The sequence below is a fragment of the Flavobacterium plurextorum genome, assembly GCF_002217395.1.
GTDB classification, from domain to species: domain Bacteria; phylum Bacteroidota; class Bacteroidia; order Flavobacteriales; family Flavobacteriaceae; genus Flavobacterium; species Flavobacterium plurextorum.
The window spans coordinates 1-46,382 of sequence record NZ_MUHD01000031.1; the positions used below are offsets into that span (position 1 = coordinate 1).

A 46,382-nucleotide genomic window follows, 5' to 3' on the forward strand; every position below is an offset into this window, starting at 1 on the left:
CCAATGCAAATAGAATTGCGAAAAATTTAATAAGTCCTTTATTCTGCATTATTACTAAAAATTAATTATGTTTTATTGTTTGTTTTTGGTTCTAAATTCCCTAAAAATAAGCCCTGACATGAGATTTTAAAACTAAAAAATCGAGATCACGAATTACAACATTTTTTTTAAACCGAGCAAATATATAATTCTCGAAATGATTAAGCAATTTATTTATTAATTAATCTCAAAAAAAAGACTGCAAAAGTGCAGCCTTTTCCTTTTTTTATCAAATTCTTTATACTAAAATCGACTTTAAAGCATCATTCATGCTACGAACTGCATCTGCACTTTTAGCAAACAAAGCTTTCTCCTGATCGTTTAATTTAATATCCACGATCTCTTCAACTCCATTTTTACCAATTATACACGGAACTCCTATACAAATGTCATTTTGCCCATACTCGCCTTCTACAAAGACAGAACAAGCAATCATTTTTTTCTGATCATTTAAAATACTATCCACTAAATATGCCACAGAAGCTCCCGGCGCATACCAAGCAGATGTTCCTAAAAGTCCTGTAAGCGTTGCACCTCCAACCATTGTATCGGCCGCAACTTTTTGTAATATTTCTTCAGAAAGAAATTGTGAAACTGGAATTCCATTATAAGACGCTAAACGTGTTAATGGAATCATAGTAGTATCACCGTGTCCGCCAATCACCATAGCAGAAACATCATTTGCAGGCTTGTCTAAAGCAAGAGAAAGATAAGTTCTAAAACGAGAACTATCTAACGCACCTCCCATACCTATAATTCTATTTTTTGGTAAACCTGTTGCTTTTAAAGCTAAATAAGTCATAGTGTCCATTGGATTTGAAACTACAACAATTATAGTATTTGGAGAATGTTTCAATACATTTTCTGCAACAGTTTTTACAATTCCAGCGTTTATACCTATTAATTCTTCTCTGGTCATTCCTGGTTTTCTTGGAATTCCTGATGTAATTACAACTACATCACTTCCTGCAGTTTTAGAATAGTCGTTGGTTACACCTGATACTTTGGTATTAAAACCAGTATTGGTGGCGCATTGCATAATATCCAAAGCCTTACCCTCAGCAAAACCTTCTTTAATATCCAACAATACTACTTCACTTGCAATTCCTCTATACGAGATAACATCTGCACATGTAGCTCCAACATTTCCTGCTCCTACAATAGTAACTTTCATATTTTTTACTTTATCGGTTATTAATCTGTTTATTTATAAATCAACAATTCGTTTAATCGTTTAAGTAAATTTAAACAATTAAACGAATTGAAGGTTCTATTCTGTTTTATTATGCATCAATATTTGCGTAAACTGCATTTTTCTCGATAAATTCTCTACGCGGCGGTACTTCATCCCCCATTAACATTGAGAAAACTCGATCAGCTTCAGCTAAACTATCGATAGTTACTTGACGCAGTGTTCTAAAGCTTGGATCCATGGTTGTTTCCCATAACTGCTCCGCGTTCATCTCTCCAAGACCTTTATAACGTTGAATAGCAGCACTTCCTCCCATTCTTTCGTTAGCTTGATCACGTTGAACATCATTCCAAGCATATTCTTTCTTTTGACCTTTTTTAACTAAGTATAAAGGTGGTGCAGCAATATAAACGTGTCCTTCTTCTATAAGCTCTTTCATGAAACGGAAGAAGAATGTTAATATTAAGGTAGAAATGTGACTACCATCGACATCGGCATCACACATGATGATTACTTTGTGGTATCTTAGTTTCTCAAGATTTAATGCTTTACTATCTTCTGCAGTTCCAACTGTAACCCCTAAAGCCGTAAAGATATTACGAATCTCTTCGTTTTCAAATACTTTATGATGCATCGCTTTTTCAACATTCAAGATTTTACCACGTAATGGTAAAATCGCTTGAAAGTTACGATCACGTCCTTGTTTTGCTGTTCCACCAGCCGAATCTCCCTCGACTAGATAAACCTCACATCTTGCTGGATCTTGTTCTGAACAGTCAGATAATTTTCCTGGCAATCCACCGCCGCCCATTACAGTTTTACGCTGTACCATTTCACGCGCTTTTTTTGCTGCGTGACGTGCCTGAGCTGCTAAAATTACTTTTTGGATAATTATTTTTGCATCATTTGGATTTTCCTCCAAATAATTTTCTAACATTTCTCCAACAGCTTGAGAAACTGGAGAAACTACCTCTCTGTTTCCAAGTTTTGTTTTTGTTTGTCCTTCAAATTGAGGCTCAGCAACTTTTACCGAAATAATAGCTGTTAATCCTTCACGGAAGTCATCTCCCGCAATTTCGAATTTCAATTTATCCAACATTCCAGAAGCATCTGCATATTTTTTAAGGGTTCTTGTTAAACCACTTCTAAAACCTTGCAGGTGAGTTCCTCCTTCGTGTGTATTAATATTATTTACGTAAGAAAAAATATTCTCTGTATAACTTGTATTATAAATCAAGGCAACCTCAACAGGGATTTCACCTTTGTCGTGGTCCATGCTGATTACGTGAGAAATAATTGGCTCACGATTACCATCTAAATAACGAATGTATTCTTTAAGACCTTCTGTCGAATGAAATACTTCGCTTTTAAATTCGCCTTTCTCATCTACTTCTCTTTTGTCTGTAAACGTAATTGTAATTCCTTTATTCAAGAAAGAAAGCTCACGCATACGAGCTGATAAAGTATCATAAGAGAACTCTGTAGTTTGCGTAAAAATGGTATTATCAGGGTAAAAAGTCTGACGTGTACCTCTTTTTTCAGTCTCTCCTATTTGTTTAACTGGATATAGAGATTTTCCTCTTTCGTATTCTTGCTCGTAAATTTTACCTTCTCTAAAAACTGTCGATTTCATATGAACCGAAAGTGCGTTTACTACAGAAACCCCAACACCGTGAAGACCTCCAGAAACCTTATAAGAATCTTTATCAAATTTACCTCCGGCACCAATTTTAGTCATTACAACCTCTAGTGCAGAAACTCCTTCTTTTTTATGTAAATCAACAGGAATACCACGTCCGTTATCTTCAACTGTTACAGAGCCATCTTCGTTTATTGCAACACTAATCGTATCACAATGTCCTCCCATTGCCTCATCAATTGAGTTATCGACAACTTCATAAACCAAATGGTGCAGCCCTCGAACCCCTACATCTCCAATATACATCGATGGACGCATTCTTACGTGCTCCATTCCTTCTAATGCCTGAATACTATCTGCTGAATAATTGTTCTTCTTGATTTCTTCGCTCATATAATTTATTCTAAAAAATGTATTTATTGTCTAACACGCAAATATATAAAAACGCGGACTATATACCCATAAAATTCCGACTTAAAGCACTTAAGTTATCAACACAATTGTTTAAAAAATCAAAAAATAACCTCTAAATTCCAAAAAATAGCCTCTTAAAAAAATAAAACCAAAAATATCTTCATTTTTTTCAAACACGAATATTTTAAATTCCAAATCTCAAAACGGAAAACAACATAAAAGCAAAATCCGAAATAACAATTTAATGTTATTTCGGATTTTATAATTCATCCCAAATTGGATTTTATAAAGTTGGGAATTTTAACCTTTATTATTTTTTGTTAAAATCTCCAGCATAAATAGAAGTCATTTTATCCAAGCTTATATACTTTTTCAAAACAGCATTAATTTCTTCAATTTTCAACGCTTTTACTTTACTTTCAAGCGTATCATAATCCTCAAGGGGAGTTCCGTATTGAAGATAAGAATTTGTTAAAGCAATCAAAGTACCATCATTTCCTAATCTAGTTTTTCTTTCATTAAGCCAGCTTGTTAAATTTGATTTTAATTCTTCAGCCGTAAAACCATCTTTTAGTGCTTTTGAAATTTCTTCTTTAGCAGCAGTTTCAACTGCATTCTTTTTCGTTGGATTTAAAAAAGCATAATACAACCAATATGCAACATCGTTTGTAACTGGTACATTTATGAACGATCCCGCTCCATAACTAATTCCTTCTTTCTCCCTTAATCTCATCGGAATTCTGGCTGTTAAAAAACCTCCGCTTCCTAACATTTCATTCGCCATAACAAATGCCGGATAATCAGGACTTTTTAAGTTCATTTTAAAACTTATTTTTCCTATTGCAACAGCATTTTCTTTATCTGGCGTGATAAATTCTTTGTCTAACTTTTTTGTTTCAAAAAAAGTTGGCTGTGCCATCACATATTTTGATTTAGAATTCCATTTCCCAAATGTATTCTCTAAAATTTCTCCTGTAGTTTTTGCATCTAAATCCCCAACTACACTCCCAAATCCGTTGTTTCCTCCTAAGATATTATTATAAAAATCAACTATTTCTGATTGTTTTATCTTTTTATAAGCATCAATTTGTTCTTGAACTGTTGATGTATAAAAAATACTTTCTTTAGCATATTCTTCCGTTTGTTTTGAAACCTGAACAAAAGCAACAGCCTGAGGATCATTCAAACTAGATTCTAGATAAGTATTGTATTCGTTGATTGTTTTGGTTAACTCATTTTGAGGAAAAGTTGAATTCACCAATAAATCACCCAAAATCTCCATAACTTCCTTGAAACTTTCTTTGTATGTATTGATATTTACTGTCAAATTCTGCCCAGAATAATTAAAACTCAAACTAGACTTTAACTGATCTAATCGATCACTAATTTGCTCCTTAGTTTTAGTTTTAGTTCCTGTTTTTAGCAATTGCGCAAGGATCGCTCCAGTATTTGTTTTTCCTGCCAAGTCTTTTTCATTACTTACAGGAAACTTAAAACTAGCTTGCACTTTTCCGCCTTTTATTTCTTTTTTAATAAGACCATATTTTGCTCCATTGCTTAATTTTCCTTCAACAAAATTTTGTTTTAAGTTTTTTATAGAAGCTTCAAAAGCTGCGGTTTCTTTCTCTAAAGCTTTTCCTTTGTAGTCTTTTGTAAAAGCTGCTAACTGCTCATCTGTATATTCTGAAGGTTTAACTCTTTGCTCGTCTTTTGATGGAACAAATATCCCGATTGTTCTGTTATTACTTCTAAAATATCTCTCTGCAACTCTTTGAATATCCTCTTTTGTCAGGTTTTCGATTGCATCTCTATACAAAAAGCCCAATCTATAATCGCCCGCACCAATAATTTCAGTAAGATTTATGGCAAATGAAATAGTATTATTTTTTACACTTTCAATTTGCTTAATAAGTTTCGCTTTAGCTCTATTTACATCTTCATCTGTGTATTTTGTAGAAGCTATCTTATCCAACTCTGTTCTTACTAAATCTTTTGTCGCTACTACATCCTTATCATTAGGAACTGCAACTCCAAAATACATAAAACTAGCATCTCTAGTTGTTGGCTGCCAGAAATATATACTAGATACTTTTTGAGTTTCTACCAACGCTTTGTACAAATATCCTGAAGGATCTGAAGTCAAAATTTCACCTAAAGCATCAATCGCCGCATAATCTTTATCGACATAAGCTGCTGTATGATACAAAGCTCCAACATTTTTACTGTCACCAGCTCTTTTAAGTTCTACATACTTTTCACCGTCTTGCGCTGGTTCAATCGTATATGTTTTATTTAAAACTCGCTTAGGTTTTGCAATTGCACCAAAATACTGCCCAATATACTGCAATGCTTTTTGCTCGTCAAATTTACCTGCAATAATCAAAGTCGCATTGTCTGGCTGATAGTATTTTTCATAAAAAACTCTAAGTGTATTCGCTTTTACTCTTTCTATATCTTCTTTACTTCCAATAGTGCTATTTCCGTAATTATGCCAAAGATAAGCTGTCGATAAAATTCTTTCCTGTAAAACCCCGTCAGGATTATTCTCTCCTATTTCAAATTCGTTTCGAACTACCGAAAATTCTTTATCTAAATCAGTTTGCAAAATGGTAGCATTTATCATTCTGTCAGCTTCCATTTCAACACTCCATTTTAAGTTTTCATCAGTAGATGGAAAAACTTCATAATAATTAGTACGATCTAACCAAGTAGTTCCATTTGCACTTCCTCCTTTATCAGAAAGCATTTTTTTAATATCACCAAGATTTTTTGTACTCTTAAAAAGCATATGCTCTAATAAATGCGCCATTCCTTTTTCGCCGTAACCTTCATGTCTCGATCCTACATTATAAACAATATTCACAACCATATTGCTTTGTGAAGCATCTGGAATCAAAAGAACTTTCAATCCATTATTCAAAGAATATTCTTTTACACCTTCAACATTTTTGATGTATTTTGGTGTTTCAATCTTTTGTGCATTAACAGAACTCATGGAGACAAACGCACAATACAACGCTCCACTTAGTAATAATTTTCTCATAGGTAATAGTTAGTGATTAAATAAGCAGTATTTTTTTTGGTACTCAAATATAGTATTTTTCCTAACCAAGGCAAATTGAAATTAACTTACTTTTAGCATTTTACTTTTTAGATAAACTTCTAACATACTGCTTAGTAAAACCTCTTAATTCTAAACCAAAAAAAATCCGAAACTCACCTTTAAAAGGTAGTTTCGGATTTTTTATATTCTATTTTAAGATTTTAAATCAAAATAGAAACATGGATTTCCAACTTTAGATTGCTAATCCTGATTTTACGGTTTCCACATCATCTGCAACGTGCGCCGCATTTGCTCTTCCGCTTGGATCAAGATTATCCTGCCATTTCGGAATCCATTTTCTAACGGTTTGTCCCGCACTAACCTGCGGATAGTACTTATGAAATATTGATCTATAATAATAAGCTTCTTTTGTTGTTGGTGTATTATACGGAAATTCTCCCGCCGCACCAGCCAATTGCTCATCTGTAACTTGAGACGAACAATATTCTATAAGTTCATCAACCCAGCGATATCCAACTCCATCAGAAAATTGTTCTTTTTGTCTCCATAAAACACTCTCAGGCAAATAAGGATCTTCTGGTGTATCAAAAGCTTTACGCAAAATGTATTTTTCAATTCCATCATACATTTTAGGCTGTTTCTCTTCCGTTTTAATTCGAATTGCAGCATCTAAAAAATGGGAATCCAGAAACGGAATTCTAGCTTCTATTCCATTTGCCATTGTTGCTTTATCGGCACGAAGTAAATCAGCTGTAAATAGCTTCTGAACTCTTTCAATTGTTTCATCTTGAAATTCTTCTGCCGAAGGTGCATTTCTAAAATACAAATGACCTCCAAAAATTTCATCAGCACCTTCTCCTGAAAATATTATTTTTATTCCTTTCTCGCTGATAGCTTTCGATAATAAGTACATTGGAACTCCTGAACGTACTGAAATAATATCGTACGTTTCTATGTGATAAATCACTTTTTCTAATGCTTCTACACCTTCTTCAACAGTAAAATGAACTTCATGATGATCTGTTCCTAAAAATTCAGCAGCTTTTCGAGCCTTTTTATTATCTGGTGAATCAGCATCTAAACCAATAGAAAATGTTGACAGTTTTTTACCTTCTTCTTTAAAGAAACGTGAAGCAATAGAGGATATTAAAGAAGAATCTAAACCTCCTGATAATATAGCACCAACCGGCACATTACCCATCAAGCGCTTACGAACAGCTTCTACGAATGTTTTACGAATCACATCTAAATTTAAAGACTGATTAGCCTTTGCACGATCTTCATATTCTGGATTGTAATATTTTACAAAACCTTTTTTTGCTGTATAATAATGTCCTGGAGGAAATGTTGAAAACGACTTACATTGGTCTGCTATCGATTTCATTTCTGAAGCAAAATATATTCTTCCTCTTTCATCCAAACCATAATACAAAGGTTTAACACCAATTGGATCACGTCCGGCAATATAATTATCACCATCAATAATTACAAAAGCAAAATCTCCGTCTAACTTATTACAAAAATCATATCCAAATTCTTCATACAAATGCACGATAACCTCAGAATCTGAATTTGTTCTGAATGTATGCTCTTTTAAAATCGTATTTTTTAATTCCTGATAATTATAAATTTCACCATCATGAACCATCCAGGCTTTTTTAGTTCCCTGAATAGGTTGTTTCCCTGACTGCAAATCTATTATAGATAAACTTTCATGGCAAAGTATACTGCCATTTTCCATAATCTGTAAATCACTCTCATCGGGACCACGATATGACATTCTTTTAGAAAGCTCTTTTACAAGCTGCGGGTCTTTTCCTTTGCCTATAACGGCTAATAATCCAGACATACTATTCTATTTTTTTATTATATTCCCTTCAATGAAAATTCAAATTGAATCCAACATTAAAAAATCATTAAAATTTCTATTAAAAGCAAAGCTAAATATTAATTCTTTCTTTTCTAATTTTTTAGTATTAAAAAATGCGTTGATTTTATTTTATTTTGATAAATATCAAATATAAAAGAAAAGCAAAATCAATTTTCAATTTTTCACGCTTAAAAAACTAAAAATCAAACAATTTAACATTCTTAGACAAGAAAAACGTCCTCGGTTAGAGAACGTCTTTCATCAAAATATACTAATTCTAAAATAAACTTTTTTATGCTTTAGCGTAAGCATCATCATGAACGCTTGCAACTGCTCTTCCAGAAGGATCGTTCATGTTTTTAAATGCTTCATCCCATTCTAAAGCGATTTTTGTACTACAAGCTACACTTGCTTCTTGAGGTACACATAATGCTGCTGCGTCACTTGGAAAGTGCTCTGCAAAAATAGAACGATAGTAGTACTCTTCTTTTGACGTTGGCGTTTGCAATGGAAATTTGTATTTTGCATTTGCCAATTGCTCATCCGAAACTTCTCTGCCAACCACTTCTTTCAAAGTATCAATCCAGCTGTATCCTACTCCATCAGAAAACTGTTCTTTTTGTCTCCATGCAACACTTTCTGGAAGCATATCTTCAAAAGCTTTACGAACAACCCATTTTTCCATTGGATGTTCTTTGTTGATCATTTTATCTTGCGGGTTGATGCGCATTGCAACATCCATAAATTCTTTATCCAAGAAAGGAACACGCCCTTCAATTCCCCATGCAGCTAAACTTTTGTTAGCACGCAAACAGTCGTACATATGAAGTTTTCCTAATTTACGAACGTTTTCTTCGTGAAATTCTCTTGCGTTTGGTGCTTTATGGAAATATAAATATCCTCCAAATAACTCATCTGCACCTTCACCAGACAACACCATTTTAATTCCCATTGATTTGATAACTCTTGCCATTAACCACATCGGAGTTGAAGCTCTTACTGTAGTAACATCATAAGTTTCAAGGTTGTAAATTACATCACGAACAGCATCCAAACCTTCTTGAATTGTAAATTTAATTTCGTGGTGAATCGTTCCAATATGATCTGCTACTTTTCTTGCTGCTGCTAAATCCGGCGAACCTTCTAAACCAACCGAGAAAGAGTGTAATTGCGGATACCAAGCATCTGTAGTATCATCTGACTCAATACGTTTTTGCGCAAATTTTTTGGCTACAGCCGAAGTAATAGAAGAATCTAAACCTCCCGAAAGTAAAACTCCGTAAGGAACATCACTCATTAATTGTCTATGAACCGCAGCTTCTAACGCTTTTTTGATTTCTGGAATACTAGTCTCGTTATCTTTTACTGCATCATATTCTGTCCAGTCTCTTTTGTACCATTGTACAAATTCACCATCTTTACTTGTCATATAATGCCCTGGAGGAAACAACTCAATTTTTGTACAGTATCCTTCTAAAGCTTTTAATTCTGAAGCTACATAAAAAGTTCCGTGCTGATCCCAACCGATATACAAAGGAATAATTCCCATATGGTCACGAGCAATAAAATACTCATCTTTATCAACATCATAAATAGCAAATCCGAAGATTCCGTTCATTTCGTCAACAAAATGAGGTCCTTTTTCTTTGTAAAGAGCCAAGATCACTTCGCAGTCACTTTCTGTTTGAAAGTTATATCTTCCTTCAAATTGTTTACGCAATTCTCTGTGGTTGTAAATTTCACCATTTGCAGCCAAAACCAATTTTTTATCTTCTGTAAATAAAGGTTGTTTTCCTGAAGCTGGATCTACAATAGCCAAACGCTCATGAGAAAGAATAGCTTTATCATTGCTGTAAATTCCGCTCCAGTCCGGTCCGCGGTGACGAATGATTTTAGACATTTCTAATACTTGAGGTCTTAAAGTCTCGGCTTTTTGTTTTAGATCAAAGGCACATACAATTCCACACATAATCTTATATTTTTATTTTTAAATTTTAATTTGATAAGGCAAAGATGCAATATCAGTTACAATTGAAAAACACAAATATCAAATTCAGTTACAATTTAAAACCATAAAACAAATTTTACATACAAAATGTAAAATTTTAACATCAAAAAAAGGGCTAAACTTATAATTTTTAATTTCAGAGATAAAACATGAGTAAAATTGAAGGTTTTACACAAATGTTTGAATTAAATATTTAGATATTTAAAAAACACTAAAAATATACCAAAGCACAAAGAAATTTTCTCAATATTGTCATTTCGACTGAAAGGAGACTATTGCAGTTATGGCAATGCTTTAAAAAAATAGATTATTCCTAAAACTATAAACGTAATTATAGTAGTCCAATTTTTGAACGTCTTAAAATTAACTTCAGATTTATATCGTTTATTATTTTCTAAAACATCTTTTTTCCACAGTTTATGAAGTTTATAAAAAGCAAAAGAGGCTCCAAATAAAGAAAAACTGCATATTAAATAAGGATAATCCATTAGCTAATTTCTTGAATGAGATACTTTGTACCGTTAATCTCAAACTCAAAACCAACTTTATTTCCCATTAAATGATTTCCCAACGGAGATTGCGGAGAAAGCGCAATAACATTAATACCGTCGATTGTAATTTTAGGAAGCGCAACACTTAAGTACAAATAGATTCCATTTGCTTTTACCAGACTTCCTAAAATAATATTCTCGGTAGTCTTTAGAGGATCAATCTTATCTAAAATTGCTTTCTGCGCAATTGCTTCTTTTAATTTATTGGTCAATTTTTCCTGTTCGATATGCATCATCGACAAAGCCGTTTCGTGCTTATCGCCGGCCGATCCTTTTGCATCGTTTTTAGAATCTTCTGTCAATCCGGAAATCATGTCTTTAAAAACATCAATTCGATCCTGAACCATTTGTAGATAATGATTGTATATTTTTTCTTTGAATTCCATTCTTTAAAGGTACTTAGGTTCTGAGCTGCAAAGGTGCAAAGGTTTTTTCTCTTGGTCTATTTTTTTTATTCAAAAAAAGTACTTGGATAAATCACGTTTCCGCTGACACCAAACAATCCATTTTCAGTCAAAGAGACCACCATACAGTTTTCTGCAGGAACATCAAAAGGCATTTTGATATTGTATTTTTCACAAAGTTCATAACCAAATCTCGGGTAATAGTCTTGATGTCCCAATAAAATAACCGACTTATATCCTAACTTTTTTGCTGTTTCATGACCGTATAAAATAAGTTTTGAGCCAATTCCTTTTCCTTGAAATTCTGGCAAAACCGAAACTGGAGCGAGCGCTAAAGACTGAAATGATTGAGATTCATTTTTAATCTCCAATTTTGTAAATAAAATATGTCCGACGATTTTATTCTCAATTTCGGCAACAATAGATAACTCAGGAATGAAAGCTTCCGATTTTCGCAGTCTTTCAACCAAAAATTGCTCTTTGTGATCGCTGTATTCTTCCTTTTCAAAAGCCTTTTCTATTAACTCAAAAACACTTTTATAATCATTTTCATTTTCTTGTCTAAGTTTGATTTCCATCTTTTCTAAAGTTACAAAGGTTCTACGTTACAAAGATGCAAAGGTTTTATACAGTCACAAAAAAAGTCAGCCAGGAATTACACAAATTTTTACGAATTATAAAACACAAAGTTCGCAAAGCTTTGTATTGAACCAGCTTTGCGAACTTTGTGTTTTTCAAACGCAGTAATAAGTAAAATCTTAGCTCCCGATAGCTATTGAGATTGCGGTTAAGAATCCTTAAAAATCAAATTTATAATTTCCTCCAGCTAGAACCTGAAATCCTTGTACCGGATAATTCAACCATCTTTCATAAGCTTGATTTCCTATATTATTCAGTTTTAAGAAGAAAGTCAAACGTTCACTGTATTTGTATCCTAAATGTGCATTAGCATCAAAATAACTTTTTAATGTAATTGGATTTCCAAGAGCTGCTACATTCAAATTAGTCTGCATGTCTTTACGTTCTCCTACATAAAAAACATTTAAACCAGCGTACCATTGTTTAGTAATATTAACATCTAGATTTGAACTCAATTTCATAGAAGGCAGATTCCATGCTTCTAAACCGTCTGTTTTATAACTATTAAAAGTTCCGTTGATTCCAAAAGAAACATTTTGAGAAAAATCAGCTTTTAATTCTCCGTAGAAACGCAAAGTTCTAACATCATCATAAATCACCCCAAATGAGTTTCCAAAAGCATAATTCTGATTCGAAAAATCTTCTGTATAATCATTGCTTTTAAACAATGCTTTGTCCTTTTCATTCAAATAAGAAGCGGTTAAATTATAATTGATATTATTTGCCAGTTTACCTTTTAATCCTGCAAAAACATTATACTGAGTACTGCTTGGCTTCATATTTAAAGTTGGAGATAAAAATGGATTTTGAGTAACAAAATCAGCATAAGAGTTTTGATTCAAACTTCCATTTACTCCTGTATAAAAAATCATTAAATCACCTACCAATTTGTATGAAGCATTTACTTTTGGATAAACAAAAAACTTATTACCGCTGTTTTCTGAATCTAAAGCATAAAATAATCCCGCTCCTAACTCTAGCGTCCATTCGTTTTCATGAATCACAAAACTAGGTTCAACTCCAAAATTTGTTAAACTATATTTTAATGGCTCAACATTATTATACGCATAATTATGATCGAACGAACCACTAACGTGATCTACAATAATATTGGTATTGATTGCCTGATCCATAACATCGACTTTAAAAGTCGGTTTTAAATAAAAACGATTCTCTGAAGAAGAAAAACTATCCGAAAAATGTGTAAATCTCGCATCGATTTTATTAAAAATACTTTCGCTAAACTCTACATTTCCTCCTAATGAAATAGTATTATAAGAATGATTTGGATTAATTCCTCGAATCAAATCTTCTTGCGTTGCCGGCGGAAGCGTCATTCCAAAATCAGAAGGCAGACCATACCAGTTATAAATTTGGTTTTGATAACCCAAATCAACTCCCCAAGATACATCACGATTAATTACGCCGTAACCTACATTCAATGCCGTATCATAAAACTCATCGTTCAGATTAACATCTTTAATTCCACCTTGCGAAGAATGATGACGAAACATTCCTGCTAAATAATCATTATTTCCTAAATCCTGCGTTACAAATAACTCTGCGTTTAATGTTCCGTAATTCCCAACACCTAAAGTCGCATAATTATTAAACAATCTTTCCTTTTTTGATTTTTCAACGCCTTCAGCTTTTCCTTTTGATGGTGTAAAAGTCGACGCTACAGGAACTGATAAAATACTATATTTTATCGTTTCTTTAGGCTGATTTCCAGCATCGTCCAGCGAAGGAGTTTCTTTTACTTTAAAAGCGTCTGAGATTGTCGGCGAATAAGGTTTTACCACATTTACAGTTTCAGTTCCGATGTTTTCATTTTTCTTTTGAGAAAATGAAAGCTGACCAACAAGCAACACTAGTAAAACGATGATTTTATTTCGGCAATTAATTTTCATATATCTTTTTTTTTGTAAAATGTCTTTTGTAAAATGTGAAATGTAAACTCTAAAAAACTCCTCCAGAAACATTGCACTTCTCACATTTCACTTTTTACATCTTAACAATTATCTAATTTTCTAATTCTTTAATTTTTAAGCTTCCCACTCGCCTTTTGCAATAAATTGAGCTTTTCCTCCTATTTTAATATCAAAGTCATTCTCCTTTAATTCTCCTTTAAAATAAATTTCTGAAGGACGATTAATATAATCTCCTTGATAATTAACTATTTCAAGTTGTGGCTTATGATATTTTAATAAAAATGCCTGTAAACAAGTGCTCGCACTTCCTGTTGCTGCATCTTCAACTAATTGGTTATGTTCAATACACAACATTCTGCTGAACAATTTTGAACCTTCTAAATAATAGAAATACAATGCTCTGTGTGAAGTTTTACAATTCTTCTTCAACCATTCATCGGTTTTATCTTTGTCTAAAACCAAATCTTCAAGCGCTCTTTTACTGCTTAATCCAACCATTACAAAAGCACTTCCGGTTGTAACTTCCTGAATTGGAAATTGATTTTCAAAATCGTGATTTTTCAAATTACTGAATACTGAAAAATCTTCTTTCGAAAAAATGTCCCAAAATTTTGGCTGTGCTGCTTTTAACCAAATCAAACCTTCCGATTGATGAATTGAAATAGGTCCAATTGGCACATTTAGTTTTATACTTTCTGGCGAATTATCAAATACTTTATTCATCAAAACCCATGAAGTTCCAATTATCGGATGTCCTGCAAACTGCATTTCATGAGCAGGAGTAAATATTTTTATCTCGGCTTTATTATTTTCTTTATCCAGTTTGGTTACAAATGTGCTTTCTGCAAAATTTATTTCTCTTGCAATCTGCTGCATTTCTTCCTTACTTAAATTTTCTGCATCTAAAAAAACCGCTAACTGATTTCCAGCATATTTTTTATCTGCAAAAACATCAACTATATAAAAAGGTAAACTCATTTCTTTCTTTTTTTTAGAGAATTGAGGAAAGAATAAAGAGGAAAGACTTTAGCAATCTTTCTTCTTGCTTCTATTCTCTTGCTTCTATTCTCTTTTTTCTTATTTATTAATCGACGAATTGGTTTTAGACTCTTCCAATTTGATCGCACTCAACTCTTTTTTAGCCTCTTCAACAACATCTGGAAAATCTGTAAAATTGTTAATTACGTTATCCAAAATATAAGTTGCCTGATAGCTGTCTTTTAATCCGTAGAAATTTTTAGCCATTAAAACCAAACCTTTTGCTCCATAATATTTATAAGCCGAATAATTCTTCGCTAATTTTTGTACAGATACATTTGAAGCATCAAACTTGCCCTCTTTCGTTTTAAAATAAGCATCATAATACAAAGCTTCTGCTGCTAATTCTCCTTTTGAAGTTGCCGAAAGTTTTGCATAAGCCGCTTTTGCTTTTTCTTCTTCACCAGTCTGCATTGCCGCACGCGCAACTATAATTTGAGCATCAGCTTTTACGTTTGCATCCGTTTTTACATTCTGTAATACTTTATCAGCATACACAACTGAATTATTATAATCTTTTTTATCATAATAACATTTCATCAAATTAGCCTGTGCAAAACTTTTATTTTGAGGAAAATCAGCTTCGTTTTCTAAACGTACTAGAACCGGAATCGATTTATCACAGTCTTTTGCTTTTAGGTAAATTTGAGCCAATCTGCTTAACGATTGTTCTGTAAATTCACTTCTTGGCTGATCAATAACATATTGATAATTTGTTGCCGCTTTTGTTTCAGAACCTTCAGCATAAGTCAGCTGTGCCAAATAAAAGTTAGCTTCAAGTGCGTGTAATCCTGATGGAAATTTACTCACATAACCTGCAAAACCAGTAATTGCAGCTTTATTGTTGCTTTGACTGTATTGTTTAAAAGCGGCATCGTAAGTATCATTATCCAACTCAGCATCTGTAACCGAAACGAAATCCAATGTTCGAACCCAAGTTGCATATTCGTCCACTTTTCCTGAATCAACATAAATCAATCTCGCAGTCGAAACAGCTTCAAGCGCTTCTGGTGTTTTTGGAAATTCTGCTGCCACTTTTTTAAACTTCGTTAAAGCTTGTTCGTCACGATCTGAATTGTAATAAATCAAACCTTGTTTTAAAATCGATTTTGAAGTAAACGAACCATTTTTATATTCTGAAATCAGCTGATCGAAAGTTTTAATCGCTAGATCATTCTTTTTATCAGCCACATAAGTATTTCCTAATTCATACAAAGCATCATCACGATACTCTGATTTTTTATACATTTTAAGAAAGTTATTCAACTCAGCAATTTTCTGATCGTTTTTAGACATAAAACCGTAAGAAAGTGCTTTTTGAAATTGTGCGTAATCAGCATCAACTCCTTTTGCATCAATTGCTTTTCCGTAAGCTTCATTCGCCTGTGCATATTTTGAAGTTACAAAACGAGAATCTCCTAAACGCAAATACGAATCGTTTAAACGAACTTTATCTTCTTTTGAATTATCAATTTGAGCTTGAAATGAATTAGCCGCCTGATCGTATTCTTTCAGTTTAAAATAAGTATAACCAATATTATAATTGATGTTTTTATATTCAGCAGTAGATTTTGCCGCAGCAAGTCCAGCAAACTGTTTGTAAGTCAACAATGCATTTTGAAAATCATCCGCAACATACTCTGTTTCGGCTTTCCAGAAAGTAGCACGAGCTGTAAACTCAGGCGTTTTTTGTTCGCTGATTGCATTTTTAAACATTTTTGCAGCCTCAGTGTAATTCGATTCATTAAACAATTCTACACCTCTGTAAAAAAGTACTTTTTGATAAGCCGCTTTATTTTCTGCAGTTCTATTTTTTTCCAATAAAGTCAAAGCCTCTTTATAGTTTTTTGTAGAAATATAAGAATCTACTAAAAGTTTCTCTACCTCTGCTCTGCTGGAATTATTTGGATACTTTTTCAAGAAATCAAGTAAAACACCAGGAACAGTTTGATAAGCGTTTCCAATATCATAACTCACTTTAGCGTAATTTAATGCTGCATCTTCCTGAATCTGCGCATTAAAATCCATTTCCGAAGCATTTTTAAACGCATTCAACGCTTCTTGTTTTTTACCCGTATTCAAATAACTCAAACCTAAGTGATAGTAAGCATTTTGAGCCACAAAATCTTTTCCTTCGATAATTTTATTGAATTGCGAAATTGCTTTTTCGTAGTTTTTCTGCTCATAATAAGCATAACCTAACTGATAAAAATCGGTATTATTCCACTTTCCTTTTTTACCTTCATATTGTTCTAAAAACGGAATCGCTTTATCGTATTGTTTTAAATTGAAATAGCTTTCGCCAATAATTTTATTCAATTCAGATTTTTCCATCGCATTTGATTTCGCCATTGCTTTTTGACCCAAATCGATTGCTTTTTGGAAATTTCCAAGTTTAAAATTCATATCGGCCTGATAATACGAAAGCTTTTCTTTGTATTTTTCTTCACCCGAAACTTCATCAAAATACTTAGTTGCTTCTTTGTAATCGTCGCCTTCATAAGCCATAAATCCTAAATAGTATTTAGCCTGAGAACCAAACACAGGAGAATTCACTACTTTATTAAAATAAGTTGTGGCTTCTTTTTTCTTTTTAGCATTAAAATAGCTGTATCCTTTTTGGAAATTAAATTTATCTGAGTCAGATTTACTCATGTAACTTTCATCTACTTTATCAAACCATTGCAATGCTTTTGGATAATTTCCTTGTTCAAAGAAATATTGCGCAACTTCAATGTAAGCCTGATTTTGCTTTGTACTTGTTGGATAATCGTCAACAAACTTCGCCATTAACTCATCGGCATTAACCTGATTTGTTCTAATAGCGCAATTAGCAATGTAATAAGCACAATCAGATTTTACTTCTTCAGTATCAGCATGATTTTTTACATACTGAAAAATATGTTGTGCCGAAGCATATTGTTTATCATTATATAAAGCCAGTGCTTTGTCAAAATCCTTTAAATCGTAAGTATAAATAGCTGATTTTTGTGCTGAAATCGTGGTCGAGATAAGGATAATTTGGAATAAAAAGAACCAGGAAAGTTTACGCATTTTAGTTTTATTTAGTATTCAAATTTATCATTTTATACCGTTTATAACGAAACGTTTCAGACTTTTATTATGAACAAAAAATTAAGATCTACAGTTTAAAAGCATAATTCAAAGCATATAAGTCCTATAAGTAATTATAAGTCAAGAGTTTTATAATCTTTTTCCAACGCTGAGAAATCATGTAAGCTGCCGTAGTAAAAATCCCAAACAAACATCTCTAAAATGAACTTATAGGACTTATATGGTTTAAAATCACATTTCGATTTTTTATAAGAAATGATTGAAATTTATTTTGAATCCAACCGTTATCTTATTACTTTTACCAATCAAATCAATTTTATTATGTCACAAACCGTACTGTCTCTTAAAGAAGTCACTATATATCAAGAAGGAAGAAAAATTTTATCTCACATTAATTTAGATGTTCAGCATGGTGAATTTATTTACATCATTGGTAAAACCGGTTCTGGAAAAAGTAGTTTCTTAAAAACTTTATACGCAGATTTACCGCTTACGGAAGGTGAAGGTCACATAGTCGATTTTGATTTGGCTACTTTAAAAGAAAATGATATTCCGTATTTAAGACGTAAAATTGGAATTGTTTTTCAAGATTTCAAATTGCTTCCAGACCGTTCTGTAAAAGACAATATGCTTTTTGTTTTAAGAGCAACCGGCTGGGTTGACAAAGAAGGAATGGAACGTAAAATTGATGAAGTTCTGGATAAAGTGGGCATGAAAGAATATCTTAACAAAATGCCTCACCAACTTTCTGGAGGAGAGCAGCAGCGTGTTGCGATCGCAAGAGCTTTGCTTAACGATCCAGAATTTATTTTAGCCGATGAACCAACAGGAAATCTTGATCCTCAAACGAGTTCAGAAGTTTTAGAAGTGCTAAAAACGATTAATGCTAATGGTAAAACTATTATCATGGCGACTCACGATTATGCATTATTGATGAAATTTCCATCTAAAACATTAAAATGTGAAGATGAAAGAATCTTTGAAGTAGTGCAAAGAAACGTGTAAATGCTTTCGATTTTAATTCCGGTTTACAATCAAAATGTTTTATCGCTCGTTAACGAACTCGTAAAGCAATGCAGTTTCTGTGGAATTCATTTTGAAATAATTGCTCAAGATGACGCCTCAAATTCTGTACTAAACAAGGAAAATGAGTCTATAAATTCTTTGCAGAATTCCTCTTTTATTTCTTTAGAAAAAAACATTGGATTAAGCTCTAATCGAAATTTACTTGTTTCAAAAGCTAAATACGAGAATCTTCTTTTTATTGATGGAGATTCTATTATTATCAATTCCCGTTTTATACAAAATTATCTCGATAATACTTCTTTCGATATCGTTTACGGCGGCAGAATTCATCCGCTGAAAGTCGAATCTAAAGAACAAAAATTAAGATGGAAATATGGACGATTGATTGAAGATAAAACTGTTTCTCAAAGAAATTCTTCTGTTTTCAAAACTCTGATGTTCAATAATACTTTGATCAAAAAAGATTGTTTTAACACTATACAATTTGATTCTGATTTAACAAAATACGGTCACGAAGACACTCTTTTTGCTTTTCAAGTCAGTAAATCAAACTTTAGTGTAAAACATATTGATAATGCTGTTGAACATGGAGAAATTGACAGCAGTAAAACTTACGTTTCAAAAGTAAAAAATAGTTTGGAAAACCTGATTATTTTAGATCAAAAAAAACAAATTGATCCTAGTTTTGTAAAAATATTATACGCACACAATCTGCTAAAAAAATATAAACTAAAATTTGCTTTAGACTTGTTTTACAGCGCTTTTAATCGAATTATTTACAAACAATTAAATTCTAACAATCCTTCCTTAACACTGTTGAACGTATTCAAAATAAGTTATATCTGCAGTTTAAAATAAAATCACCACTAATCTAACAATCTACTGGCTGTAATTGTTTTATCTATTCATTTCTTTCGAATCCTAAAACATTTTATTTAAACAAATAGGAACATAGATTTTACAGCAAAAAAGTATACAGTAAAGAAATACACTTCTTTCACATAAGCATACTTTGTGTTTTTTAATCAAATGAAATGCTTTTTTTTTATAAGAAACTAGAACCTATCCAGATAGCTATCGGGACTATGCGTTTAAATTAACTACCTGAAACAGAAATATAGTTACAAACTTTCCAGCAGTTTCTTCCATTTTTCCATTACAGCATCTATCTCGTAAAGCTTCATAGATTCTTTTGCATTTGAACTTACTTGTTTTCGTACATTTTCATTCTCAATCAAAACTGAAATTTTCTCTGCAAACCATTCTATATTTCCGTCAGGAACCAAAAATCCATTTGTTTCATTAGTAATAATAGATCTTGGACCCGCGGGACCATCGTAAGCAATACAAGGCAATCCTAAAGACATTGCTTCAACCAAAGTCATAGAAAAAGCTTCAAATCGAGAAGTTATAACGAAAATAGAAGCTTCTAAATATATACTCTCAATGTTTTTTTGAAAGGGGAAAAAATTAACTCCAGAACTTAATCCTAAACGAACAACCTCTTTCTTCAACGAATCGATTTCATCTGTATAAATATCCAAAACCCAGTCCGAATGCTTTTCATTTATTTTTGACCAAATGGGCAATAATCGGTCTAAACCTTTTTCGTATGAATTTCTGGCAATGGCAATTACTTTTTTGTTTTGTAAAAAAGCTGTTACTTCTGTTTTAATCCAAGACGGATTAGGAATTACAACTGCATTTTTCGCATTCCATTCTTTTAAATTCTCATTTGATAAAACAACAACTTGGATAAACTTTTGCGCACCAAAATCTTTAAAACGATATTTTATACTTGAAACTAATTTCGACAAGAAACCTGATTTCTGCTGTTTCTCTTCAATAAATTTAGAGCTGTGACATTCTAGAATAATTGGACGTTTTGTACTAATTAAAAAAGGAAAAACAAATGCTTTTAAACCGTTATCTGCAACTAAAATAACATCAGGATTTATTTCCTGTATTTTTTGATTGATTTGTTTCTGATAGGATTTTAAGAACTTAAAAGCATTTCCTTGCAGCGCAATAGAATGAAATACAACTTTAGAATTGAAGTCATAAAAAGGCAATTTGTCCGTTTCATTTTGAGACAAAACATGAATTTCATAATTGAAATGTTCTATAAAATAATTGGCTTTAATGGATAAAACTCTCGCAACACCATCAGCATTTTTAATTGTGGGAACAATATAAAGCAGTTTCATTTCTTAGACTTCAAAAAAGTTTCATAATCCCTGACATAATCCATTTCCTCAAAAACATCTGAAGCTAATACAAGACAAACTGAACCAGAAGAAAAGTTTTCTAATTCACGCCAAATTCCATTTGGTAAATGCAATCCAACATTTGGTTTATTGAGTAAATAGCTTTTTTTCTCCTTTCCGTCATTTACAATCACTTCAAAACTACCGCTCAAAGCAATTAAAACCTTGTGCTGATCAACATGCGAATGTCCGCCTCGAAAAGCTGTGCTTGGAACATCAAAAAGATAATAAACCCGCTTGAATTCAAAAGGTAAAATTCCGTTTTGAATAAAAGCCAGATTTCCGCTTAAGTCTTCTACTACAGGAATTTTAATCAATGTTATGTCTTGAATTGTGGTCATATTTTTAGTTCAAATTCATTAAATTCAGCCATTGTTCGCCAATTTTTTCTAATAAAAAAGGGCTCACACTTTTAATTGTATTTTGCTTACAGTGATTATACAAATTCTCATCTGAAACAAACAAATTCATGGCGCTGGCTAATTTTTCCCAATTTTGATTTTCTACTAAAATACCATTTTCAAAAGAAGAAATCATATCTCTGGGACCAAAATCACAATCGAATGAAACAACTGGAGTTCCGCACGCCAAAGCTTCTAAAATAACATTTGGAAAACCTTCATTTTTACTGCTTAGAACTAAGAATTTTGCTTTACTGAAATATTTAAATGGATTGTTCTGAAAACCTAAAAGATGAACAAAATCAGTACTATTATTCTCTAAAATTGCTTTTCTGAGTTTGTTTTCGTTTCCATTTCCAATAATAACCAAATGAATTTTATTTCGAGGCAAATCAGATTCAGCGTAACTCGAAATGAGTTTGTTAAACTGTTTTATTTCATTTTCAAACTGTCCTATTGCAATTATAAAATCAAACTGTAAATCTATCTTTTCATTCTGTTTTTGCTCAATCTCATCAAAGTTCACAGGATTTGCAATTGTTACAACATTTTTTAATTGATGTTTAGTTTCTATCAGCGTTTTCATTTCTTCAGTAATGGCAGCATTCGCAAAACAATGATTGTACATTAATCGTGTCAGCCAAGAATTATTGGGCATATAATGATCGATTAAAAAGCTGTGAACCGTAAAAATAGTCTTTGTATTGTAAATAAATCGAGCCAAAATAAGCTCTTGAATAACCTTAGTCCGAAAGCGAAAATCAATAATAAAATCAAATTGATTTTGATTCAAATAATCCCTTAAAACCTTTAATCTTCTGGCTTTATTAAAAAAACCATTGCTTTTATTTTTGAGTAAACCCAGGTTTACCAATTTCCCAGAATAGGGATAGCTAACTTCGTCTAAAACAATAATTAAATCAACTTCAAAACCTTTGCTTTCAAAAAAAACAGATAAGTTTGCCATCACTTTTTCGCTTCCGCCTCCGCTTAAGCGATAACCAATCAGCGCAATTTTCTTTTTTTTGTGAGACAATATCATTCGTGATTTCTTATTTTCGTATCAAATATAACTTTTTAAAATAATATGCCGGATAAATCATTAGTGACTATAATTTGCTTGTGTTATAACCACGAAAGGTTTATTGTCGAGAGCTTAATGTCGGCTGTTAATCAAGATTATCCTTACGTTGAATTAATTATTGTTGATGATTTCAGCACCGATAATTCAAGAAAAATTATTAAAAACTGGCTTATCAATTATCCTGAGATTTTATTTATTGAAAATGAAACGAATCTAGGAAGTACCAAATCGTTTAATAAAGCGCTTCGACATGCAAAAGGTAATTTCATAATTGATTTAGCCTGCGACGATATTTTAGCAGCAAATTGTGTTTCGCTTCAAATAAAAGCATTTCAAAAAACTCAATACAAAAACCTTGGTGTTGTTTACGGAAATACGGAACTAATTACTGAAAATGGTGAGTTTGACTCTTATTACTTCCCTGTTGATTCGTCAAAAAAAACAATTGAAACTAGAGCAGCCGGCGATATTTATTTAAGTGTTATTTCTGGCGGTAATAGTATTTGTTCCGTTTCATCGATGGTCAAAAAATCTGTTTTTAATGATTTACAAGGTTATGATGAAAATCTTGCCTATGAAGATTTAGATCTTTGGATTCGCGCTTCTCGTAAATATGATTTTGATTTTATTGATGCCATTTTGATTCAAAAACGAATTGTGTCAACTTCTCAAGGAACTCATTTTTTCCTTAAAAACGACGAAAGGTCTAGAAAAATAAATCATTCTACTTATTTGATTATCCAAAAGGCAATTGCTTTAAACAGAACAAAAGAAGAACACAAAGCAATTTTAAAACGAATGCATTTTGAAATGATTTTGGCATTTAAAACTTCGAATTTCAAATTGTTGTTTCGATATATTTTATTAGAAATAAAACAACGTATCCGAATAATAATTGAACGCTGATTTTACGGATTTACTTCGTAAAGACGGGGATAAATCACTTTTTTTGATAGTAATACATTTAAAAAAATCCGTTTTTATCAGCGTTTTCGCTTTAGCGAATCCGCGTCATCTGCGTCTATTTTTTTTTAGATTGTCAAAAAATCATCTAGTTGTTGTTTTTCTCCCTGCCAATCTCTGGAAATATTTTTTTGGATCAATTTAGCAGGAACACCGCCAATTAAAATATTTTCGCCTAAAGCTGTATATTCTTTTGTACACAAACTATTTGATGCAACAGTGCAAAAATCAGGTGTTTGAGTTCCTTTAAGAATCGAAACTCTGTTGCTTATAAAATTATAATTTCCTATGCGAATTGGAGCCGATTTTTTAAACTTCTCACCTGTTTCCGTATCAATTAAATCATGAAAATTAGTATCAATAATCTGCGATTCAGAGCCAAATCTGGCATAATCTCCTAAAACAACTTTTTCAGTACAAATTAATTTTGAACTTGAAGCCATTGAAGCCATATTGCCAAGCTCACAAACGCCGTTTTCACCAACAAATAGAAAATAATCTTTTCCAAATTGAAACTTCCCTTTAAAGAGTAACGTTCCATAAACAGCAATTTCAGCAACTCCTTTATGAACAGAATTTAATTCATAAGGCTGGCCAAAACCTATCATTCCTTTTTGAATTTTTCCATCAAGGTGAATCTCGCCTTTTATCGAAGTTAACTTTACAGGTCCATAAAAGAAAACGGGAAGTTTTTTTGCTGTTTTGAAAGGAAATTTCTTGAAATTAAAATACAGCGTTTTGATCCAGTTTACTTTAGAGAAAAACTTGATTTTTTGGTAAAAAGAATGACATTTTCTATAACTGCTCCGAATCATTTCTGTCTTTTTTTCGCTGCACAAATGACGTAAATATTTCGCTTAAATTTATCTTTTTATTGATTTGAAACCAACTAAACCAAAAAGAAAGCAAAATCATAATAGATAATAAAGTGTATTTTAAAACTTCACTTTCAATATATCTTAATAAAAATGCAGTAATACAGATTATAAAACACACGAGATAAATTGCATAGAAATCTTTCTGAAAATACAAATCATATCGTTTTTTAGTAATTATTTTTAAGCCTATAAAATGGAATAAAAAATAACAACAGAAACTAAACCCAAGACCTTCCAAACCATAAAAATAATAGCCTGAAATATTCATCAATAACGACAGTATATTGAATCCAATGGCAGTTTTTACAAACATTTTCGAATCACCTTTGGCAATTAAAACAAATCCCATTGCCCACGAAACGGCACGAAACAACATTCCTAAAATTCCAATGCAAATCATAGGAATTACAGCATCAAATTTTGCGGTATAAATAAGCTGCACAATTACTGAGCTTAAAGTAAGAAACAAAACAATGATTGGCGTAATAAGCAAAATTGAAATAAAAGCTTGCTGCTGTACGCTGGTTCTAATTTTATTGTTATCAGTATTTACAGACGCTAATTTTGGGAAATAATCGGTGCTCATGACTGTAAAAATAATTCCAACATAAGAATTCAGTAATGTAAATCCTGCATTGTAAAAACCTACTTGCTCCAATCCACCGGTTTTACCAATATAAATCTGAACTAGATATGTTGACAAAAGCGTTAAAACACTACTTATAGTCAGCATAAAACCAAGTTTTACAATCCATTTTCCTTCTGCGAAAACTGCTGTTTTAGGAATTCTTTCTTTCTCTGTTTTTATTTTATTGGAATAGTAAAATGAAAAAATTAAGGCAAATAATGAAGCTATGAAAATGGTTGGAATTATGGCATTAATCCTTAAAAAATAATACAACGGAATGGAAAATAGTAATCCGAATAAATTACCATATAGATTGGCTTCGGCTAAAAATCGGAATTGACGTAAACCTTGCAAAACAGCCAATTGCCCTGAAGATAATTGCTTAAATAAAACGGTTAAAGAAAGTAATGCAAACGAATAGGTTTGACTTGAATCGCCAAAAGTAATGATACTTAAGGCTTTTGAAAAAATTAAAGTAAACAGCATTCCAGTAATTCCAGTGATAAAAACAATCTTTTTTACAATTTGAATTGTTTTTGAGACTGTTTTTATATCATCGTTTTTATAATTTTCGGAAATGCTTTTTATCGCGCTGGTTTCAATTCCTAAACTTGAAATACTGTTTAAAACACTTAAAGTTGAATTTAATAAAGTAACAATTCCCATTCCTGCTGGACCAATAAAAACAGCAATTAACTTGGTTCGAATAACAGAAATTAAAATCAAAAAAAACTGTACTCCTCCAAAAAACGAAGTTGTTTTTAAAATATCACGATATGATTTTTTACTATCAGACACTAATTAATATTGATTAATTGTTTCGATAATAAAGTCAACTTCTTCCTTTGTCAAAACAGGACTTATTGGTAAACTTAAAACTTCATTATGAATTTTTTCGGTGATAGGAAAAGATAGATTATTCCACTCTAAAAATGCATTTTGTTTGTGCGGCGGAACTGGATAATGAATTATGGTTTGAATATTATTATCTGTTAAATAACGCTGTAAATCAGTTCTATTTTCCGTTCTAACAACAAATAAATGAAACACGTGATTATTAGAATTATCCCAATAGGGCAATATTATTTTATCGTTTTTAATTTGAGACAAATAACGTTTTGCAATTGCTCGTCGTTTACTATTATCAGCATCTAAATTGGGTAATTTTAAATTTAAAAATCCTGCCTGCAATTCATCCAATCTCGAATTTACGCCAATATAATCGTTATAGTATTTTTGCTGCGAACCGTAATTTCGAAGTGCAAAAAGCACATTTGCCAATTCTGAATCGTTTGTAGTAATTGCACCGCCATCACCTAAACAACCAAGGTTTTTTCCTGGATAAAAGCTATGCGCTGCGCTTGATTTTAGATTTTTAACTGTTGATTTTTGATTGCTGATTTTATCTTCCTTTATGTTTGGAATTTGGAATTTGGAAGTATTAGAATTTTCAATCGCTCCATGCGATTGTGCAGCATCTTCTATTACTAAAAGATTATTTTGAACAGCAATTTCATTTATTTTCTCCATTTCGGCCAATTGCCCATAGAGATGAACAGCTAAAATGGCTTTTGTCTTTGACGTAATTTTCTCCTGAATCAAATCAGGATTTATGTTGTAGGTTTCTAATTTTGGTTCAACTAAAACGGGAACTAAATCTGCTTGTAAAATGGCCAAAATACTGGCAATATAAGTGTTTGCAGGAACAATAACTTCATCGCCTTTTTGCAGTCTGCCAAGTTGTATGTAACCTTTAAAGATTAAGACTAAAGCATCAAAACCATTCCCTACTCCAATACAGTATTTTGTTTGGCAATATTCGGCGAAAGCCTTTTCAAAAATTTCAACTTCTTTTCCTAAAATGTACCAGCCATTATCTAAAACCTCTTTCAGTTTTTCCTGAAAAACAGCTTCATAAGGTTCGTTAATTTTTTTTAGATCTAGAAATGGTATCATATTTTGTATCAGCCACGGATTAAAAATTCGCGCAATTAATTCTTAAAAATCTATTTGTAGTAACCCGTTGTACGAAATTTATTTCAACACATAGAAACATAGAGTTTGTATTCTCAAAAAGGCATTTCACTTATTTTAAATACACAGAGTTAAGTATGTTCAAGGAATATATTTCTCTTTTACATTCTTTATTGCGCAAAAAAATATGTTTCTATCTGCTAAATATTTTTTTTCTGAATCACCCCAAATTTGAATTACTTAAAGGATAGAATTTGTAATCTCAAAAATAGGTATTTTGCTTATCAAAATACGCATAGAGCTGTCTAATAGAAATTATTTTATCGCAATTTTGTAAAAATCCTGATTATAAACAGTACAGCCTAATTCTTCTTTTTGTTTGAGTAATCCAGCGTGATAACCTGAATCATTATCATCATTTACAATTCCCATATCAAAAAAGTGCTTTCCTTTTCGTTTGTATTTATGAATCAAATTGATGAATAAAAAGTCGAGTGCTCTTACTTCTTCTCCTTTTTTTGAAGTAGCGCCGTATTGTGATTTTACAATATTCTTGGTTTCAAATATTGTAATTCCGGCAATAATTTCATCATTCTGATATACGGAAAACTGTTTTATATTTTGAGGAAATCTGTTTTTCAATAAAGCAATTTCTTCTTTTGAATGAACTGGTTTTACATTAAATTTTTCTGATAGTCTTGGTTCAAGAATTTCATTCCAAAAAGGCTGAAAATCTTCTTCTTCAACGATATCTAGATCAAGATTTTCAATTCGTCTAAAATGTTTTAGTTTGCTTTTAGAAATTTGTAAAGGCAGATTTAGATTTACGGCCAAATTCATTTCCTTACGTTCTAAAACGGCACCTCTTTTAAATAAAAAGAAGTCGATTTCTTGATTTCCGCCTGAAAGATAAAAACTCGGAATTGGTTTATAATAGAAGGTTTCAATACTGTTTTCGTTCAAAAAAAGCAAAACAGCATCTAGAATCGACACTGCTTTTTCTCCGTTTAATTTGGCTGAAAAAACCAAACCTCCATATGTAAGTCCTTGATGTGAATAAACGGAATTTGATCGTTTATTTGCAGGCAGAATAGCTCGTAATTTTTCATCTTCAAAAATTAAAAGTGAAAAATCTTCAAAACGATCTGCGTGATATTCCATAAAATCACGATGAAACAAAAACGTTGCATTTTTGGCATGATCGATAAAATCATTCCAAATGTCGTAATCGCTTTTCGTGTATTTTTTTACTATAAGGTTTTTCATTTTTTCTTTTGCCACTCCCGACAGCGATCAGGATTCACGAATATTCACTAATTTTTTCAGTTACACTCAATAAGATCAAAATTATAACTTTTTCATAAGCATACGACTCCTATTCATCAAGTATAATTTGTGGGAATTAGTGTAATTCGCGGCAGAAATAAATCTTATTTATGATCAAATGCTGGTAAATGCCATTTGTATTTTACTGCCAGTAAACGTACAGAAATAATAACTACAGAGGTTACTAAATACAGCGCATCGTCTGCCAGATTCCATTTTCTTAAAATAAAAAAAACAACTCCGCCAAAAATACAGATCGTTGCATAAATTTCTCTTCTAAAAACGGTTGGAATTTCATTGCATAATATATCACGAAGAACACCGCCAAAACAAGCTGTCATAGTTCCCAGCGCTACGCAAATTACAGGATGCAGACCAATCATAATTCCTTTTTCAAGGCCTATTAAAGTAAAAACACCCAAACCAATTGTATCAAACAAAAACAGAGAGGTTCTAAGTTTATCGAACTTTTTTCTAAAAAGAATAGCTAGAAAAAAACCTAAAATAATCACATATACATATTGCAGATTGAGCATCCAGCCCACGGGAGTTCTGCCTATTAAAACATCGCGCAGGGTTCCGCCTCCAACGGCGGTTACAAAAGCAATAATAAAAACGCCAAACGGATCAAGCCTTTTATGCATTGCCGTTAATGCGCCAGACATTGCAAATGCCATTGTGCCGATAATATCTAATAAATGAAACATTCTTTTTTAAAGTTGCAAAGGTTTAAAATGCAGAGATACAAAGATTAAACCATTTGCAACTCTATAAGTTGTTATTTTCTTGAGTAAATCGGACTTCTTTTTAGCAAATACTGCACAGAATCGATCCAGCTGTCTTTTACTGCCAAGAATGGTTTACGTGTTTGCGAATATATTTTTGATGCATTTTTATACATATCAAAATATACGGTGTAATAGTAATACTCTTGCGTATTGGCTGTTGTAGTCGAAATATCGCTGGTTTTTACTTTCTTGTTATTGTCACTTACTTTTGCATTTCCGCTGTTGTAAGTTGTTGCTGTTGTACCAGACCCAATAGTATAGGAAATTTTAGCTGCTACAATATTATCAACGCCTAGAATTTTTTCAAGATCTTCAATTGGTGTTTCATCAATATTTTTATAATCAATTCCGGCTTTACGAAGCAAACTGTTAGTTGTTCTTAAATCCTGAACTGTTAAAGGAAAAATATTTGATGATTTGTCCAACAGTTTATTGTAAAGATCGTTTTGTGCAAATTTGGCCATATCTTCAGAACTTTCTTGTGTATCTGAATTTAAATAAGGAACTGGAAGTACGGCAATTGTATTTTGTTTCATTTCAGAAGAAACAACTGCGGTTGATCTTGTTGATGGTGAACTGCTTGCTGGTGAACTGCTTGTTGGAGTTACATCAAATGTTTGTGAACGTCCGCTGGCAAAATCAATACGAGCAATTTGTCCAGTATCAAGCGAAATTTGCATTGTTTCTCCCGGCAGAGAATATTCAACTGCTTTATCAGACATCTTACTAATTGTACATTCAATTACCTGATAGTCTCTTTTTATAATTTTATCTAATTTTTTTGTGCCCTGAGCAAAGGCTGCGATTGACACCAAAAACAGTATTGCAACAGCATATACACTTTTAATTTTCATGATTTTATATTTAAATCTTCCTACTCTTTGGCTTTTCGGTTACGCCATTTTTTAAAGAAACTTAGCACTAAGTTCTTTAACAAATTTAAGAAATCATCTAACCCGTTTTGAGCTTAAAAGCATTTTTTTTCTGCGATTTGCGAAGTGTGTTAAAAAATTATACTAAAAATTTGAAAACTATTGTTTTTCTAAACAAACTCTGCAGTATCAAACGACTAATTACAAAAAAAGTAACATTACATGTTTTGAGTGTAAAAATTGTAATCTTTTAACACTATTCTAATGAAATCAATATTATTTCCGGATTGATTCTTTATTCCTGTTACATTTTCAATCTTAGCAACTAATTTATAAATCACTTCATGATCGTTTTTTGCCTCGGCTTTTTGATATGTTTCTTTGATAATTCTCATATCATTATCAGACAATTTAATAACCAAAGGATATGTTGGTACATAAGCGTCTCCAATTTCCTCAAGAATAGTATGACTTATATTTATTTTGTTTTTTAATGTAATTACTGCCGTTCCTGCCGCCATATCACCTAAACGCTGTGCTTTTTTACTAGAAACAACCGCAATTAAACCAACAAGTCCGTAAAAAGATGAAAAATCAATTATTCTAAAAAACCATCTCATTAGGTAATCACCAAATCCTGCTTGGTAACCATCTATTTTAACCACTTTTATTTTGACTAATTTCTTTCCAAAAGACTGGCCTTCAAAAATACTTTCTAAAGTAATAGAGTAAATAATTAAAGGGAAATAAAGCATTAAAAATATGGCTCCTCGTGACCAAGTATCTAAATTATCCATAAGCGGACCAAGGTCAAGCCAATAAAAAACAAGCAGCGAAACAACGATTATGTATGATAATTTAATACCTAAATCTATAAAATAAGCCCCCATTCGCTCGCCTACCGTGGCAGCGATAAAATTTATTCGAACATTTTGTGTCGTGTTAATAGATAATTCTGACATATTTTATATTTTAGCCATCAATGAGAGAAGTTGCATTTATAAAACAAAATAAAGAAAAATGGCTGGAATTTGAGCTAGCTATTTTCGGCAAAGCTAAGAAAAATCCTGACGAATTAGCTAATTTGTACATTCAATTAATGAATGACTTGTCGTATGCGCAAACTTATTACCCTAAAAGTAAGACGGTTGTATACTTAAATCATCTTGCTTCGCAGATTTACCAAAAAATTTACAAAACGAAACGAACTGAAAAAAATAGAATCGTTGAATTTTTCAAAACCGAAGTTCCGCTGCTTTTGTTTGAATACAAGAGATATTTGATGTACGCGTTTATTTTATTTTTTGTGACTGTTGCAATTGGAGTAGTTTCTGCACGATATGACTCCGATTTTGTTCGTTTGATTTTGGGTGATGATTATGTAAATATGTCTCTCGAGAACATCAAAAAAGGAAATCCGATGGCGGTTTATGGATCTGGATCAAACTGGGGAAGTTTTATTGGCATTACGATAAATAATCTTTATGTTGGTGCAAAATGTTATATGTTCGGAATTACCGGCGGTATTGGCACATTTTACATCTTTCTTCAAAATGCAATAATGCTGGGATCTTTTCAGTATTTTTTCTACGATCAAGGCGTATTCTGGAAAAGCGTTCGTGGTATTTGGATTCATGGTTCTATGGAAATTTTTGCAATAGTTATAGAATCGGCTGCAGGATTTATTCTAGGAGCTTCTATCCTATTTCCTAAAACTTTTTCGAGAATGAATTCATTTAAAATTGGTTTCAAAAACAGCTTCAAAATATTCTTGAGCACTTTTCCTTTTACAATCAGTGCTGGATTTTTAGAAGGTTTTATAACAAGATATTCTATCGATATGCCAAATTGGTTAAGCAGTTTTATTATCCTGTTTACGTTAGTAATAATTTCATTTTATTATCTGATTTATCCTTTTATAGTTCATAAAAAAGTACAAAAACTATCTGCCAAATCGAATTAATCTACACCAGTAATGAATAAATTTTTATTTATTTTATCTTTTCTTTTTTTCTGCGGCATCGCGCATGCTCAGGATTCTTTGGTGACAGAAGAACCTCCAAAGATTAATTCAGTAAAATATACCGAAGCTGATATTCAAATTGATTCGAGTACTGTAGAAGCAAAAACATTCTCTAAAAATTTCAAAAAGAAATATACCGATCAAAATTTTATCTACGAGCAAAAAGCTCCTGAAAAAAGCTATTGGGAGCGTTTTAAAGATTGGCTTGCCAGTATTTTACGAAGCATCTTCTCTTTCAGCACAACAGAAGCGTCATTAAAATTCACCGTTCTTTTTCTAAGAATCATTGCTATTCTGGTTATTGTTTTAGTGATTTATTTAATTGTTAAAGCCATTATTAATAAAGAAGGTCAATGGATTTTTGGAAAAAACTCACAAAAAAGAACAGTTCATTATTCTGATATTGAAAAAAACATTCATCTTCTTGATTTTGAAAAACTGATAAAAGAAAGCCTTGCTTCGGGCGAAAAACGCACCGCAGTTCGATACTATTATCTTTGGCTTTTAAAAACGATGGCACAGCATAATTATATTGAATGGGATATTGAAAAAACCAATTCAGATTACTTATACGAACTTCAAAAACCAGCTCACAAAGAAGAGTTTACCTATTTATCTTATCTCTATAATTATATTTGGTACGGCGAATTTGAAATTAACGATACAACCTTCAATAAGGCTGAAAATCGATTTAAGAATGCTTTAAAAACCTTTAGCTGATGAGTAAAAATATCAAAATTTACATTGGAATTCTGGTTTTTATCTTGATCTTAATTTTAGTTTCAGATTACAACAAACCAAAACCTATCGATTGGAGACCAACCTACTCTGTCAATGACAAAATCCCTTTGGGGTTGTATGTTTTTGACAAAGAAATTGGCGGTATTCTTAAAAAACAAAAAATTGAAAAAATTGCTGATGTCACACCGTATGAATTTTTAGATTCTAAATATGATGAAGACACTTTGGTGCAAACTTATACTGTAAAAGGAACTTTTCTAAATATTTCGGCGCAAAATACTATTGATGACCAATCGATTAAAGAAATTATGTATTTTGTCTCGCATGGAAATAATGCTTTTTTAAGCATGACCAATTTTCCAAAACCTTTATTAGACAGTCTTAAAATAGATTATAATTCTGGTTTTCTTCAAACTGAAAATAATTCTGTTTGGATGGCAAATAAAAAACTGAGTTCAAAAATCTACAAATCATCAGGCAATATTGTTGATTACTTTACTAAAATTGACACTTTAAACACTACTGTTTTAGGCTATCAAGGAAATCCAAAAGAGAAAAAAAACATCAACTTTATAAAAGTTGCCTACAAAAGCGGTTATTTCTATCTGCATATGAATCCTGTGGCTTTTACCAATTATAATTTGCTAAAAGAAGATCGATATCGATATACTGAAAATGTATTGTCATATATTCCGAAAGGCAATATTTACTGGTACACAAAAGGGCAGAACAATGAAAATATTTCAGAATCACCGCTTCGTTATATTCTAAGTCAGCCCGCATTAAAATGGGCTTGGTATTTATTTTTAATCGGAATGCTGATTTTTATGATATTCAATGCAAAACGAAAACAGCGTATTGTTCCTATTTTGCAGCCATTAGCAAATTCAACTATTGACTTTACTAAAACAATAGGCAATTTGTACTATCAAGAAGGAGATCACACCAATATTATTGATAAAAAAATCATTTATTTCTTAGAAAAAATTCGAACTGAATATTTAATCGATACCACAAAGCTTGATGATGATTTTGTAAAAAAACTGCATCATAAAACGGGAAAGAACGAAACGGATATTCAAGAACTTATATTTTTAATCAACGAACATCGAAACGGTTATCATGCCAGTATTGAGCAAGATTTAATTAGAATTAATACTGCAATTGAAAAGATTTTAAACTAATATTTTATACCAATTAAATAAAAAACATACACAATCATGGACGATATTAATACTCAAGAAACTGAAATCACCAATGAAAATGTGAATTTTGAAGCCAGAATAAATCTAGCTCCGCTTTTAGAACATGTAAACGCGATTAAGAAAGAACTAGAAACCGTAATTGTTGGCCAGCATAAAATGGTCGATCAGCTTCTAGTTGCCATTTTATCAAACGGTCACGTTTTATTAGAAGGTGTTCCTGGAGTTGCGAAAACAATTACAGCGAAACTACTTTCAAAAACATTAAACATTGGCTTCAGCCGAATTCAGTTTACGCCCGATTTAATGCCTTCTGATATTCTGGGAACTTCTATTTTTAATTTGAAAAGCTCAGAATTTGAATTTAAAAAAGGGCCGATTTTTTCTAATTTAATTCTGATTGACGAGATTAATCGTGCTCCAGCAAAAACTCAGGCCGCACTTTTTGAAGTTATGGAAGAACGTCAGATTACAATTGATGGTTCTGCTTATCAATTAGAAACTCCGTTTTTAGTAATTGCCACCCAAAATCCAATTGAGCAAGAAGGAACATACCGTTTACCTGAAGCACAATTAGACCGTTTCTTGTTTAAAATCACGATTGATTATCCAAAATTAAACGAAGAAATTTTAATTATCCAGAGAGAACATTTCTTACAGGATCATGGCAAATTAGAAGCTATTAAAACTATTCTTTCATCATCTGAAATAAACAATTATCAAGCTTTAGTAAAACAAATTAGAGTAGAGCAAAATTTATTAGAATACATTGCTAGAATCGTAGTTAACACTCGAGAAAATGCCTTTTTATATTTAGGAGCTTCGCCTCGTGCGTCTATTGCGATTTTGAATGCTTCGAAAGGATTTGCTGCTATTCGCGGACGTGATTTTGTTACGCCCGAAGATATTAAAGAAGCGGCAATTCCGGTTTTACAACATCGTGTAATCGTAACTCCAGAGCGTGAAATGGAAGGAATTACAAGCTCTGAAATTATCAAACAAATTATCGAAACAGTAGAGATTCCGAGATAAAATGTTTAATGGTGAATTGTAAATGTGAATGAAGAAATATAAAATAACTTTTTTTTCAATTCTGTCGTGCTGAGCGAAGTCGAAGCAAACCTGAAACTTTAAACCTGAAACTAAAAAAACAGTGAATTTTATAAAAAGTCTATACCTGAATAATTTCTTTTTCTATGTGCTTTTGGGCATTATAGGATTATTTGTCTGTGCTTTTATTTTTCCAAATTTATACAATGCCGTATGGTTTGTGTTTTTGATTCTATTCACTTTCTTAGCCCTTGATATTCTAATATTATATCTCACAAAAACTGGAATCGAAGCAGAAAGAATTACACCAGAAAAGCTTTCAAATGGAGATTTAAATCCTATCAATATTCAAATAAAAAACTATTATACCTTTCCTATTTTAGTTAAGATAATTGATGAAATTCCATTTCAATTTCAAGTACGCGATTTTAAAATCGTAAAAAAAATCAAAGCTTCAGATCAAAAAGCAATTGGATATGATTTACGTCCAACCGAACGCGGTGAATATTATTTTGGCTACTTGAATATTTATGTTTCATCTCCTTTACGATTAATTTCCCGCCGATTTTCGTTTGCCAAAGATCAAATGGTTCCAACATATCCGTCGTATATTCAATTGAGAAAATACGATTTATTAGCGTTTTCTAATAATTTATATCAATACGGAATCAAAAAAATACGCCGAATTGGTCATACAATGGAGTTTGAACAAATTAAAGAATATGTTCAAGGCGACGATCTTAGAACCATAAACTGGAAAGCTACAGCAAAGAAAAACACTTTGATGGTGAACCAATTTCAAGACGAAAAATCACAATCGGTTTACATGGCAATTGATAAAGGGCGCGTGATGCAAATGCCTTTTAATGGATTAAGTTTATTAGATTATGCGATAAATTCGACTTTAGTTTTATCCAATGTAATTCTGAAGAAACAAGATAAAGCGGGTCTTTTCGCTTTCTCTAAAAAAGTAGAAAACAGAGTTTTTGCGGAGAGAAGAGGTTCTCAAATGCAAAAGATACTCGAAACTTTATACAACATTAAAACTGATTTTTTCGAAAGTGATTACAGCAGATTGTATGTCGATATTAAGAAAAACATCAACCAAAGAAGCTTAATTATTCTGTACACCAATTTTGAAACTATGGACGGCTTAAATCGTCAATTACCATACTTAAAAGGAATTGCAAAAAGCCATTTATTGGTAGTTGTCTTTTTTCAGAATACAGAATTAAACGATATCATCAACAAAAAAACGGACACTATTCAAGAAGTTTACGATAAAGTTATTGCCGAAAAATTCATGTTCGAAAAACGCCTTATTGCAAACGAATTAAAGAAATACGGAATCCATTCCGTTTTAACTCAGCCTGAGAATCTGACTTTAGACGCCATTAATAAATATTTGGAAATCAAGGCGCGAGGGATTTTGTAGTAAATGATAAGGTAAATTGATTCAATAAATAGGCAGATGAAAAAAAAATACGTTCCTTTTTTATCATTTTTATTACTTTTCCTTGTTGCAACTCCATTTGAATCAGGGCTCACAATTGAAAATTCAGGATGGAACACTGTTATTCCGTCAACATCTTATTTAGAAATAATTGTATGGAGCATACTTTTAGTAATCCTTATAACTTATTGGATAATACTTCGAAAAGAAAAAATAATTTCTTCTAAATTTTTTGCAGTACATTTTATTCTTTGCCTTCCTTTTGTATTTTATGCAAGATTTAATATGTTTATCAGCATGACAACTGCCGAAAATTCAAAAGATATTCTTGAATTCATCACATTACTTGACATTGCTGCTTATGCTTCACTTTTTCTTTTTTTATTAAGTCAAATAATCTTTATTATTTACATTATAAAAAACAAAAGATAATACAAATGTTTATTTTTAAAATCGTGAATATTTCGACCTTTACAATTCAAAAAAACTATACTATGAAAAAACTATTTTTAACCGCATTTGTTTTAATAAGCTTTATAGGCAGCGCACAAAAAACAGAAAACATTATTGTAATCACCACAGACGGCTTTAGATGGCAGGAAGTTTTTAAAGGACTGGATCCTGCAATTGCCAATGATAAAAAATTCAATCAAGGTGACAGCACATATATTTATAAAAATTACGCTGGTGCTGATTATGCTTCGTCTCGTAAAAAAATAATGCCTTTTTTCTGGTCGGAAATTGTTTCGAAAGGACAAATTTATGGCAATCGTGATCTTGGCAACAAAGTCGATGTTGCAAATCCGTATTGGTTCAGTTACCCTGGATACAGCGAAATCATGACTGGAAATGTTGATCTTAAGGTAAATTCTAACAGTTACAAAGCTAATCCGAATGTAAATATTTTAGAGTATTTAAATCAGCAGCCAAAAATAAAAGGCAAAACTGCAGCTTTTGGAGCTTGGGATGCTTTTGATAGAATTTTAAACGAAGAACGAAGCGGTTTTCCAGTTATTTCGGCTTTCGATAATGTTGGAGGAAGTAAACCAACGGCAACTCAAAAATTATTGAACGATATGCGTAATAACTCGTACAAACCTTTTAATGAAGGTGAATGTCTAGATGTTTTTACACATTATCAAGCGATGAACGAACTAAAAACCAATAAACCAAAAGTACTTTATGTTGCTTATGGCGAAACAGATGAATGGGCACATCACGGACAATACAAATCATATCTTGACGCTGCCAATCAAGTTGATAAATGGATTAAAGAAATCTGGGATTTTGTACAAAATGATCCACAATACAAAAATAAAACAACCATTTTTATAACAGTCGATCATGGACGAGGCGACAAAATAAAAACGCAATGGACGGATCATGGTTCTGATATCGCTGGTGCATCACAAATTTGGTTTGCAGCGATGGGACCAGAAATTGCTCCAAAAGGTGAAATCAAAACAGAATCTCAAATTTATCAAAAACAGTTTGCTCAAACTATTGCCAAAATTATGGGCTACACTTTTAACGCAGATCATCCCGTAGATACTGAAGTTAAAGAAGTTTTTAAGAAATAATCTGTTTTTTTAGCCACTCCCGATAGCTATCGAGATTCACGAATTTACACGATTTTTTTACCAGTGATAAATAAAATTTATTTCGTGTAAATTCGTGAAATTCGTGGCTATTTTTTTTATTTCATCTTACTACTTTGAACCTTTGCAACTTTGAACCTCTTTTAAAAAAAACTCAGTACCTTTGAACCTTTGCAACTTTGAGCCTTTAAAAAAATGAAACAAATTACTTCAGTACAAAATCCGTTTATAAAATCGCTTGTTTTATTACAAGAAAAAGCAAAAGCCCGAAAGCAAACCGGAACATTTTTGATTGAAGGACAACGCGAAATTTCACTTGCTATAAAAGGCGGTTTTGAAATCGAAACGGTTTTATTTTTACCTGAATTAGTTACAGAAAATCAAATTCATGAACTAGTTTCTAAATCGGTTCAATTGATCGAAATCAATAAAGAAGTTTACCAAAAACTAGCGTATCGAGATACAACCGAAGGCATTTTGGCAGTAGCCAAAACCAAATCTTTAAAACTTTCTGATCTAAAATTATCAGACAACCCTTTAATTTTAGTGGCCGAATCTCCTGAAAAACCAGGAAACATTGGTGCACTTTTACGTACTGCAGACGCCGCAAATTTAGACGCCGTATTAATTGCAAATCCAAAAAGCGATTTGTACAATCCAAATATAGTACGTTCCAGCGTTGGCTGCTTATTTACCAATCAAATTGCCACAGGAACTACGGAAGAAATCATTGCTTTTTTGAAAGAAAAAAAGATCGATTTTTACTGTGCTACGTTACAAAATTCAACTTCTTATCATACCCAAAATTTTACAACTCCAACCGCTTTAGTTGTCGGTACAGAAGCCACAGGACTAACGCAGGACTGGCGTGATGCAGCAACACAAAATATCATTATCCCAATGCAGGGCGAAATAGATAGTATGAATGTTTCTGTAGCCGCCGCGATTTTAATTTTTGAAGCCAAACGCCAAAGAGGATTTAACTAAAAAAACTTTCCATCATGAATTACAAATTATCACTTTTAGCATTATTATTTAGCTTTTCTGTTTCAGCACAAATAACCAATCAAGAAGTAGATGACTTGGTAAATCGCACCATAAAAACTTTTGATGTTCCGGGAATTGCAGTTGCAATTGTAAAAGATGGAAAAGTAGTTTTATCCAAAGGATATGGCGTAAAATCAGTTTTAACACAACAAAAAGTAGATGGAAATACGTTGTTTGGAATTGCTTCAAACAGTAAAGCTTTTACATCTGCGGCATTAGCAATGCTGGTTGACGAAGGTAAAATAAAATGGGACGATAAAGTAATTACTTATCTTCCAGATTTTAAAATGTATGATGATTTTGTAACTCGCGAATTTACAATCCGTGATTTATTAACACACAGAAGCGGACTTGGTCTTGGCGCAGGCGATTTGATGATTTGGCCTGACGGAAGCGATTTTAAAGCTCAAGATATTATTCATAATTTACGATATTTAAAGCCTGTTTCGAGTTTTAGAACAAAATACGATTACGACAATTTAATGTATATAATTGCGGGCGAAATTGTACATGTAGTAAGCAAACAAACTTGGGCTGATTTTGTTGAAGAACGAATCATGAAACCATTAGAAATGACCAATAGTGTCGCATCGGTAAAACGTTTAAAAGACACTACAAACGTAATTACGCCACACGTTCCTATTGGCGGGAAATTAAAAACGATAAAACGTTACGAAAATCAGATTTTTGACGGTGCTGCAGGAATTTATTCGAGTGTAAATGATATGAGTAAATGGGCAATTCTGCAAATCAATAACGGAAAATACGGCGACAATAAACAGTTGTTTTCAGAAAAAGAACATGACGAAATGTGGCAGTTACAAACTATAATTCCAACCAAAACCAGACCTCCTTACAATACTCATTTTAACGGATATGGTTTAGGCTGGTTTTTAAGTGACGTAAAAGGATACAAACAAGTTTCACATACTGGAGGTTTGGAAGGAAATGTTACACAAACGACTCTAATTCCAGAATTAGGATTAGGGATTATTGTTTTAACCAACCAGCAATCTGGAGCTGCATTCAGCGCCATTACAAATACAATTAAAGACAGTTATTTAGGCATAAAATCTGATGATTATGTTACGGTTTACAGTAACCGAATGAAAGCCAGCGAAGAATCTGCAGATAAAGTTGCAGACGAAGTTTGGGCTGTTGTTGCAAAAAATAAAAAAGACAAACTAAAAGTTGATTTTACAAAAATTATTGGCACTTACAAAGACAACTGGTTTGGCGAAATAACGATTACAGAGAAAAAAGGAAAACTGTATTTTGCTTCAAAACGTTCTCCGCAGCTTGCTGGTGAAGTTTTTTTCTATAAAGATGGTAATTATGTTGTAAAATGGAATAATGCCTTTTTTCATGCAGATGCTCATTTGCTTTTCAAATATGATGAAAACGGAAATGTGGTTAACTTAAAAATGCTTCCAATTTCTGATCTGACTGATTTTAGTTATGATTTTCAAGATTTAGATTTTTCTAAAAAGTAGTTTCAAGTTTCAGGTTTCAGGTTTCAGGTTTCTCATTGAAAACTTAAGGTATAAACAATCAGCAAAAACTTGAAACTTTAAACTTGAAACAAAATAATTTCATTCCAAAATCAACACTCTATTCCCTTGTGTATATTCTTTTTTTTTCCTATTTTTAGTACTTGAACCATGCCGTTATGATAGAAATAGATACAGAAAAAGAAAACAAAGCGATTGCGCAGGAATACAAAGAATTACTCCGAATTAGTTATCAGACTTTATCGCCCACTGATAAAAAACTAATTAGAAAGGCTTTTGACGTTGCTGTAGATGCTCACAAAGAGCAAAGACGCAAATCTGGAGAAGCGTATATCTTTCATCCTATTGCAGTTGCAAAAATTGTTGCCTCAGAAATTGGTCTGGGAGCAACTTCTATTGCCGCGGCTTTATTACACGATGTGGTCGAAGATACGCCAATGACTGTAGAAGATATTGAGCGATTATTCAATCCAAAAGTAGCACAGTTAGTTGAAGGCTTAACAAAAATTTCATTAGTTCAAAAAGATCTAAATGCGTCAATGCAGGCAGAGAATTTTAGAAAAATGATCTTAACGCTGAATGATGATGTACGTGTTATTTTGATTAAGCTGGCAGATCGTTTGCACAATATGCAGACAATGGATTCGATGGCGGAATATAAACAGACTAAAATCGCCTCGGAAACGCTTTATATTTATGCTCCTCTCGCCCATCGCTTAGGACTTTATAATATTAAAACTAAATTGGAAGATTTAGGTTTAAAATATACAGAACCTGCGGTTTACAATGATATTGTAAGCAAAATTAGAGAAACTAAGGAAGAGCAAGATGCTTACATCAAAGATATTTCGGATGTTTTGAAGAAATCTTTAGATGCTGAGAATGTTGATTACATTATAAAAGGCCGTCCAAAATCAATTTATTCGATTCGTCGAAAAATGCGTGCACAAAATGTAAGTTTTGATGAAGTTTATGACAAGTTTGCGTTGCGAATTGTTTATAAATCAGATCCGCATGATGAAAAATTTATCGCTTGGAAGATTTACTCGATTGTAACAGATCATTATAGACCAAGTCCAAGTCGTTTGCGCGACTGGATTTCATCGCCAAAATCAACAGGTTACGAAGCACTTCACATTACCGTTATGGGACCAAAAGGCCGCTGGGTCGAAGTTCAAGTACGAAGTGAGCGTATGGATGAAATTGCCGAAAAAGGATATGCGGCGCATTACAAATATAAAAACGGTGCAACCGAGGAAAGTGGTTTAGATACTTGGCTGAATTTACTACGCGAAGCGCTAGAAAATCAAGAAACCAATGCGGTTGATTTTGTTGAGGATTTCAAAATGAATTTATATTCTAAAGAAATCTTCGTGTTTACTCCAAAAGGAGAAATCAAATCACTGCCAAAAGGTGCGACATCGCTTGATTTTGCATTCAGTATTCACTCTGAAATTGGAATTAAAACAAGAGGAACTCGTGTAAACGGTCGTTTAGTTCCTTTAAATCACGAACTTAAAAGCGGTGACCAGGTTGAAGTTATAACTTCAGCAAACCAAAAACCAACGGTAAACTGGCTTGAGTATGTAACAACTTCGCGAGCAAAAAACAAGATTAAAAACGTTCTAAACGAGAACACCAAAAAAATTGCCGAAGAAGGAAAAGAATTACTTACCAGAAAACTAAAACATTTAAAAATTACGCTTAACGAGCAAACTACAAATGAGTTAGTTAACTTTTTTAAATTAAAAACAAGCTTAGATTTATTTTATCGCGTTGGAATTGGCGCTATAGAAAATCAACAGTTAAAAGATTACGCTGCACAAAAAAGCAATACGTTTATTAATTTCTTTAAAAATAAAATTAAAAGAAATAAAGACACTACCGCTTCAGAGGATATACACAAACCTGTTATCAGCAGTAATTACGACATGCTGGTTTTTGGAACTGAGCATGACAAATTAGATTATAAGCTGTCACAATGCTGCAATCCTATTCCGGGCGACGACGTTTTTGGTTTTGTAACGATCAACGAAGGAATCAAAGTGCATAAAAAAGACTGCCCAAATGCTATTGGAATGCAGTCTAATTATGCTTACCGAATTATGAGCGCCAAATGGATCGATTCTTCTCAAGAAGAGTTTAAAGCGATTATTAATATTACAGGAATGGATGTTTTAGGACTTACCAATCAATTGACTCGTGTAATTTCAAACAATATGAGCGTTAATATTCAGAGTATTTCACTGAGTACAGATGCGGGAATTTTTCACGGGCAGATTGCGGTTATTGTTCAAAACAATACTATTTTGAAAAAAATGATCAATGCAATTAAGAAAATTGACGGTGTCGACAAGGTTACGAGAGAGTATAGAACCTAACTTTTTAGGGAAACTATAAGAATTTTGTAACGAAACTTTAAACCCGAAACTTTTATTCATTAAAAATAAAAAATTATCTTTGCCGGATATGACACTCATTTCAACTGACAACACTAAGAATCAAGAAATTGTAAAAAATGTTTTTACAATGTATCTTGAACAAAAAGGGCATCGCAAAACTCCTGAGCGTTATGCTATACTTCAGGAAATCTACGATAGCGAGGAGCATTTTGACATAGAAAATCTATACATCAAAATGAAAAATAAAAACTATCGTGTGAGCAGAGCTACGTTATACAATACGATTGAACTGCTGCTGGACTGCGCTTTGGTTAGAAAACATCAATTTGGGCAAAATCAAGCTTATTACGAAAAATCATACTTCGATAAACAGCACGATCATATCATCATGACTGATTCTGGCGAAGTAATTGAATTTTGCGATCCAAGAATTCAAACCATCAAAAAAACAATCGAAGAAATATTTGATATCGAAATTACGAATCATTCACTTTATTTCTACGGAAACAAAAAGCAAAAGCAATAATCCCGAACAGGTATTATTTAAAAAATAAAAAAAAAGAAAATTAACTACATTAATCAGTAGGACAACTCAGCTTGTCCCAACGCAAATTAAAACAGAATGACGGTAGATTTATTACTAGGATTACAATGGGGAGATGAAGGTAAAGGGAAAATTGTTGACGTTCTTACCTCAAATTATGATATTATTGCACGTTTTCAAGGAGGACCAAACGCAGGACATACACTAGAATTTGACGGAATTAAACACGTACTTAGAACCATTCCTTCAGGGATTTTTCATAAAAACTCAGTAAATATCATCGGAAATGGAGTTGTAATTGATCCAGTAGTTTTTCAAAAAGAAATTGAAGGTTTAGAGAAATTTAACCTTGACATCAAAAAGAAACTAATCATTTCAAGAAAAGCACATTTAATTTTACCAACTCACCGTTTGCTTGATGCAGCTTCTGAAGCTTCAAAAGGAAAAGCAAAAATTGGTTCTACTCTTAAAGGAATTGGACCAACTTACATGGATAAAACTGGTAGAAACGGTTTACGTGTCGGCGATATTGAATTAGAAGATTTTAAAGATCGTTACAGAGCTTTAGCTGACAAGCATGAAGCAATGATTGCTTTTTATGATGTTAACATTCAATACAACTTAGCAGAACTTGAAAAAGAATTTTTCGAAGCTATCGAAGAATTGAAAAAATTAGATTTTATTGATAGTGAAGAATACATGCACCAAGCTCAAAAAGCTGGTAAATCTATTCTATGTGAAGGAGCTCAAGGTTCATTATTAGATGTTGATTTTGGAACGTATCCGTTTGTAACTTCATCAAATACTACTGCTGCTGGAGCTTGTACTGGTTTAGGAATTGCTCCTAACAAAATCAAAGAAGTTTACGGAATTTTTAAAGCTTATGTAACACGTGTTGGAAGCGGACCTTTCCCAACTGAACTTTTTGACGAAGTTGGTGCTACTATGGCAAAAGTTGGTAACGAATTTGGATCTGTAACAGGAAGACAAAGACGTTGCGGATGGTTAGATCTTGTAGCTTTAAAATATGCCGTTCAAGTTAACGGAGTTACTCAGTTAATGATGATGAAAGGTGATGTACTTTCTGGTTTTGAAACTTTAAAAGTTTGTACAGAGTATAACTATAAAGGGCAAAATATTGCTCATTTCCCTTACAACATTGAGCCAGAAAACGTTACTCCAGTTTACAAAGAATTTAAAGGCTGGAAAGCTGATTTGACAGGTTTAACAACTTACGATCAATTGCCAATTGAGCTAAAAGAATATATTGAGTTTATTGAGAAAGAAATCGAAGTGCCAATCAAAATTGTATCGGTTGGACCAGACAGAAAGCAAACAATAACAAAATAACACATTTAAACGCTCTGATAATCAGGGCGTTTTTTTTATACAAATCTATTCGCCATATGAAAAACCCAGAAATTAAAATTACAGAAACATCTTTACTCTCAGACAATTGGTACATTTTAAATAAAGTAAATTTTACTTATCAAAAAGAAAACGAAAAAATTCAGACACACGTACGCGAAGTTTATGACCGCGGAAATGGAGCTGGAATATTATTATACAATACCACAAAAAAAACTGTTATCTTAACGCGTCAATTTCGTTTGCCAACTTTTTTAAATGGCAATAAAACAGGAATGATGATTGAAGTTTGTGCAGGACTTTTAGACCAAGACAATCCCGAAGAATGCATCATTCGTGAAACTGAAGAAGAAACAGGTTATCGCATAACAAAAGTTCAAAAAGTTGTAGAAACCTATATGTCTCCAGGTGCTGTAACCGAAATTCTATATTTGTTTACAGGTCAATACGATGAAAGCATGAAAGTCAGCGATGGCGGCGGATTGGATTCTGAACAAGAAAACATTGAAGTTCTTGAGTATACTTTTGATGAAGCTTATGCTATGATCGAATCTGGAGAAATTGTTGATGCTAAAACTATTATTTTATTGCAGCATGCTAAAATAAAAGGCTTAATATAGATTTTTTGAGTATTTTTAGGTTCTAAAATTCTAAAAATGCTCAAACTTAAAATAATCCTTTTCTTAGTTTTTCCGTTTTTTATAAATGCTCAAAATGAAAAAATATCTGCCGAAAAACTAAAACAAGATCTTACCATTTTTAAAGAAATTAGAAAAAAAGCAAATTCGGGAGTTTATAAATACCGAACTCCAAAACAAATTGACAGCATTTATTCTTGGGCATTTTTACAAATAAACAAACCTAAAACGCTTCTTGACTTTTATAAAATAATTTTAAAAATTACAGATTTCGAAGGAAGCCTTCATAATGATACAACACTTCCTGATGAATTTCTGAATAAATTTTCATCAGGAAATGTATTTTTTCCCTATCCTGTAAAACTTATCGAAGATAAGTTAGTCATTAATTTTCAAAATTCTGAAATTCCGATAGGCTCCCAAATTTATAGCATTAACAAAATTAAAACCAACAAAATAATAAAGGACTTTAATAAATATTATACCACCTATAATATTTCTGGAAAATCTATTGGAATAAACAGTTCTTTTGCTAAATATTTTGAAATAGAATATGGTTCTAAGAAGAAATTTGCAGTAGAATATTCCCTTCCAAACAAAACTGAAAAAATAACCAAAACGGTTGCAGGGGTTTCTAATGACAGCCGAAAAGAGAATTTCAAAAAACGTCACTCCCTTCCTATTGACAGTCTCCAATATGGAAAAATAAAAAACAAATACTCTTTTCAAGTTAT

36 protein-coding genes and 1 pseudogene are annotated in these 46,382 nt (G+C 32.2%); 17 read left to right on the top strand and 20 right to left on the bottom strand.

Annotated elements, in window-relative coordinates:
* Positions 1-277 precede the first annotated feature (277 nt).
* The 10 genes from mdh to B0A81_RS16565 all read right to left on the bottom strand — a co-directional run bounded on the left by mdh (position 278) and on the right by B0A81_RS16565 (position 17,843).
* A complete protein-coding gene (mdh, locus tag B0A81_RS16510) occupies positions 278-1,213 on the bottom strand; it encodes a malate dehydrogenase (RefSeq protein ID WP_089059045.1) in 936 nt (311 codons plus the stop codon).
* A gap of 109 nt (positions 1,214-1,322) precedes the next feature.
* Positions 1,323-3,263, bottom strand: a complete 1,941-nt coding sequence (gene gyrB / locus B0A81_RS16515; protein WP_089059046.1) for a DNA topoisomerase (ATP-hydrolyzing) subunit B — start codon at positions 3,261-3,263, stop codon at positions 1,323-1,325.
* A gap of 331 nt (positions 3,264-3,594) precedes the next feature.
* Positions 3,595-6,327 (bottom strand): M16 family metallopeptidase, encoded by a 2,733-nt coding sequence (locus tag B0A81_RS16520; RefSeq protein WP_089059047.1) that lies wholly within the window; start codon positions 6,325-6,327, stop codon positions 3,595-3,597.
* Positions 6,328-6,580: 253 nt separating this feature from the next.
* Complete coding sequence (gene asnB, locus B0A81_RS16525; protein ID WP_089059048.1) at positions 6,581-8,197, bottom strand: asparagine synthase B; 1,617 nt, start codon at positions 8,195-8,197, stop codon at positions 6,581-6,583.
* A 313-nt stretch (positions 8,198-8,510) separates the two neighbouring features.
* Positions 8,511-10,187: an asparagine synthase B gene (asnB, locus tag B0A81_RS16530; RefSeq protein ID WP_089059049.1), complete on the bottom strand. Its 1,677-nt coding sequence runs from the start codon at positions 10,185-10,187 to the stop codon at positions 8,511-8,513.
* 526 nt (positions 10,188-10,713) lie between these two features.
* On the bottom strand, positions 10,714-11,163 hold the full coding sequence (locus B0A81_RS16540) for a hypothetical protein (protein WP_089059051.1): 450 nt from the start codon (positions 11,161-11,163) through the stop codon (positions 10,714-10,716).
* Between the two features lie 65 nt (positions 11,164-11,228).
* A complete protein-coding gene (locus tag B0A81_RS16545; RefSeq protein WP_089059052.1) occupies positions 11,229-11,759 on the bottom strand; it encodes a GNAT family N-acetyltransferase in 531 nt (176 codons plus the stop codon).
* A 219-nt stretch (positions 11,760-11,978) separates the two neighbouring features.
* Positions 11,979-13,730, bottom strand: coding sequence for a TonB-dependent receptor (locus B0A81_RS16555; protein WP_089059078.1), 1,752 nt, complete (start codon positions 13,728-13,730; stop codon positions 11,979-11,981).
* A 135-nt stretch (positions 13,731-13,865) separates the two neighbouring features.
* Positions 13,866-14,729 carry a PhzF family phenazine biosynthesis protein gene (locus tag B0A81_RS16560; RefSeq protein WP_089059054.1) on the bottom strand — a complete coding sequence of 288 codons (864 nt, stop codon included), beginning with the start codon at positions 14,727-14,729 and terminating at the stop codon, positions 13,866-13,868.
* 99 nt (positions 14,730-14,828) lie between these two features.
* Positions 14,829-17,843 carry a tetratricopeptide repeat protein gene (locus tag B0A81_RS16565; RefSeq protein WP_089059055.1) on the bottom strand — a complete coding sequence of 1,005 codons (3,015 nt, stop codon included), beginning with the start codon at positions 17,841-17,843 and terminating at the stop codon, positions 14,829-14,831.
* Between the two features lie 342 nt (positions 17,844-18,185).
* Between B0A81_RS16565 and B0A81_RS16570 the strand changes: the two genes are divergently transcribed.
* Entirely contained in the window at positions 18,186-18,869 is a 684-nt protein-coding gene (locus tag B0A81_RS16570) for a cell division ATP-binding protein FtsE (protein WP_089059079.1), read from the top strand.
* Positions 18,870-19,748: a glycosyltransferase family 2 protein gene (locus tag B0A81_RS16575; RefSeq protein WP_089059056.1), complete on the top strand. Its 879-nt coding sequence runs from the start codon at positions 18,870-18,872 to the stop codon at positions 19,746-19,748. It begins immediately after the preceding gene.
* 263 nt (positions 19,749-20,011) lie between these two features.
* Here B0A81_RS16575 and B0A81_RS16580 read toward each other — a convergent pair whose 3' ends face one another.
* The 3 genes from B0A81_RS16580 to B0A81_RS16590 are packed head-to-tail and all read right to left on the bottom strand — an operon-like array spanning position 20,012 to position 22,600.
* The gene (locus B0A81_RS16580; RefSeq protein ID WP_089059057.1) at positions 20,012-21,097 is read right to left on the bottom strand and encodes a glycosyltransferase family 4 protein; all 1,086 of its coding nucleotides are present in this window, start codon (positions 21,095-21,097) and stop codon (positions 20,012-20,014) included.
* Entirely contained in the window at positions 21,094-21,498 is a 405-nt protein-coding gene (locus B0A81_RS16585) for a sugar 3,4-ketoisomerase (protein ID WP_089059058.1), read from the bottom strand. The genes B0A81_RS16580 and B0A81_RS16585 overlap by 4 nt, the downstream gene beginning before the upstream one ends.
* Before the next feature lie 4 nt (positions 21,499-21,502).
* A complete protein-coding gene (locus B0A81_RS16590) occupies positions 21,503-22,600 on the bottom strand; it encodes a glycosyltransferase (RefSeq protein ID WP_089059059.1) in 1,098 nt (365 codons plus the stop codon).
* 45 nt (positions 22,601-22,645) lie between these two features.
* Between B0A81_RS16590 and B0A81_RS16595 the strand changes: the two genes are divergently transcribed.
* On the top strand, positions 22,646-23,548 hold the full coding sequence (locus B0A81_RS16595; protein ID WP_089059060.1) for a glycosyltransferase family 2 protein: 903 nt from the start codon (positions 22,646-22,648) through the stop codon (positions 23,546-23,548).
* 125 nt (positions 23,549-23,673) lie between these two features.
* On the opposite strand, the gene B0A81_RS16600 is transcribed toward B0A81_RS16595, so the two are convergent.
* The 7 genes from B0A81_RS16600 to B0A81_RS16630 all read right to left on the bottom strand — a co-directional run bounded on the left by B0A81_RS16600 (position 23,674) and on the right by B0A81_RS16630 (position 31,033).
* The gene (locus B0A81_RS16600) at positions 23,674-24,420 is read right to left on the bottom strand and encodes an LbetaH domain-containing protein (RefSeq protein ID WP_089059061.1); all 747 of its coding nucleotides are present in this window, start codon (positions 24,418-24,420) and stop codon (positions 23,674-23,676) included.
* On the bottom strand, positions 24,401-25,909 hold the full coding sequence (locus B0A81_RS16605; RefSeq protein ID WP_089059062.1) for an O-antigen translocase: 1,509 nt from the start codon (positions 25,907-25,909) through the stop codon (positions 24,401-24,403). Before B0A81_RS16605 ends, B0A81_RS16600 begins: the two co-directional genes overlap by 20 nt.
* Before the next feature lie 3 nt (positions 25,910-25,912).
* The gene (locus tag B0A81_RS16610) at positions 25,913-27,067 is read right to left on the bottom strand and encodes a DegT/DnrJ/EryC1/StrS family aminotransferase (RefSeq protein WP_089059063.1); all 1,155 of its coding nucleotides are present in this window, start codon (positions 27,065-27,067) and stop codon (positions 25,913-25,915) included.
* A gap of 333 nt (positions 27,068-27,400) precedes the next feature.
* Complete coding sequence (locus B0A81_RS16615; RefSeq protein WP_089059080.1) at positions 27,401-28,351, bottom strand: FemAB family protein; 951 nt, start codon at positions 28,349-28,351, stop codon at positions 27,401-27,403.
* A 164-nt stretch (positions 28,352-28,515) separates the two neighbouring features.
* Positions 28,516-29,118 carry a trimeric intracellular cation channel family protein gene (locus tag B0A81_RS16620; RefSeq protein ID WP_089059064.1) on the bottom strand — a complete coding sequence of 201 codons (603 nt, stop codon included), beginning with the start codon at positions 29,116-29,118 and terminating at the stop codon, positions 28,516-28,518.
* 71 nt (positions 29,119-29,189) lie between these two features.
* Positions 29,190-30,053, bottom strand: a complete 864-nt coding sequence (locus tag B0A81_RS16625; RefSeq protein WP_089059065.1) for a hypothetical protein — start codon at positions 30,051-30,053, stop codon at positions 29,190-29,192.
* Positions 30,054-30,289: 236 nt separating this feature from the next.
* Entirely contained in the window at positions 30,290-31,033 is a 744-nt protein-coding gene (locus tag B0A81_RS16630) for an RDD family protein (protein WP_089059066.1), read from the bottom strand.
* Between the two features lie 20 nt (positions 31,034-31,053).
* Here B0A81_RS16630 and B0A81_RS16635 point away from each other — a divergent pair, with 20 nt between their 5' ends.
* The 14 genes and pseudogenes from B0A81_RS16635 to B0A81_RS16700 form a co-directional block, all read left to right on the top strand.
* Complete coding sequence (locus B0A81_RS16635) at positions 31,054-32,034, top strand: stage II sporulation protein M (protein WP_089059067.1); 981 nt, start codon at positions 31,054-31,056, stop codon at positions 32,032-32,034.
* Positions 32,035-32,046: 12 nt separating this feature from the next.
* Positions 32,047-32,814, top strand: a complete 768-nt coding sequence (locus B0A81_RS16640; protein WP_089059068.1) for a DUF4129 domain-containing protein — start codon at positions 32,047-32,049, stop codon at positions 32,812-32,814.
* A complete protein-coding gene (locus tag B0A81_RS16645) occupies positions 32,814-34,019 on the top strand; it encodes a DUF4350 domain-containing protein (RefSeq protein ID WP_089059069.1) in 1,206 nt (401 codons plus the stop codon). The genes B0A81_RS16640 and B0A81_RS16645 overlap by 1 nt, the downstream gene beginning before the upstream one ends.
* 36 nt (positions 34,020-34,055) lie before the next feature.
* A complete protein-coding gene (locus B0A81_RS16650; RefSeq protein ID WP_089059070.1) occupies positions 34,056-35,069 on the top strand; it encodes an AAA family ATPase in 1,014 nt (337 codons plus the stop codon).
* Between the two features lie 121 nt (positions 35,070-35,190).
* Positions 35,191-36,522: a DUF58 domain-containing protein gene (locus tag B0A81_RS16655; RefSeq protein ID WP_089059071.1), complete on the top strand. Its 1,332-nt coding sequence runs from the start codon at positions 35,191-35,193 to the stop codon at positions 36,520-36,522.
* A gap of 36 nt (positions 36,523-36,558) precedes the next feature.
* Positions 36,559-36,972 (top strand): hypothetical protein, encoded by a 414-nt coding sequence (locus B0A81_RS16660; protein WP_089059072.1) that lies wholly within the window; start codon positions 36,559-36,561, stop codon positions 36,970-36,972.
* 62 nt (positions 36,973-37,034) lie between these two features.
* Positions 37,035-38,120 (top strand): alkaline phosphatase family protein, encoded by a 1,086-nt coding sequence (locus tag B0A81_RS16665; protein WP_089059081.1) that lies wholly within the window; start codon positions 37,035-37,037, stop codon positions 38,118-38,120.
* Positions 38,121-38,333: 213 nt separating this feature from the next.
* The gene (locus B0A81_RS16670) at positions 38,334-39,125 is read left to right on the top strand and encodes a TrmH family RNA methyltransferase (protein ID WP_089059073.1); all 792 of its coding nucleotides are present in this window, start codon (positions 38,334-38,336) and stop codon (positions 39,123-39,125) included.
* Positions 39,126-39,139: 14 nt separating this feature from the next.
* Positions 39,140-40,678 carry a serine hydrolase gene (locus B0A81_RS16675; RefSeq protein WP_089059074.1) on the top strand — a complete coding sequence of 513 codons (1,539 nt, stop codon included), beginning with the start codon at positions 39,140-39,142 and terminating at the stop codon, positions 40,676-40,678.
* Positions 40,679-40,854: 176 nt separating this feature from the next.
* Positions 40,855-43,077 (top strand): RelA/SpoT family protein, encoded by a 2,223-nt coding sequence (locus B0A81_RS16680; protein WP_089059075.1) that lies wholly within the window; start codon positions 40,855-40,857, stop codon positions 43,075-43,077.
* Positions 43,078-43,165: 88 nt separating this feature from the next.
* Positions 43,166-43,624, top strand: coding sequence for a Fur family transcriptional regulator (locus tag B0A81_RS16685; RefSeq protein ID WP_026981862.1), 459 nt, complete (start codon positions 43,166-43,168; stop codon positions 43,622-43,624).
* Positions 43,625-43,720: 96 nt separating this feature from the next.
* Entirely contained in the window at positions 43,721-44,992 is a 1,272-nt protein-coding gene (locus tag B0A81_RS16690) for an adenylosuccinate synthase (protein ID WP_089059076.1), read from the top strand.
* A 56-nt stretch (positions 44,993-45,048) separates the two neighbouring features.
* Positions 45,049-45,630, top strand: a complete 582-nt coding sequence (locus B0A81_RS16695; RefSeq protein WP_089059077.1) for an NUDIX domain-containing protein — start codon at positions 45,049-45,051, stop codon at positions 45,628-45,630.
* A 36-nt stretch (positions 45,631-45,666) separates the two neighbouring features.
* Positions 45,667-46,382, top strand: a pseudogene (locus B0A81_RS16700) (S41 family peptidase); the annotation flags it as partial.

Coding starts and splice junctions, on each gene's coding strand:
- asnB (WP_089059048.1), bottom strand. CDS start 8,197: ATGTCTGGATTATTAGCCGTTATAGGCAAAGGAAAAGACCCGCAGCTT.
- B0A81_RS16690 (WP_089059076.1), top strand. CDS start 43,721: ATGACGGTAGATTTATTACTAGGATTACAATGGGGAGATGAAGGTAAA.
- B0A81_RS16625 (WP_089059065.1), bottom strand. CDS start 30,053: ATGAAAATTAAAAGTGTATATGCTGTTGCAATACTGTTTTTGGTGTCA.
- B0A81_RS16650 (WP_089059070.1), top strand. CDS start 34,056: ATGGACGATATTAATACTCAAGAAACTGAAATCACCAATGAAAATGTG.
- gyrB (WP_089059046.1), bottom strand. CDS start 3,263: ATGAGCGAAGAAATCAAGAAGAACAATTATTCAGCAGATAGTATTCAG.
- B0A81_RS16645 (WP_089059069.1), top strand. CDS start 32,814: ATGAGTAAAAATATCAAAATTTACATTGGAATTCTGGTTTTTATCTTG.
- B0A81_RS16590 (WP_089059059.1), bottom strand. CDS start 22,600: ATGATATTGTCTCACAAAAAAAAGAAAATTGCGCTGATTGGTTATCGC.
- B0A81_RS16595 (WP_089059060.1), top strand. CDS start 22,646: ATGCCGGATAAATCATTAGTGACTATAATTTGCTTGTGTTATAACCAC.
- B0A81_RS16575 (WP_089059056.1), top strand. CDS start 18,870: ATGCTTTCGATTTTAATTCCGGTTTACAATCAAAATGTTTTATCGCTC.
- B0A81_RS16635 (WP_089059067.1), top strand. CDS start 31,054: ATGAGAGAAGTTGCATTTATAAAACAAAATAAAGAAAAATGGCTGGAA.
- B0A81_RS16555 (WP_089059078.1), bottom strand. CDS start 13,730: ATGAAAATTAATTGCCGAAATAAAATCATCGTTTTACTAGTGTTGCTT.
- B0A81_RS16600 (WP_089059061.1), bottom strand. CDS start 24,420: ATGATTCGGAGCAGTTATAGAAAATGTCATTCTTTTTACCAAAAAATC.
- asnB (WP_089059049.1), bottom strand. CDS start 10,187: ATGTGTGGAATTGTATGTGCCTTTGATCTAAAACAAAAAGCCGAGACT.
- B0A81_RS16545 (WP_089059052.1), bottom strand. CDS start 11,759: ATGGAAATCAAACTTAGACAAGAAAATGAAAATGATTATAAAAGTGTT.
- B0A81_RS16585 (WP_089059058.1), bottom strand. CDS start 21,498: ATGACCACAATTCAAGACATAACATTGATTAAAATTCCTGTAGTAGAA.
- B0A81_RS16520 (WP_089059047.1), bottom strand. CDS start 6,327: ATGAGAAAATTATTACTAAGTGGAGCGTTGTATTGTGCGTTTGTCTCC.
- B0A81_RS16680 (WP_089059075.1), top strand. CDS start 40,855: ATGATAGAAATAGATACAGAAAAAGAAAACAAAGCGATTGCGCAGGAA.
- mdh (WP_089059045.1), bottom strand. CDS start 1,213: ATGAAAGTTACTATTGTAGGAGCAGGAAATGTTGGAGCTACATGTGCA.
- B0A81_RS16670 (WP_089059073.1), top strand. CDS start 38,334: ATGAAACAAATTACTTCAGTACAAAATCCGTTTATAAAATCGCTTGTT.
- B0A81_RS16620 (WP_089059064.1), bottom strand. CDS start 29,118: ATGTTTCATTTATTAGATATTATCGGCACAATGGCATTTGCAATGTCT.
- B0A81_RS16660 (WP_089059072.1), top strand. CDS start 36,559: ATGAAAAAAAAATACGTTCCTTTTTTATCATTTTTATTACTTTTCCTT.
- B0A81_RS16665 (WP_089059081.1), top strand. CDS start 37,035: ATGAAAAAACTATTTTTAACCGCATTTGTTTTAATAAGCTTTATAGGC.
- B0A81_RS16540 (WP_089059051.1), bottom strand. CDS start 11,163: ATGGAATTCAAAGAAAAAATATACAATCATTATCTACAAATGGTTCAG.
- B0A81_RS16615 (WP_089059080.1), bottom strand. CDS start 28,351: ATGAAAAACCTTATAGTAAAAAAATACACGAAAAGCGATTACGACATT.
- B0A81_RS16675 (WP_089059074.1), top strand. CDS start 39,140: ATGAATTACAAATTATCACTTTTAGCATTATTATTTAGCTTTTCTGTT.
- B0A81_RS16565 (WP_089059055.1), bottom strand. CDS start 17,843: ATGCGTAAACTTTCCTGGTTCTTTTTATTCCAAATTATCCTTATCTCG.
- B0A81_RS16640 (WP_089059068.1), top strand. CDS start 32,047: ATGAATAAATTTTTATTTATTTTATCTTTTCTTTTTTTCTGCGGCATC.
- B0A81_RS16695 (WP_089059077.1), top strand. CDS start 45,049: ATGAAAAACCCAGAAATTAAAATTACAGAAACATCTTTACTCTCAGAC.
- B0A81_RS16685 (WP_026981862.1), top strand. CDS start 43,166: ATGACACTCATTTCAACTGACAACACTAAGAATCAAGAAATTGTAAAA.
- B0A81_RS16560 (WP_089059054.1), bottom strand. CDS start 14,729: ATGAGTTTACCTTTTTATATAGTTGATGTTTTTGCAGATAAAAAATAT.
- B0A81_RS16630 (WP_089059066.1), bottom strand. CDS start 31,033: ATGTCAGAATTATCTATTAACACGACACAAAATGTTCGAATAAATTTT.
- B0A81_RS16570 (WP_089059079.1), top strand. CDS start 18,186: ATGTCACAAACCGTACTGTCTCTTAAAGAAGTCACTATATATCAAGAA.
- B0A81_RS16610 (WP_089059063.1), bottom strand. CDS start 27,067: ATGATACCATTTCTAGATCTAAAAAAAATTAACGAACCTTATGAAGCT.
- B0A81_RS16580 (WP_089059057.1), bottom strand. CDS start 21,097: ATGAAACTGCTTTATATTGTTCCCACAATTAAAAATGCTGATGGTGTT.